Genomic DNA, 57,671 nt, shown 5'->3' with positions numbered 1-57,671 from the left:
GTGAAACCCTCTCCGGTACCTCGTTGGTACCAAAACAGAACGGTGTTAGGGGACGCAAACGACGCAGAAGGCGCAGACGCTCGCAGACTTTTTAATAATCAATCTTTCTCTGCATGCATCTGCGTTCTTTGCGTCGTTTGCGTCCCCTAATAGATATTTATTCTTATCTCCCCCTAAAAAACAAGCCATCGTATGTTGCGCACCCCGAAATAATCCTTATATTTGCCCACATTATAAACGTAGTTCTTCATGAACTATGTCGCTCTGATTCCACCGGTTACAAAGGGACCTGTGATAAATAAGCTGTTTATTTCTCAGAAATTGCTTTCCTTTTTCAACCTTTTGCGCGGCAGTCTTGTTAGAATAATGTACTAACAAATAAAATCAAAGGTTATGACAAAGATAATGCGAACATTGTGGGACGAGAGTGCCGAACTGACCGACGAGGCGATGGCTTCGGATGCCTCTGTCCTGTCTGATAGCTATACATCGGGCGACGTGAAAGACGTCACGGAAACCATTGAAGGCGGAAACCAGGAGGCGGACGACTTCAATGAAAAGAATGATGTCCCCTAAAAAAAAAATTCCGGGAAGAGTCGCGCACAGGAGCCTGTCAGTCTTCAGACCAGACACATGTACCCCCTTTTACAACGCATGTATGACCCTTTACACGAAGATGTGCGGCTCTGACTTTTCCCGGATTTTGTTCTTTACGCCCTTTCTCTCTTTTCCGTTTAAAAGCTGATTCGTACATTTCACTTCCCATTCTGTCAGCTTCATTCTTTTCTTATAGGTTACTTCTTTTGCAGCCGCTAGCTTTGTAATGTTATTTTAAATTACAAAGTGATGTTTAAAGCCATAGTACATTTTTCGATTCACAAAAAGCTGTTCGTCGGATTGACGACCCTGTTCCTGCTAATCGGAGGGATTTATGCCATGCTGACGTTGCCTATCGACGCCGTCCCCGATATTACGAACAACCAGGTGCAGATTGTGACCGTCTCGCCGACGCTTGCCCCGCAGGAGGTGGAGCAGTTGATTACTTTCCCGATAGAGATTGCCATGAGTAATATTATGAATGTGGAAGAGATACGCTCCGTGTCGCGTTTCGGGTTGTCGCTCGTGACGGTGGTGTTCAAGGAGAGTGTCCCGACACTGGATGCGCGTCAGCTGATCAATGAACAGATACAAACCGTTGCCGGAGAGATTCCCGCCGAACTGGGCATGCCGGAACTGATGCCGATAACGACCGGGCTGGGCGAAATCTACCAGTATGTGCTGAAGGTCGCCCCCGGCTATGAGGACCGCTACGATGCCATGGAGCTACGCACGATTCAGGACTGGATTGTGAAGCGGCAGCTTTCGGGTATTCCGGGGATTGTGGAGATTAACAGTTTCGGCGGCTACCTGAAACAATACGAGGTGGCGGTCGACCCGGATGCCCTCTATTCGCTGAACATTACCATCGGCGACGTCTATTCTGCCCTGAGCAGCAACAACCAGAATACCGGCGGAAGTTATATCGAGAAGGTGAACCGTGCTTACTATATCCGTTCGGAAGGTATGATAAGCGATGCGAAAGACATCGAACGCATCGTGATTACGAACCGCGGAGGCATTCCTATCCATATCAGCGACGTCGGCACGGTGCGCTTCGGTGCGCCGAAACGTTTCGGTGCGATGACCAAAGACGGCGAAGGCGAATGTGTGGGCGGCATTGCCATGATGCTGAAAGGGGCGAACGCCAATGTGGTGACGAAGGAGCTGGAAGCCCGCGTGGAGAAAGTGCAGAAAATGCTTCCCGAAGGCGTCAGTGTCGAACCTTACCTGAACCGTTCCGAGCTGGTGAACCGGAATATCTCGACCGTGGTGCGCAACCTGATTGAAGGGGCGCTGATAGTCTTCCTGGTGTTGATCGTCTTTCTGGGGAATGTGCGTGCCGGGTTGATTGTCGCTTCGGTGATTCCGCTGGCGATGCTGTTCGGTTTCATTCTGATGCGCGTCTTTGGCGTGTCGGCCAACCTGATGAGTTTGGGGGCGATCGACTTCGGTATCGTGGTGGACGGCTCGATTGTTATCCTTGAAGGGATACTGGCGCATATCTATACGAAACGGCTTGCCGGGAGGACGCTCACGCAGGCTGAACTGGACCGGGAAGTGGAAGCCGGGGCGAGCGGCGTGGTGCGCAGTGCGACCTTTGCCGTCCTGATTATCCTGATTGTGTTCTTTCCCATCCTGACGCTGACGGGGATTGAAGGCAAATATTTTACGCCGATGGCGAAGACGCTGGTCTTCTGTATTATCGGTGCGCTGATTCTCTCGCTCACCTATGTGCCGATGATGGCTTCGCTCTTCCTGAAACGGACTATCTCTGCAAAGCCGACCTTTGCCGACCGTTTCTTCGATAAGCTGAATGTGTTTTATAAACGCGGCCTGCGTTTCTGCCTGCATCATGCCTGGGCGACGGTCGGTTCCGCTTTTGCGTTGCTGGCGGCTTCGTTGCTGCTGTTTACCCGGTTGGGCGCGGAGTTTATCCCGACGCTCGATGAAGGCGACTTTGCGATGCAGATGACGCTTCCCGCCGGAAGTTCGCTGACGCAGAGTATCGAACTTTCCAGCCGGGCGCAGAAGACGCTGATGGAGCAGTTCCCCGAAATCAAACATGTCGTTGCCAAGATAGGGACGGCGGAGGTGCCTACCGACCCGATGGCGGTGGAGGATGCCGACGTGATGATTATCATGAAGCCGTTCAAGGAATGGACGTCGGCTTCCAGCCGTGCCGAGATGGTGGAGAAGATGAAGAAGGCACTGGAGACGGTCGAGGGGGCGGAGTTCAATTTCAGCCAGCCGATACAACTCCGGTTCAACGAGTTGATGACGGGTGCCAAGGCGGACATCGCCATCAAGCTGTATGGCGAAGACATGGAGGAACTCTACACCCGGGCGAAAGAGGCGGCAACCTATGTGGAGCAGGTACCCGGTGCCGCCGATGTGATTGTGGAGCAGGCGATGGGACTTCCGCAACTGGTGGTCAGGTACAACCGCGGCAAGATTGCCCGTTACGGTATGAATATAGAGGAACTGAATACGATTATCCGCACGGCCTATGCCGGGGAGGCGGCTGGCGTGATTTTTGAGAACGAACGGCGCTTCGACCTTGTGTTGCGGCTGGATAACGATAAAGTGTCGGACCTTAACCTCGACAAGTTGTTTGTCCGCACGGCGGAGGGTATCCAGATACCTGTCAGCGAGGTGGCGAGTATCGAGCTGGTGAACGGTCCTTTGCAGATAAACCGGGATGCGACCAAACGCCGTATCGTGATTGGAGTGAATGTGCGCGATGCCGATATACAGCAGGTCGTTTCGCAGATACAGGACACGCTGGAAAAGAATATCAAGCTGAAGCCCGGTTATTATTTCGAATACGGCGGGCAGTTCGAGAACCTGCAAAATGCCATCAATACCTTGCTGGTCGTGATTCCTGTTGCACTGGCGTTGATTTTGCTGCTGCTGTTCTTCGCTTTCAAGAGCGTGACTTATACGCTGGTGGTCTTTTCGACCGTGCCCTTGTCGCTGATAGGGGGGATTGTGGCGCTTTGGCTGCGCGGGTTGCCTTTCAGTATTTCTGCCGGGGTCGGCTTTATTGCCTTGTTCGGGGTGGCGGTGCTGAATGGTATCCTGATGATTAATCATTTCAATGACTTACGTAAAAGAAACAGATATACTATGAGTACGAACCGGATTATTGCCCGGGGATGCCCGCATTTGTTGCGCCCGGTATTCCTGACGGGACTGGTGGCTTCGCTGGGATTCGTCCCGATGGCAATTGCCAGGTCGGCAGGTGCGGAGGTGCAGCGTCCGCTGGCGACTGTCGTGATTGGCGGGTTGATTGTTTCGACCGTCCTTACTCTGCTGATTATTCCGGTCTTCTACCGGATGGTTAATTCGTTCCCGCTGATGTGGAAGAAGTTCAGGAAAAGGAGGGGGACGAAGGTTGCCACCCTGGTTCTGCTGCTGGTTGTCCTGTCACCGGCGGCATGGGCGGAGGGGGGAGCGGTTCCCGGCGCAGTCCCGGCAACCGTTACGCTGGACGAGGCCCTTGCCCTTGCCATGAAGAACCATCCCCGTTTGAAGACGGCCTCGGCGGCGATAGACCGCTCGCGGGCTGCAAGGGGAGAGGCCTGGGACCCGGGAGCGACTTCCTTTTCCTATTCCTGGGGGCAAATCAATGGCGAGACACACAGTGACAACCAGCTGGAAGTCACCCAGTCGTTGGGCAACCTCTTGACTCCTTTCTATAAAAACGCCCTGGTCAGCAAGCAGGTGGCGACGGGCGAATATTATCGCGACATGGTACGCAAAGAGATAACGGCAGAGGTGAAACGTGCCTGGGCTTATTATCAGTATGCGGCAAACCTTTGTTCCCTTTACCGCGAAGAGAGCGAGCTGGCAGTCCGTTTGCAGGAGGCGGGAAAACTCCGTTACGAGCAGGGCGATATCACTTTGCTGGAGCGCAATATGGCAACGACGCTGGCAGCCGACCTGCGTACCCGGCTGATGCAGGCGGAAGAAGAGTTTCAACTGGCAGTCCGCCGTTTCACCTGGGCGTGTTATGCCGACAGTCCGATTGTTCCGGCCGACAGTACGCTGGCGTTACTTCCGGGTGTGACCGGAGAGGCGGCGCCGTCGGAAGCGCATCTGAATTATTTCCGGAGCCTGGCAGATGAGAAGAAGGCGCTGCTGAACGTGGAGCGCAGCCGTTTCTTCCCCGAACTTTCGGTCGGTTATATCCGCCAGAAGATTTCACCGCTGAACGGGTTGAATTCGTGGATGGTCGGTGTTTCCTTCCCGCTCTTGTTCTTTCCGCAGCAAAGCCGTTCGAAGCAGGCGAGGATAGATGCCGGAATTGCCCGGACGGAAGCGGAAGCGAGTGCCCGCCAGCTGAACAACAAGGTCGATGAGTTGCAAGCCATGCTCCGCCAACAGGGAGAAAATATCCGTTATTATACGACCGGTGCGCTCCCGGAAGCGGATGCCCTGCTGAAGAGTGCGCAGATACAATTCAAGGAGAGCGAAACGGATATTATGCAGTTCGTCCAAAGCCTGAACAGTGCCCGCGAGATAAGGAGGGGATATATTGAAGCGGTCTATAATTACAATGTCTCTGCACTGGAATTGGAATTGTATACTCGGTAAGAAAAAGACAAGCTGTCGGAACTCCCGGAAGCCATATTTTAAGAAAATAGAATATATTAAAAATAAACATCTGATGAAACGAATATTATTTCCCGTTGCAGTCCTTTTATTAGCCGCCTGCAATACGACAACTGAAAAAGAACAGACCCCGGAACCGGTTGCACCTCCTGTCGAACCGGTAGTGGTTGCCACCGATACCATCCGTGTCGACGCCGTCACTTCGGCGACCGCCATGCCGAATCATTCTTCCTTCAACGGAACCATGATTGTGCCTCCCCAACGCCATGCCACTGTCACCTTGACGATGGGAGGGACCGTCCATTCAACTCCCCTGCTTCCGGGCGATTATGTAAAGAAAGGTGCCGTCCTCGCCACCCTCGAAAACCCCGATTTCATCCTGTTGCAGCAAAGTTACCTGGAGGCTCATGCCCAAACGGAATATCTCGAAGCCGAATACCACCGCCAGGAGCGTCTGAGTTCGCAGGAAGCTGCTTCCCAGAAACGTTTCCAGCAGAGCAAGGCCGATTACCTTTCGATGAAAAGCCGCCTGGAAGCTGCCGCCGCACAACTTACGATACTCGGAGTTACGCCCGGCGACCTGCTCAAAGACGGTATCCGTCCTTACCTGGAGGTAAAATCCCCGCTGAACGGCTACGTGACCGGGATGACCTTGAACCTGGGTAAATATATCAATGCCGGCGAACCTGTCTGCGAAGTAATCGACAAAGGCGAAACCCTCCTTTGCCTGACCGCCTACGAGAAAGACCTCGACGACCTTACCCCGGGCAGCCGCATCCAGTTCCGCGTGAACGGCATGGGAAAGCAGACGTTCGATGCTACACTGCTGTCTGTCGGCCAGGAGGTCGATGCCGTAAACCGCTCCCTCGAAATCTATGCACGGGTGAAAGGAAACCACGAACGTTTTCGTCCCGGTATGTATGTAACGGCGCGTGTAGAAAAGAAATAAGTATATTTGCGGTATGAAAGTAAATATAGATAAATATGTATTGGCAGTCGTCGTCATTTCCGTGGTGGTGGCGTTCCTGACTCATTTCCCGGAACTGATATCCCTGTTCGACCATTCCGGGGAGAACAATCTTTTCCCGGGAATGCGGATGGCCGATGTTGCCAATGAAGTGTTTTTTACTTTTATTTCGCTGCTGATTCTCTTTGCCCTGAATACGTTCTTCTTCCGGTTCAACCGTCCGGCGGCGCGCATCACGTGGGGAAAGATGGTGCTGTCTTTCGTCCTGACCTGGTTGATGAGCAATCTGTTGGGAAAGGTTTTCGTCTTCCTTCATCATCATTTCGATATTCCGGCGATTGATGCGATGGTGCACCATTACCTGCATCCGTTGCGCGATTTTATCATTACCTGTATCGTGACGGGCAGTTGTTATATGATTCACCTGCTTCGCAAAAGCCAGCAGGTGTTGGTCGAGAACCAGCAGCTACGCACGGAGAACCTGGTGAACCAGTATGAAGCCCTGAAGAACCAACTGAACCCGCATATGCTGTTCAACTCGCTGAATACCCTGCGCTCGCTCATCCGCGAAACGCCCGATAAGGCACAGGATTATTTGCAGGAACTGTCGCGGGTGCTTCGTTACACCTTGCAGGAGAATGAATCCCAAAGCGTCACCTTGCGGGAGGAGATGGAGTTTGTCTCTGCCTATATCTTTTTGTTGAAGATGCGCTATGAAGATAACCTGGAGTTTGATATCCGGATAGACGAAGCCGCCGGGGGGCGCCAGCTTCCCCCTATGTCCGTCCAGCTGCTGATTGAAAACGCTGTCAAGCATAATGAGATTAGCAATCGCCATCCGTTGGTCATCCGGGTTTTTACCGAAGGAAACCGGCTGACAGTCAGCAATCCCGTCCAGCGTAAGCTTACAGCCAGCGGAGGCTTGCAAATCGGTCTGGCAAACCTGGCGAAACGTTACAACCTGCTCTTTAAGGAGGAAATCGAGGTGCGTGAAGAGAACAATACATTTATCGTAACTATTCCATTGATATGAATGCACTTATCATAGAAGATGAAAAAGCGGCCGTCCGCAATCTGACGGCTCTGCTTTCGGAGGCGGCCCCGCATATCGGGGTTGTGGCCGTGTTGGATAGTATTGCAGAAAGTATCGACTGGTTCCGTGCCAATGCGATGCCCGACCTGATATTCCTCGATATTCATCTGGCGGACGGTTCCGCCTTCGAGATTTTCGAACATGTGGATATCTCCTGCCCGATCATTTTCACGACGGCCTACGATGAGTATGCCCTGCGTGCCTTCAAAGTGAACAGCATCGATTATCTGCTCAAGCCGATTGGTGGGAGTGACATACGGAAGGCGATTGGCAAACTGGAACAACTGCGTTCGGAGGCACCTTCAAAGGAATTTGATTACAGCCGCCTGATTCATGTGCTGAAACGGCAGGAGAACTACAAGACGCATTTCCTGGTTCCGGTAAAGGGGGACAAGTTGCTTCCGCTGTCGGTAGATATGATTCTGTTCTTCTATATCAACGACGGGCTTGTGAAGGCGGTCGTTACCGATGGGCGGGAATATACTTTTACGCAGACGCTCGATGAGTTGTCCGACTGTCTGAACCCGGATATTTTCTTCCGTGTGAACCGCCAGTATCTTATCTCCCGGAAAGCCGTATCCGACATCGACCTCTGGTTTAACGGACGCCTGTCTGTGAACCTGAAAGTCCCTGTGCAGGAGAAAATCCTGGTAAGCAAGGCGCGTGTCGGGGAGTTCAAGGATTGGTTTACCGGGAAATATACCTGAAACCCCGTTTGGTATATTATTACTGCCGCTTCGTCTACTAAAATATCTGGGCATCGGCTGTTTGTCTAGTTTTGCTTCGAGTTCAATAATAAAAAGAAGCATGATATGAAAACAGTATGGTTGTGGTTGATGTTGGCGGGAGTTTTTATATGCCGGGAAACAAGCGCACAGGTCTGGCTGAAGACTGAATATATCGGTTCGTCCGGATTCCGGGATGCCGATAATAAAAAGGTAGGCGGCAAAGGGGATATGAAGGTGATTCAGGGAGGGGTGAACATTCCCGTATCCATGAAAATGGATGAAAACAACCACCCGACTGCCTGGATGGTCGGTCTGGGCGTTTCCTATGCTTCGATGGATAACAAGGACTTGTCGGAGTATATGGAGTCGCAAATCTTCAATGCGCAGCTGGCTGTTTCGTATATCCGTCCGTTGAGTAAGAGGTGGTCGCTTCTGGCAAGTGCCGGGGTGGGGCTTTTTATGAATACCGGCAGCCTTGCCTATGCCCGTTGGGACCATGTGATGGGGGTGGGGATGGCGGCGGCTATCTGGCATCTGCGTGATAATCTGGATTTGGGGATGGGGGTTGCGCTGAATACCAGCTTTGGTTATCCGATGGTTTTTCCGGCTCTTTTCGTCGACTGGCGGCTCGAAGGGCGTTATATGGTGAATGTCTCGATGATGGACGGGGTGGAGATATCGGGCGGGATGCAGTTGCATAAGTTGCTTCGGCTGAAACTGGTCGGTTCGATGAACGGTATGCTTGCTTTCGTGGAGCGCGACGGCAAGGATAAGATATTCACCCAGCAGTATATTACGACCGGGTTGCAACCGGAACTGACTATCACGAAGTCGCTGTCCGTTCCGATAACGGTTGGCTTGTCCGCTTACCGTGCGGCCTTTTATGATGACCGCACGCTAAAAGCGATGTTCAAGTCGATGGACAGGGAGTATGACCCGCATTTCTCACCTGCTTTTTATACGAGTATAGCCGTCAAATATGGTTTTTGAGGGGGATATGTATATCTTTGCGTGAAATATAGAAATAATTGAACTATCCCGTTCCCGTGCTAGACACGGGATCGCAAAGGCACAGACCGTATCCTATATGTATCTTTTGATACTGCTGGTTCTTCTGCGGCCCCGTGTCAAGCACGGGGACAGGACAGTTCACTTTTGATAATAATTAAACTCCTATTATGCCGAAGTCGGAAGGAACCTATAACAGCTTTTTGATTGATTTCCTGATAGCTCCGAAGTACAGGTTCGGGAGGCATTTGCTGCTGGTACTGTTCTTTACTTTTGTGGCGTTCAATATGCCTTATTTGACCTGCGCCGGTTTTCTGGATGAGGTGGGCGGTGTGATTGGGTATGTCAGCGGGCTGTTGCTGGCGTTTTATCTCGGAGGGATTTACCTGCACATGTATGTCCTGTTGCCCGGATTGCTGCTGAAAAACCGGTATGTGTTGTATATCATTATTGTGTCCCTGCTTATTCTGGTTATGATTGTAGTCTCTTTCGGGAGCGATTACTGGCTGAACCGGTATTCCGGGCAGGAGCCGGGGTATTATTCCTTTTTCTATAAGAACCGGATAATGGCTGTCGAGATTGTAAGTAACTTTTTCCTGTATGGTCTGCTGATTGCCGGCACTTCCATCACCATCCTGCTTCGCCATTGGATGGGATTCTACCAGCGGAAGAACGAACTGGAGAAGGTGAACCTGAAAACTGAACTGGAATCTTTGAAAGACCAGATAAACCCGGAGTTCCTTTTTAATATGCTCGATGAGGCGGGCAGGCAGACCTTCGATAACCCCGAACAGGCATCGAAGGTGTTGATGGAGTTGAGCAGGCTGCTCCGTTACCAGTTGTACGACGGGAAGCGGGAGAAGGTACTGCTGATTTCCGAGATATCGTTTATCGAGCGTTTTCTTGAACTGGCGAAGATGAAGTATGCGAACCTGAGCTTTACCGTGACGAAGGAGGGGGAGGTCAGCCGTAAACTGGTGCCACCTTTATTGTTTATTCCTTTTGCCATTCATTATATAAAGCAGTTGTCGTCGGAAGAGTCCCGGATGGATATTTATTTCTGTTTCCGGGCAGGTGAGCGGAAGTTGTTTTTCTCTTGTATTTGTTTTGCTCCGGGACTGCCGGACGGGCAGAAAGAGCATAACGAAGACCTGGAAGATGTGAAGCATCGCCTCGATTTGCTGTTCAAAGACGCTTATAAGTTGGAGACGGTGGATGATGGGGCTCTTTGTAAAACGAATTTATGTATCAGGTTATGATAAATGCATCCGGTTTTCTGTTGCGTCTGCTGGTTGATTCCCGTTACAGGATTTTCAGGCATTTCCTGCTGTTCTTTCTTAGTATGCTGATCATATCCGTGAATTTTTATCTGGATTTGATAGAGGGGAAGGAGTCTTTGATAAGAAGTAGTATTGCACAGAGTTTGATACTACTTATACCTATTTATTTGAGCGTATTTATATTGACCCCGCGTTTACTGCTGAAGAATAAGCTGGGGAAGTATGTCATCTCCGTGTTTTTGGTTATCGCTGTGGCTATTTTGTTTTCTTATCTGCTGCGGCAGGAAGATATCGAAAGAGAATATAAACTGTATCAGTTTTGGTTGGCAGCCTTCTTTTTTATCTCTTCCATCATCCAGTTAAGCCTGATTATTGCGGGCGCGTCGGCGGTGATTGTTTTCCAGGATTACGTGAAATACGGCCAGCGTATCGACGAACTGGAGAATGCGACGATGCAGTCGGAAATGGAACAGTTGAAGAATCAGATAAACCCGCATTTCCTGTTCAATATGCTGAATAACGCGAATGTGCTGATAAAGGAAAATCCGGTGGAGGCGGTGCATGTCCTGTCCAAGTTGAAAGACCTGTTGAAGTATCAACTGAAAGACAGTACTTCCGAAACGGTTTATCTGGCGGACGATATCCGTTTCCTGACCGATTATCTCAATATGGAGAAGATACGGCGTGATAATTTCGATTTCATTATCTCTACGGAAGGGGAAACAGCGCATATAACCGTTCCACCTTTATTATTCATCCCTTTTGTGGAGAATGCTGTGAAACATAATAACGATAACAGGAAACTGTCGTATGTGCACCTCTATTTCAAAACGAAAGAGGAGCAGCTTATCTTTATCTGTATCAATTCGAAGCCGGCCGAACAGAAAGAAAAGCCTGTTGACGGGGGGATAGGTCTTGCCAATATCAGCCGCCGCCTGCAACTTCTGTATGATACGGATTGTTCTTTGCAAATAAATGAGACGGATATAACATATACGGTCAATCTTCGTTTAAAACTTAAAAACTGATTAGTATGAATTGTATCATTGTAGATGATGAACCGCTAGGTCGTAAGGCAATCCAGTTGTTGATACGGGATACGCCGGTGTTGTCTTTGTATGGAAGTTTCGGCGATGCCGTGTCTGCCGGGAAGTTTATGCAGGCAAGTCCGGTGGACCTGGTGTTTCTGGATATCAAGATGCCGGGGGTGAACGGATTGGAGTTTGCCCGGATGATTCCGTCGGATACGCTTGTCATCTTTGTGACGGCCTATGCGGAGTATGCCCTCGACAGCTATGAGGTGGATGCGATAGATTATCTGGTGAAACCGATTGAAATCGAACGTTTCAAACGGGCGGTACAGAAAGCACATACTTATCATTCCCTGCTGAAAACCGACAACAGCAAGAATCAGGTGGAGTCTGTTTCCGCCAGTCATATCTTTGTGAAAGCGGAACGGCGTTATTTCAGGATACAGCTGGAAAATATCCTTTTCATCGAGGGACTGAAGGATTATGTCGTGATACAGACTCCCGAACAGCGGATTGTGACGAAGATGAATCTGAAGTCGATCCATGAGATGCTTCCGAAAGATGTTTTTCTGCGAACGAACAAGTCTTATATCGTGAACTCCAATTATATAGCCTCGTTTGACAACAATGATGTATTTATTGGAAAGTATGAAATATCGATAGGGAATAGTTACCGGGATGCGTTCTTTGAGAAGTTTTTTATGAAGAATAATCTGTCGGATTGAGTACTGTTCTTTTGAAAATCCCGTATATTTGTCGTTGAAAAATAAATAAAGTGAACAAAAGATGCCTAAAATAGCCGCTGCCTTTTCCATTAAGAGTTATGGATTATACACAGCCAGGGAACGCGAGTCGAAGGATTAGGCAGGATAAGTTTGTGGGAGATTGATATGAAAGAATCAGTACGGATATTCCGTTTTATCATAGTGGGGACCCTGAATGCTCTTATTACCGCCCTGGTTATTTGGGTGTTGATGAAGGGTGTCGGATGTAATTACCTTTGGTCGAACATTGCCGGTTATGTTGCTGCGTTGGTTAATAACTTTTTTTGGAGCAAATACTGGATATTCTCCTCCCGGAGTGGAAAGTTTGAACGTGAGGTGCCTCTTTTCCTTGTCGCTTTCGGTTGTGCTTACGGCTTACAGTTTCTCTCCCTGCTGTTGATGGTGGAGATAGGTGATATGAATGAATACCTGGCGCAGTTCCTGGGGTTATTCGTATATGGCGCCGTCAATTTCACGATGAATAAACGGCTGACTTTTACCAGAAAACAATGATTTCTTATCCGGTAGTGACACTATTCAAACTTTATCCTTCAGGCTTCAGGAATATATAATCCTTGAAAAATAAGGAATCCAACTGAAGGGTGCCACATTCCGGATTTTGATTCCGACAAATAGGCACCCGTTTGCCAACCGATAGTTATTTGTTTGTCTGCGGGTAGTTATCCGCTCCAAAAAGCATAGGTGTTTTGAAATGTTAAGTCAGGGCTTTTGATGACAAAACATATATGCTTTGAAGACAAAAGTCCTATGTTTTGCCGGAAGTTACTTTATCCGGAATTTCCGTATACATTTTTTTACAATTCTATCCCTTCAGCCGTATATATTGAAAAATATTCTCTCCCGGCAACTGAAAGCTGAAAGCAATAATTTGAAAAGATACAGAGTGTATAAAGTTTCTATATGGTCCAATCTGCGTCATCTGCGTGCCATATAGAAACAAATGCTATGACTCGAATCTGATAATAATTGAACCTGTCCATCCTCATGACCATATTGGCATTAAGCTTGCGTCGTATTCTTCCAAATCCGTATCATATAGAAGGGCAGGTGTGTGAATGCGAATACAAAGGAGATGATTAGCAAAACCTTGCTTTCATCCCAACCCACTGTCTGCTGGTGCCACAACCCGGTGATAACGCAGAGGACGGAGAGGGCGATACCTATCATGTTCAGCGAAAGCTGTCCTTTGCGATGTTGTTGCATATATTCCAGTTTACTATGTTTGATGCCGTAACAGGCATAAATATCCAATCCGATAAGCATCCAGAGTACCAGGCGAATCCATGTGTCGGCCGGAAGGAAAAGCATCATGCAGAGACAAGTCACGATTCCGAGAACCGGTACAAGCGGAACGAACGGCGTTTTAAAAGCACGTTGCACGTCCGGCATCGTTTTTCTTACCACCAATACGCCTGCACAAACCAGTGTAAAGGCAAATAATGTCCCTATACTCGTCATCTCCCCGGCTACCCTGGCAGGTACGAAGGCCGCCAGTAATCCGACCAACAACATGAAAAGCAGGTTACTGCGTGCCGGAGTGCGGAATTTTTCATTGATATGCGAAAAGAACGGAGGCAATAACCCGTCGCGGCTCATGCTCAGGAATACGCGGCTTTGTCCGAGCAACGTAACCATTATCACCGAACAGTAACCAAACAGGATAGCCAGTACGATTGCCTTATTCAGCCAGGGATAATCCGGTTGGATGACCCCGGCGGCATCCGCATGTCCCATATGTGAAATAGCTACGGCAACAGGCGCAATCCCTTCCTGCCCGTTGAACTGGCTGTAATGTGCCACTCCGGTCATCACATGAGCGAAAAGCATATAAAGGATAGTACAAACCAGCAGGGAAACAAGAATCCCGATCGGCATATCCCGTTTCGGGTTTTTAGCTTCCTGTGCAGCAGTCGATACGGCATCGAATCCGAGGAAAGCGAAGAAAACGATTGCTGCCCCGCGAAGCACACCGGAGAAACCGTATTCACCTAACGTCCCGGTATTCGCCGGAATATAAGGAACATAATTCTCCGTATTGATATATTTCCATCCCAAAGCGACAAATACCAATACGACCGAAACCTTGAGGAAGACAATTATCCCGTTGAAAATCGAACTCCCTTCCGTCCCCCGTATCAGGAAAATACTCATCAGTACGACAATAAGAAAAGCGGGTATATTGACTATCCCTCCGTCCCAGGGACATGCCGTCAACGTATGTGGCAGATGAATACCCAACCCTTCGAGGAATACGACCAGATACCGGCTCCAACTGATACTGACCGTCGTTGCGGCTACGGTATATTCAAGTACCAAATCCCAGCCGATAATCCAGGCAATCAGTTCCCCCATCGTAGCATATGAATAGGTGTAGGCACTTCCGGCAACCGGTATCATGGATGCAAATTCGGCATAGCATAATCCGGCAAAGCAACAGCCTAACGCAGCAATGGCAAATGATAAGGTAATGGCCGGACCGGTATATCCGGCAGCAACGGTTCCGGTGATAGAGAATAACCCGGCACCGATGATAACCCCTACACCCAGTGCGACCAGACTCCAAGGGCCTAATACCCGTTTCAGCGTTTTACTACCCGACTCATTAGCCTCCGCCTGTAAAGCGCCTAACGGTTTCTTTATAAATAATCCCATTCTTCTGTTTGTTTAAGTGTGGCTGCGTCAAAAGCCTCTTTTGTCATTGCGGACTCGATGCAACCTCACAGTATTTCAATAATCGGCCGCAAAGGTAGGGATTACAGGAAAAATATACAAATTCAGTTATGAATGGACAATCGTTCCCAGATGTAATCGGGAATCAACTTCCAGAAGAATACCAGTGTGACATACCGCCAGTCGATAATGACTGTCCGTTTCTTTCGTTTCAAAGCCCGTACAATCCGTTGTGCTACCCGTTCCGGACGCATCAGTAGCGGATAGTTATCATTTTTTAGCAAAGCCGTTTTCACGAACCCCGGACGTATATCGGTAAAAGCTATCGGTAACTTTTCCATCCTGGCTAACTGTGCCAGTGCGTCGATATAAGTATTCTGGAAACGTTTGGTGGCGGAATAGGAGGGTGCTACTCCCAAACCTTTAGTCCCGGCGATAGAACTGATAACGGCCAGATGCCCGCATCCCTGTTCCTTGAAATAATGGTAAGCGGCAGTGACCATGCGGGTAAAACCGATTGCATTGGTATTGACGGTTGCCAGTTCAATGTCCGGATTCAAAGTCCGGTTCTGATTGCCGACACCGGTACTGAGCAGGAACAAGTCCATGCCTCCCAGTTTATCAATTAGCAGGTGGAGCTTGTCTACGGCTTCCACCTCAGTCACGTCGAGCTGTTGTATCTCTGTCTGCTCGGGAGCCTGTTCCCTGAATGCTTCCAGCCGTTCCAGCCGACGTCCTGCCACTCCAACGCGCCAACCCAGTTGACGATATATCTTTGCCACTTCGTAACCGATACCGGAAGTCGCCCCGATGATAACAATCCTATTCACGATTTCTTTTTATTTAAAGACTAATAGAAGAACAAATGTAAGCAAAACTTTATTAATTCAACGTTACGCTTCTTACTTATTGATATTCTATCGCTCACACATTCTTTTTTAGGCTATTCTTTACTTGTTCATTCAATATATTCTTAATACCTTGCCACCGTGTTAGCTATAGCTTAAGAGATTCATTGTCCTATAAATAAAATAGCATGAAAATAAACAATCTCATCTTACTGGTATCCCTTTTAATAATGGGAAGCCAGGTCGTAAGCTCCCAATCGAAGACAGGCGACTTACCGGTATTTGATTTCTCAAAAAACTATCCTCAGAAGAAGTTGCGCCTTCAGGATATGGCGGAAATAGAGTATGTGCCTTTGGAGACAACAGATGAAATTTTGTTGGGTGGTTCATCGGTACTTTCAGCTGTTACCGATAAATATATTCTTATCCATGAATCCCGATTGGGTGATATATTTGTTTTCGATCGTAAAACAGGAAAGCTCTATTCACATTTCAATCACAAAGGACAGAGCGGGCGGGAATATACATGGATTAATGTCGGTACAATTTTAGATGAGAAGAAGGAAGAAATCTATGTGTGTTCCCAATTCATTCAGGTTTATTCTCTGAAGGGAGACTACAAACGGACATTGAAAATAAATACATTTGATAATGAAATGAGTATTTTTAATTTTGACGATGAATCTCTACTTATCTATGAAGGTGTAATAATTGAACCTGGTCGTGAAAGTAAGACTAAAAAGTCCCCTTACCGTCTTGTCTCCAAAAAAGATGGTAGCCAGCTTTCTGTATTAGACATTCATTTTGAAAAAAGATATACAAACAAAATAGCTCAATCATTGGAGGGTAATATGTGGAGACCTTTTGGAATTTATTATCCTCAAAATATGCATTACGGTCCGGATCTAATGATTGCGGATATTTCATCCGACACATTGTTTCGGTTATCCCCGGATAAGGGATTAATACCCTTATTAACCCGCAAGCCATCGACTCATGCTCCTGAACCTCGGAATATATGGATACCTTTATTAACAACTGATAAGTTCATGTTGATAGGTACGCTTCTATTAGATTTTAAATCACTGAAAGGCGGACCGATTCCAACGTTTATGTATGAATTTAAGACCGGTGAAATAAAGAAGACGCCGATTTTAGATACAGAATATGATACAAGGGCTTGGAGTCAGGGAAGATGGTCGCCGGATGCATCGCCTGATATCGCACGGAATATGGTCGCTGAAATGATTCAGGCATCAACGGTTATAGAGGCTTATCATGGAAAACGTTTGGCCGGGAATGGAATGAAGATTGCAAAGACACTTGTCGAAGACGATAATCCGGTAATCAGGATTATTAAATTCAAGTAATAAATATATTACTGCCGATAGTGCTTACTTATTGGCATTTATACAATAATTACTATATTTGTGGAAACAAATCTTTAAACCATATTTATACCATGAAACATTTATTTTTTGGAAAGCTATTGGTTGTGTTGCTCTCCCTTTTCTGTGTATGTTCGGTATCTGCACGCAAACCTATCAAGACGTTGTTGATTACCGGGCAAAACAATCATAACTGGCAAGTTAGCCATGTTGTTTTAAAGCAAATACTGGAAAACTCCGGTCGTTTCTCCGTAGATTTCGCTGTGTCTCCTTCACAAGGACAGGATATGTCCGGTTTTGTGCTTGATTTTGCTCCGTATGAATTAGTTGTGTTGGATTATAACGGTGATTCATGGCCGGAAGAAACAAACAAGCGTTTTCTGGAGTTCGTGCAAAATGGCGGGGGAGTGGTCGTTTATCATGCGGCAGATAACGCTTTCTCCAAGTGGCCGGAATTTAATAAGATATGTGCCTTGGGTGGATGGGAAGGACGTGATGAAAACTCCGGTCCTTATGTGTATTGGCAGGATGGCAAACTAGTCAAGGATAGTTCTGCCGGTCCGGGCGGTTCGCATGGAAAACAGCATGAATATGTATTGAACGGGCGTGATAAAATACATTCCATTGTAAAAGGATTGCCTTTGAAATGGCGTCATACCCAGGATGAACTATACGACCGTATGCGTGGTCCGGGTAATATCGGAGACTTGCTTTATACGGCTTATTCGGACAAAGAGACAGGAGGTTCAGGACGTGAAGAACCGCTTGTCTTTACCGTCGATTACGGAAATGCCCGTATCTTCCATACCATGCTCGGACATGCCGGTGCTACTGTTGAAGATAATACAGCTATGCAGTGTACAGGCTTCCAGGTTTTGTTGCTGCGTGGTGCGGAATGGGCTGCAACCGGAAAGGTAACTCAGAAAGTACCCAAAGATTTCCCGACCGAGACACAGTGCAGTTACCGGAAGGATTATAAGGAAAAGAAATAAATAGATATTACTTTTCTTTTGAAAGAAAAGCAATCAAAAAATCAAGGCTGTATCTGGTTTTTACCGGAGCAGCCTTGATTTTTTATCTATCCTTCCAAGAAGGAAAAATAGGTTTATTCAGCTCGTAATGTATCTGCCGGAGCAATTTTAGATGAGAGGTAAGCTGGGTACCAGGCTCCCAGTGTGATAAAGAATGCCATAAGCAGATAAGTCGATATCAAACCGGCAAAGACGCGGAAGAAAGTGACCGGCATAACATTCGTGTCAATCAATTCCATTTTCGCAATATTAATGCAGATGATAGCGGCAGGGATAGCCACCAGGCTTAATAACAGCCAGCCTTCTCCGATCATCATTTGCAATATCTGGCGGCGTGTGGAACCAACAGCCAGGCGGAGGCCGATTTCAGATTTCCTGTACTCATTACGGAACCAGAAAGTGCCGATGATTCCCAGGAATATATTGAAGATCAGGAATGCCATAAAGGCTATCCGGTAACGGATGGCATCCGTCACTCCGTTTGTAAGATAAAGTCTGTTTCTCAGGTCGTCGTAAGAGTCGACTTTGGAAAGTATGAAATTACCGATATTTATCTGTTCCCTTATATCCCGTTGGAAATCTTCTATGAATTTTTGTTTGTTGAGCCCGGGTTTTACCCGTATACTGATTTCTAACGACCAGGCGAGTTGTTGCTCATTCCATTCTTTGAAATAGGAAGTTGGTAACATAAAATATGCCGCTCTTTCTTCCCGGCTGTAATCGTCACGTTTTAATATCCCGCAAACACCTCCTATCCGAAAAGAATTGTCATTCTTCATGTAAATAGAATGTCCTTTAGCTTGTTCTCCGGGGAAAAGTTCTTCAGCCAGTTTACGGGAAATGACAATGTTCTTTTCGGTCAAAGCATCTTTTAAAGAAGATCGGTCATCTTCGTTCAAGGGGCGGACTCTGAATACATCGAAATAGGAAGGAGTAACCGGTAAATATTGGAACTGCACCATTTTCGAACTGTCTTTTCCCATTTGGTTATCCATATAACTGGGGTTATAAGGACTACTATTTTGTGTCAGGCAAACCTCTTCTACCTGTGGATATTGCCGGATACGTTCTATAATAGATAGGTATAGGGCAGCTGCCTCTTCCGTGTTTTCATGGTGAATATAGTTGGGACTACTTTGCGGCACAGTCGTGAGCCGTACCTGGTAAGTGTCTTTTATATCGTAAGCACTATCGACTGAATTGGCATATCCGATCGTTGTGAAGTAGTCCATGATATACCATAAGAGAATGAATACCAGGAATAATTCAGCTACAATCCAGGCATTTTGCCGGCGTTGTTTCCATAAAAGTTTTAAAAGATGATGTATCATGATTCTTGTTATTTATCGTTTAAAGCATCGACAATGGGACGTCTGAGTGCACGCCAGGCAGGAACGAGAGCAGACATCAGGTTTAAAATCAGGCAGAAGATCAGCGTATATCCGAAAATTGCCGGATTGATCAGCATGTCGGGAGAAAGATCGATAGAGGCGGTGAGTGAACTGCCGTCCCAGTCGTAATTCCCCAGTAACCATCCTTTTAGCATAAAGATCAATCCGTAGGAGATCAATAATCCGATCAGTCCGCCTAATAATGTGAGCAGCAGGTTTTCATATAATATCTGCAAAAGCAATGTCCTGTTCTGGGCTCCGAACGCTTTACGGATACCTAATTCTTCCATGCGCTTTTTCATGCGTGATGCAGTCATTCCCGTCAGATTGATGGAAGGGACCAACAGCAGAAGGAATATTACTGAGAAGATTTGTATAAAGAGTTTCATGAATTTCGGACTGGCGAAAGAATCTGTGCGTAACCAGGCACGTAGAACGGTGTCAGGTTGTTCGTTTAGTACAAAATTGTATTGTGGAATATTTGCACTGTAGCGCCGGCAATTTTCTTCGGCTTCCCGGCGGATAGCGTCAAAGTCGCCCGGTTTCTTTGCCAGGATATAAAGCAGCATATGACCTAAGATAAAATCACACCATTTACTTCCCTGTATCTGTGAAGGACGGTTGGTGAAAGGTATCCACATTTCAGCGTAACAGAATTGTGCTATGGAAGGTACATCTTCTACGACACCGGAGACTTGGTATTCTTCAAAGTTCAGTAGAAATGTTTTACCTGTTGCATCCGATGTATTGAACAGCCTGCGTGCCAGTGATTCGCTCACGACGGCTTTTCTGATTCCGGAGGTAAACTCTTCTTCCGTATAAGGTTTTCCGACAAGGAATCTGAACTGGAATATTTTCCAGAATGCAACATCCGTACCCATGACAAGTCCGTTGTATACTTCATCACTTCCCGGGGTTTGTATGAATTCGGTCTGTTCTCCGATCGGGAGGATGGCAGTGACAGCCTCCGGAGTCTGCATTGAATAAAAGCATTCTTTGATGGTCGGATAAGAAAGCCGGCTACTCCCGTTTCCCTGGCCTTCCGTTTTATTTAGAATTTTTCCGTGTTGTATGACTAACATCCGGTCACGGTTGGTTTCCGGTGCGATATTTCCAGTCCGGAAATAATATAGTATAGCCAGTATCATGACCATCGTAATGGCCAGACCGGTACCGGTTATATAAATGATGCTGAAAAACTTGTTTTGCCTTAGCATCTGCATAGCCTGTTTGAGATAGACCTTATACATAAAAGACTTTGTTATTATTGTTTGGAATCTATAATAACAAAGTCTGTGCCATAAAGGTAAATACCTGTCGTTCAGTCTATGGATATACTTTTTACTGTTCGTTATCGGACATAGTGTTCATTTTTGTAAGGCTTATTATTCCATCTTCCAGCGAAAAATGTTCATCGTGATCGGCCAGGTAGCGGATTACAGTGATGATCTTGTCGGCGGGAAAAGGTAGGTTCTCCGTCAGTTTCTTAGCCTCCTGCGGACCGTCGGTCAAAGCCTTCTGCAATGCGTCACGGATGGTATTGAACGTATGGTTGTTCAGGCCCGAATCGTTTTTTGCCAGACATACATCGCAACAACCGCAATCGGAAGTTCCTTTTTCACCGAAGTAAGAAATCAGCATCCGGCTCCGGCATATCCGGTTTTCGTTGATGTATTCCATGACCCGGTTGATACGGCTTTCAAAACGTTCTTTACGCTCTTCGTAGGCCGAACGGGGGATTGACAGGTATTTAATCTCTTCCCGGGTACGGGTATAGATAATGAGAGGCGTTTTCTTATGAGGAATGTAATTGACAATCCGGTATTTGGAAAGTCCGACCAGCACTTCATAAATTTCCTGCTGACTCAGTCCGGTACGGGTAGAGATCAGCCCTTCATTAATATATACGTAATCCGAAAACAAACCGGTGTAGGAACGGAGTATCGTTTGTATAACCTCATCCGTCTTTTTATCCTGATGCAGGTATTTGTAAAGCTCGTCGCGTGTGGCGGTAAATACCAGACGAGAAGCATTTTCCTGTTCTTCCGTATATTCTATGTAGCCTGCCAGTTCAAGTATCTTAAGGGCATGATGTGCTTGTAGATGCGAAAACTTATAGGCTGTACAGAAATCGACCAGGGAGAAGTCGTGTACTGTATCCAGTCCGAAGCCCATTGCTATCTGATAATAATTACCTAAAGCATCGTACACCCGACTGATAAAATCCCTGTCCGGAAATTCATCGGCCAACCGTTTCTTCAACTTTGTACAATCTATATTGGAACACAAAGCGACAGCGTAAGCCCTCTGTTCATCCCGACCGGCTCGTCCGGCTTCCTGATAATACTCTTCCAGCGATCCGGGCATATCCATGTGGACCACCAGGCGCACGTCCGGCTTGTCGATACCCATCCCGAATGCATTGGTCGAGACAATTACCCGACACTCGTTATTCTTCCAACGGCTTTGGCGAAGGTTTTTATCGTCGCGGTTGAGGCCGGCATGAAAGAAATCGGCCGATATGCCGGCTTGCTGAAGCAGGGCTGCTATTTCTTTCGTCCGTTTCCGGTTGCGCACATAGACAATAGCCGTTCCGGGAACTTTTCCCAGAATGTATATTAATGAATTTATCTTATCTTCCGTCTGACGGACGATATAGGACAGGTTCTTCCGGACGAAACTTTTCCGGAATACATTCTTTTCTCTGAAATGTAGCCGTTCCTGGATATCATTCACTACCTCCGGAGTCGCTGTTGCCGTCAGAGCAAGAACCGGCACACCGGGAAGTTCTTCCCGGATATCGGCGATGCTCAGGTAAGAAGGACGGAAGTCGTATCCCCATTGCGAAATGCAATGGCTTTCGTCGATAACCAGCAGACAGACATTCATTGCCTGTAGCTTGCTTTTGAATATATCGGTCCCTAACCGTTCAGGCGAAACGTACAGGAATTTATAATCACCGAAGATACAGTTTTCCAGCTGGGCGATAATCTCCTGGCGGGTCATGCCCGAATAGACGGCAGTAGCTTTTATCCCCAACCGGCGCAGGTTATCCACCTGGTCCTTCATCAGAGCGATCAGCGGGGTTACGACAATACATATTCCTTCCATTGCCAAAGCCGGAACCTGGAAGGTAATCGACTTACCTCCCCCTGTCGGCATTAGCCCGAGTGTATCTTTCCCCTCACAAACGGAGTGAATAATATCTTCCTGTAAAGGACGAAAAGCAGGGTATCCCCAATACTTTTCTAATATCTTATGGTAGACGTCCACCGGTTCCCTTCATATGTCATCGACCTTTATGTCTTTAACCATGAGTTGCAAGGTCGTGTTACCGTTATATGTATTCTCTTCAATCGTATAGCAGATATTAAAAGGTTTCATCCCTTTAATATGCGGGCTGTGCTGATGCATTCCGAAAGCGATGCCATGGATGGGCGTGTTCGATTTGTCGTCTATCAGTTCCAGCTTGATATGTTCCAGTTCTTTGCCGACCAGCTTGCTTGTCCCGTAATCTTTCACGTTCAGCGAGCAAAATACCGGTTTCTGGTTGTCCGGACCGAAAGGATTCATCTTTTTCAGTTCGCTCATGAACTTGGTATTGATGTCTTTCAGGTCGAGAACGGCGTCGATGTCGATTTGCGGGATCATCTGTTCGGGGATAATCTCGTCGGCAGCCAGCTTCAGGAAACGTTCGGTAAATTCATCCAGATTTTCTTCTTTCAGGGAAAGGCCGGCGGCATAGGTATGTCCCCCGAAGTTTTCCAGCAAGTCACGGCAGTTCTCTATTGCCTTATAAATGTCGAAACCGGTAACCGAGCGGGCAGAACCGGTGATCAGTTCGGATGATTTGGTCAGCACAACTGCCGGACGGTAATATTTCTCTGTCAGTCGCGACGCAACGATTCCGATAACTCCTTTATGCCAGCCAGGATTGTAAACGATTATTGCTTTCCGGTCTTCCATATTGGCGAATTCATCGATGATAGCGTTTGCCTCGTCGGTTATCTTTTTATCGAGTTCGCGTCGTTCGTCATTGTATTGGTTGATGTTTTCACTCTTCTCACGGGCTGACTCTACATCTTTGGCGAGCAACAGGTCGACCGCTTCTTTTCCGTTCATCATCCGTCCGGAAGCATTGATGCGCGGACCGATCTTGAAAACGATGTCGCTGATGGTTATCTCTTTCCCGGTAAGTCCGCAGATGTCGATGATACCTTTCAGTCCCAGGCTGGGATTACTGTTCAACTGCTTTAGTCCGTAATAAGCCAGGATACGGTTTTCTCCCGTAATAGGCACGATATCGGAAGCAATGCTGACAGCCGTCAGTTCCAGTAATTTCTCCAGTTCGGAGAAAGGAAAGTTATTGCTTTTGGCAAAAGCCTGCATAAATTTGAAGCCTACGCCACAACCGGACAGATGCTCGTACGGATAGATGGAATCTACGCGTTTAGCATCCAACACCGCAACGGCATCGGGCAATGTATCATCCGGCATGTGATGGTCACAGATTATAAAGTCAATGCCTTTTGTCTTTGCATACTCAATCTTTTCGATTGCTTTGATTCCGCAGTCGAGCGAAATAATTAATGTGACTCCGTTGTCGGAGGCATAATCAATCCCTTTATAAGAAATACCGTACCCTTCGTCATAGCGGTCGGGAATGTAATAATCCAACGTCGATGAATAGGGTCTTAAATACTTATACACAAGCGATACGGCAGTCGTGCCGTCTACATCGTAGTCGCCGTAAACCAGAATCTTTTCTTTATTGCCCAAGGCTCTGTTCAATCGTTTCACCGCTTTATCCATATCCGGCATCAGGAACGGGTCATGCAGATCGTTCAGATTGGGTTTAAAGAATTTTCTGGCTTCTTCAGCCGTCGTAATCCCTCTCTGAACAAGCAGGAGACAGATGACCGGGCTGAAACCGATTTCGGCCGCCAGCGCATCTCTCTTATGTAATTCTTCTTCTGTCGGGGTTTGAAAATTCCATTTGTTAATCATTATATATTGTTTTTTTCTTTTTATTTTTTCTCGTAGGCTAGCAGCCCAGTGTCCGGCAGTTTGTCCTTGTCCCTTTATATTGGAACATTTGTTTCATGCCTATGAAACTATAGTTTCACCTAGGAGAAACATTTGTTTCATTAGTATGAAACATAGTTTTCTTACAAGGGCGGGGAAAAGATTCCCTGTAGTTTCAATCCGTAAAGTTAGGAATTTAAAATGGATAAAAAGTATGAGCTCGCAAAAATAGTTTTTTTGTTATTATTTTTTTATAAGTACACGAATCATTTGTACATTTGTCACAATATTATTAAAAACAATGACGGAAGATATAAAAAAAGCTTGTGAAGTAATGCAGGCAGGGGGTATAATCCTTTATCCGACAGATACTATCTGGGGGATCGGTTGCGATGCGACCAACGAGGATGCCGTACAGCGTGTGTACGAGTTAAAGAGAAGAGCAGACAATAAGGCTATGCTGGTTCTTATGGATAGTTCTGCCAAATTAAATATGTACGTGAACGATATTCCGGATATTGCCTGGGATTTGATAGAAGTAGCGGATAAGCCGCTGACTATTATTTATTCGAATGCGAAGAACCTGGCAAAGAATCTGCTGGCTGACGATGGCAGTGTAGGTATCCGTATTACTAATGAAGAATTTTCCCATAAGTTATGTGAGCGTTTCCGTAAACCGTTGGTCTCTACTTCTGCCAATGTGAGCGGGGAATTGTCTCCGGCCAATTTCTCTGAAGTGTCCGAGGTAATAAAGAATGGTGTGGATTACATCGTTTCCTACCGCCAGGATGATATGAGCAAGGCACAACCGTCGAACATCATTAAATTGGGTGCCGGAGGTCTTATTCAGGTGATTAGATAATAATGAAGAGAAGCAGAGAGGCCGCAAAATACATATTATCGGATTTTATATCGGCAGCCGTAGCCTGGTTTTTATTTAACTGGTTGCGCTATGAAGAATTGGCAGTATATGAGGGCGCTACTTCCTTTACCAGTTATCTGGGGTATATGCAGGTGCTGAAAGGACAGTTGTTCGTTCCGTTCTTTTGGCTGATCTTATATTATTTTTCGGGTTACTACAACAAACCATTCGGTAAGTCTAGGCTGACGGAGTTATTCTCTACGTTCGTGACGACATTAATCGGAGTGGTATTTATATTCTTTGTTGTGGTGCTGAATGATTTGCCTCGCTCTTTCCATATTTATTATGAGTTGTTCTTTGTCCTTCTCGGATTGCAGTTTTTTCTGACGTATATTCCCCGCCTGGCAATTACACAGAGCGGTTTGCGGAAGATTAAGAGCCGGGAGTTGGCAATGAACGTACTTATTATCGGTGCCGGGAAGAAAGCGGTCCGCATTGCGGGTGATTTGTACCGGATGGGATACCATATTTCAGGTTTTATTCCCGAAGACGATGCGACTCCGGTGGAAGTGGAGAAAGAGCTGGTTGCCGGAACTTTATCCGGATTAGCTTCGGTTGTGGCAGATAAGAAAATTGATGAACTGGTACTGGCTGCCGAAACGGAGGACAACAAAAAACTGTTGACGATTTTGTATTCGCTTTATCATTATAAACTGCCGATCAAGGTGCTGGCGGATAAGTTGAGCATGTTGTCGCAGGTGAAGATAAAGACAATCCGTGGGATTCCGCTGGTAAATGTGACGGAGAATAACCTGTCAGCGGTGGAAAAGAATATAAAGTTTGTGATGGATAAGGTGGTCTCTGTACTGGTCTTGCTGATACTCTCGCCGATGTACCTTTATATAGCCTGGCGGGTGAAGAAAGATTCGCCGGGACCGGTCTTTTTCCGCCAGGAACGGATTGGATATATGGGGAAACCTTTTTATATCTATAAGTTCCGGACGATGTATGTGGATGCGGAAGATAACGGCCCTCTGCTTTCATCGGAGAAGGATAAACGGATTACTCCGTTCGGCCATATATTGAGGAAATACCGGCTGGACGAGTTTCCGCAGTTCTGGAATGTACTGAAAGGCGATATGTCAATCGTCGGTCCACGGCCGGAACGGAAGTATTTTATCGACCAGATTGTGAAAAAAGCTCCTTTTTATTATTTGTTACATAATGTGAGACCGGGTATTACTTCATTGGGAATGGTGAAATACGGTTATGCCAATGATGTCGATAAGATGATAGAGCGTTTAAAGTATGATATATTATATTATGAAAATATGTCGTTAGTGCTGGATATAACAATTTTGATTTATACGGTGAGAACGGTATTTACAGGTAAAGGTATTTGAAATGGCAAAAGAAGGTTTATTTTACAGGTTCCTGTTGTGGAGGGACAAGCATATAAAAGAAAAGCATTTTATTCTGGTAATCAGTTTCCTGGTCGGGATATGTACGGCAGCGTCTGCGATTATCCTGAAACAGTTGATACACCTGATTCAGCATTTGCTTACCGGAAATTTTGATGTGAGCGGGGTGAATTACCTGTACCTGCTTTATCCGGTAATCGGTATTTTGCTGGCAGGTTTGTTTGTAAAGTATATTGTGCGTGACGATATCAGCCATGGGGTGACGAAAATCCTCTATGCTATTTCGCAGCGTAAAAGTCGAATCAAGCCTCATAATACCTGGACTTCCATTGTTGCCAGTTCGGTGACGATCGGGTTTGGTGGTTCGGTAGGAGCGGAGGCCCCGATTGTGCTGACGGGAGCGGCTATCGGTTCCAATCTAGGACGTCTGTTCCGGATGGAGCAGAAGACGTTGATGCTGTTGGTCGGTTGCGGTGCGGCAGGTGCAATTGCCGGTATCTTTAAGGCGCCGATTGCCGGGTTGGTTTTTGTGATCGAGGTCTTGTTGCTCGACCTGACGATGACGTCGGTGTTGCCTTTGCTGATTTCATCGGTGACGGCGGCGACGGTTTCCTATATTTTTACGGGGACGGAAGCGATGTTTAAATTCTCGCAGACAGAAGTGTTCGAGATAGAACGTATCCCGTACGTGTTGTTGCTGGGCGTCTTCTGCGGATTGGTTTCCCTTTATTTTACACGGGTGATGAACCGGGTGGAAGGGATGTACCGCAAGTTGGGTGTGTACTGGAAGAAGTTCCTGCTCGGCGGTGTTATGCTGAGTGTGCTTATCTTCCTTTTCCCTCCGTTGTATGGTGAAGGTTACGACACGATTGGCTCGCTGCTGAACGGGCAGTTCTCCCATATAATGGATAAGAGTTTGTTCTATGATTTGAATGATACGTACTGGGGAATACTGGTATTCCTGTTCCTGATTCTGCTGACTAAAGTGTTTGCCTCGAGTGCGACCAATGCCGGCGGGGGATGCGGTGGTATCTTTGCACCAAGCTTGTATCTGGGCTGTATTTCCGGTTTCCTTTTTGCGCATGCTTCCAATTATTTCCCTTTCACCATGTATATTTCCGAGAAGAATTTTGCGTTGCTGGGGATGGCGGGAATTATGTCGGGTGTCATGCATGCACCGCTTACCGGTGTGTTCCTGATTGCGGAACTTACCGGTGGATACGACCTTTTCCTGCCGTTGATGATTGTTTCCATCAGTTCGTACCTGACGATTCTGATGTTCGAGCCTCACAGTATCTATTCGATGCGTCTGGCACAGAAAGGCGAATTGCTGACCCATCATAAAGACCGCGCCGTACTGACTTTGCTGAATACGGATAGCGTGATTGAAAAGGACTTCCAGGTCGTTTCTCCGGAAATGTCGCTGGGAGATATGGTGAAGGTGATTGCAAAGAGCGGACGTAACTCGTTCCCGGTAGTCGATGAAAAGGGCGTTTTGCTGGGAATCGTGTTGCTGGATAATATCCGCAACATTATGTTCCGTCCGGAGTTATATAACAGGTTCCATGTATCCAAGTTCATGGTGTCGGCTCCGGCTAAGATATGTATCGGGACACCGATGGAGCAAATCATGGGGATTTTTGATGATACGAAGGCCTGGAACCTTCCCGTGGTGGATGAAGAAGGACGTTATGTCGGCTTTATGTCGAAATCGAAGATATTTAATTCATACCGCGAAGTATTGGTAGAAAACTTTTCAGGAGATTAAAAGATGGAAAAAAAAGAGTTACGGATTGTATATATGGGCACCCCCGATTTTGCGGTGGAGAGCCTGAAAGCCTTAGTCGAAGGCGGATATAATGTAGTAGGGGTGATTACGATGCCGGACAAACCGGTCGGACGTCACGGAAGTGTGTTGCAGGCAAGCCCGGTGAAGGAATATGCCATGTCGCAGAACCTTCCTGTCTTGCAGCCGGAGAAGTTGAAAGATGAGGCATTCCTCGCTGAGTTACGTGCTTTGGAGGCTGATTTGCAGATTGTGGTCGCCTTTCGCATGCTGCCGGAGGTTGTCTGGAATATGCCCCGTTTCGGAACATTCAATCTTCATGCGTCTTTGCTGCCGCAGTATCGCGGGGCGGCTCCCATCAACTGGGCGGTGATTAATGGCGATACGGAAACGGGTGTGACCACCTTTTTCCTGACACATGAAATAGATACCGGCAAGATTATCCGTCAGAAACATTTACCGATAGCCGATACGGATAATGTCGGAATCGTACACGATGCCCTGATGACTATGGGCGCCGGCCTGGTGACGGAAACGGTGGACTTGCTGCTGGAAGGAAAAGTGGATGCCGTTCCCCAGGAAGAGTTTTTTAAAGACCCGGCAGAACTTCGCCCGGCTCCGAAAATATTTAAGGAAACCTGCCGGATAAACTGGAATCAACCGTTGAAGAAGATATATGATTTTGTCCGCGGACTCTCTCCTTATCCTGCTGCATGGACGGAGTTGGTTGCTCCGGACGGAAGCCGCATGGCGTTGAAAGTGTATAAGACGGAAAAGCGTCCGGCTTCGCATGACCTGGCAACCGGCACTATCTGTACGGATGCAAAGAGTTATGTCGATGTGGCTGTTGAAGACGGTTATATCCGTTTTCAGACATTGCAGCTGGCCGGAAAGAAACGGATGGAAATAAAAGATTTCCTCAACGGTTTCAAACAAATCGGTGATTATACAGTAGAATAATAATGAAGGAAACCAGGCGCATTATCTATATAACACTGGGTTCTTTCTTCCTGATATTGGGAGCAATCGGCATATTTGTTCCGTTGCTCCCGACTACTCCTTTCTGGTTACTTACCTGCTGGTTTTATATCCGTAGTTCCGAAAAGTTATATAACCGGGCGATGGATAACCGTTATTTCGGACCGTATATCCGAAATTATCTGGTAGACAAAGCAATCCCGCTACGTTCAAAGATTATCTCGGTGGCGGTGATGTGGCTGTCTGCCATTCTTACTTCTCTTTTCCTTATTGAATATCTTTGGGTGAAAATCTTGCTGATCCTGATAAGTATCGGGGTGACCTGGCATATTCTTTCGTTTCCTACAAAAAAGTAAAATTTCTTTAGCCGTAAAGCCAAAAGCCTCTTCTTCTCGCATTATGACCCGGAGATAGTGAAATGGCTGATTGACCTGGTAAAATAATAAAGTAACGAAAAAGACTTTATTGGCTAATTGTGAGTTGATTACAGTTTTCTCGTAGTTCCGTGCTCAGGGAACTCCAGTTTCCCAGGCAGGAAACGCGCGTTTCCTCCTAAGGAAACTGGAACCCCTTCGCAAGTGATTATCTTGTTTCTTTCAGAGCGTCTTCCAGACTGATGCCTAACGCATCGGCAATGCCTTTGCCATAAGCAGGATCGGCTTTGTAACAGTTGCGTACGTGACGTTGCTGGATGAACAGTTCGGCACCACCGATCTGGCGGGCGGTGTTTTCGAATAACACCTGCTGTTCGTCGGCCGGCATCAGGCGGAATAAAGCACCCGGCTGGCTGTAATAATCGTCATCGTATTCGCGTTCGTTATAATTATAGATGTCGCCGTTCGCTTTCAAAGGCGGTTCTTTCTTTTCGGGAGAGTCCTGCCATTCGCCGTAGCTGTTCGGTTCGTATCCTTTTGCGGCACCATAGTTTCCGTCTACACGCATAGCTCCATCGCGGTGATAAGCATGGAAAGGACAGCGGGGTTTGTTTACCGGTATTTGTTCGGAGTTGACTCCCAGACGATAGCGTTGTGCATCGCCGTAAGAGAAAAGGCGTCCCTGAAGCATCTTGTCGGGAGAAAAGCCGATACCTTCTACTGTATTTATCGGGTTGAATGCGGCTTGTTCCACATCGGCGAAATAGTTTTCCGGATTACGGTTCAGTTCGAGGATGCCCACGTCTTGCAGTGGGAAGTCACCGTGCGGCCATACTTTTGTCAGGTCGAACGGATTGATACGATAGTTGTCTGCCTGCTCTTCCGTCATCAACTGAATCTGGAATTTCCATTTAGGGAAATCTCCCTTTTCAATGCTTTCAAACAAATCACGCTGATGCGACTCGCGGTCTTTGGCGATGATTGCTTCTGCTTCCTGGTCTGTCAGGTTCTTGATTCCCTGTAATGTCCGCAGGTGGAATTTCACCCAGATACGTTCGTTCTTTGCATTGATAAAGCTATACGTATGACTACCGAATCCATGCATGTGACGATAGGAGTAAGGGATTCCACGTGAGCTCATTGTGATGGTAACCTGATGCAATGCTTCAGGAAGTAACGTCCAGAAATCCCAGTTGTTGTTTGCACTGCGCATGTTCGTTTTCGGATCTCTTTTGATGGCGTGGTTAAGGTCGGGAAACTTCAGCGGGTCGCGCAGGAAAAATACCGGAGTATTGTTTCCGACTAAATCCCAGTTACCTTCTTCCGTATAAAACTTCATGGCAAAGCCGCGGATATCACGTTCGGCATCGGCCGCTCCGCGTTCGCCGGCAACAGTGGAGAAGCGGACGAAACATTCGGTCTGCTTGCCTACTTCACTGAAGATTGCTGCTTTTGTGTACTTTGTAATGTCATGTGTGACGGTGAAAGTACCGAATGCTCCGGAGCCTTTGGCATGCATACGTCTTTCGGGAATAACTTCGCGGTCGAAATGGGCCAGTTTCTCCAAAAACCACGGATCTTGTAATAACACTTGTCCACGCGGACCTACTGTCTGGATGTTCTGATTGTCTGCTACGGGACGACCGTTGGCAGCTGTGAGTTTCTTGTTCTCCATAGATGAATTTTTTATCTGTATATAGTCGACGACATTCTACCCTTGAATATTAATGTAACCGAACGGACACAGCTTTTGTTTTTAATTATTGAACAAAAGTAAAATGTTATTCAGCAGAAATCAAATAGGTAATTTTGATACGTGGATAAGGGTTATTTATCAGGAGAAACAACAAACGGTTGTCCGGCCTGATAAAGATTTGGTATTAATCATCAATCTCATTTGGTTTTTCAGATTATTGTAGTATATTTAGCCTTCAGGAATCAAGGCGTTTGCCTAATTGTTGGCTTTGAATAAAAATATGAACTAAAAAAACAGAATAACGCATATGACTGATCTGACTATAAACACTTTATATGAAAACAATCTTTCACTGGAAGGATCGACCCGTATTGATTTTACGAAGACTGTAAATTATATATCAGCTCACACCTCTTTGGATATAGGGATTGTAAAGAACAGATGTCCGTCCAGTTACCATATATCGAATCTTTTATTAAGGAAAGCGCAGCTATTATATCGGAATAATGATGTTTCCTGGATAGAGGCAATCGCTGCTTTCGAAGAACTGCATGCAGAATGTTTGCAGAAAGACAGAAAAAATGCGATCGGAGCGTTTACTCTTGCTTTGGATATTTTTAAGTGGATCAGTGAAGGATCAGATTACTTGCAGTCTGTCTATAAAGATGATGTGGAGCAGAAGCGGGAGGAAATCTTTCGGCGGATGGATAATTTGCAAGGGAAAATAGAAGCATGTAAATGCATTTTGGATAAAAGGACCGAATCTCGGCTGGCGAGCATACTGTTCAGGTTGAAAGCGAGCGGGAATCTTTGGCATGCAGAAAAAGAAATCCGGCAGATATTATATCTTTTATCCTATGACACGGATGTTCTGACGAATGCTTTGATGTTGGTTGTCCGTTTGATTAATGAACTGATAGCAAGCAAGCGAATCGGGAAAAACGAACTTGCAGAGTTATACAGCCTGTTAAAAAGAAAAGCGCAGGCGGTGGAAGATAAGACTGCCGAAGTATGGTACATGGATGAATGGAACACTGTCCATCCGGTTATTACGAATGCGATACAAATACATGCTTTCCTCTACCTGGTATCGAAAGAGGCAGATGTTGCCGATTCTGACCGGGCGGTGATTGCTGCACGTATTTGCCGGTATTTATCCCGTATCCCTTCTGTTTATGGCGGTGTACTGAAAAATAAATCGTATACGCTGCTAACCGGAGAGAATCGGCTGAATGGCAAAATCCGCTGGGACAGTTTGTGTGATTATGATGAAAGGCGTATGTTGGAACAACTCGTTACGATACCAATTGAAGATGCTGCCTGTCCTGTTTTTGAGCAGGCACTTAAGTGGCAACAGTATAGCAATGCCTCGAATACGCTGACACTCGATAACGATGGTTTTACGCTCAGTACACATTTGCCCCATGCTTCCCTTTTATGGAAAGGGCGCAAAGACCGGGTATCTGTGTTGAATAACAGGTTGTTTGTGGCCTTATTCGATAAACCGGTCTGTTCGTTCGATGCCTGTAAGACCATAAAAGATTACAGGTTGTACTGGAAGCAGCTGGCGGAAGATTTTCCTCTTTCTTTGCAGGGCAGCAAACCGGTTGTCGAGATGTTTCCTGAAGAAGAAGCGTTTATTGCGAAGAAGTCGGAAGAAGAATTTTCGGGGATTGTCTATCCTTCGCCTGACGAGCGGGTAAATATTCGTATTTTGTCGATTAATAAAGAATCGATGTCGATGTATGCGGAAATAATCGACAAAACTTATCAGGGATTGAAAGCCCGTTTGCCTTTTGCCTATATCAATTCCTGTTATAGCATGATTCCCGGATTTTCCGATCTGTTTTCTGTCAACCAATTGTTTCAGGCTAAAATAAAAGAAGTGGAGAAAGGTGAAATTCTTTTATCCCTGATACAGGATTTCAATGAATTTATTTATCCGGAATGTGTACGGCGGAAAGCATTGCAGGGGAAGGTAGTCGAAGTTCGTGACGGGAAAGTCTGGTGGTTGCTTTCGTCCGGAGCTACGGCTACGACTGCTTTGACCTCGCATAAAAAATACCGGATCGGAGATATCTTTAAGGTTGAATATGTCGGTCTCCTTTCCCACAAACTGAAAAATACGATCAATGTGCAGTCGCATGTGCCTCGTCCTGACCATGCGGCTTTCGACCGGTCCGTGTTGGAGAATATACGCGATTTCTTTATATTCCTGACAAAAGAGATTTATAAAGGAGACGGCGATTCCGTGTTATTGACCGATCAGAAGAAAGAGAATAACCCTTTTTTCGTCGCCCTGAAAGATCTGAGCCTGGAAAATGTGAATATTACTCCTTGCGATATGAAAGAAAGCAAAGAAGTAGTGGAAAAAGAGGTGAAGAGCACGCTTGCTGATAACCCGGCATTAACGATCGAACTGGTGCGCGAACTGATCTTTTGCGTGGATTCGCTGGTTTTGGAACTGGATGATTCTACCGAACGGTTCAATGTATATAACATATTGAGTCTCTTGTGTAACTTCACCGGCAACCAGGCGTTGGCTCGTTATTACCAACTTTGTGCCGACTATATATATAATGTAGAAGTGCTGATGACGGAGCCTTATCATACCCGTTTTTCGGAAGCGAACATACAAAAGTTCCGCGATCTGCTGAAGAAGATGGAGCTCATGGATATAAACCGTTATGGCCGCAATCTGAAACAGTGCCGGCAGGTGATACGGGTGATGCAGACGTTGTATGAAAAAGACTCTTTCTCGCTCTTGAACTCTTTTATGCAGGACAAGAACCCGCTTGTTTCGGAATTGGCCCGCTATTTCAGTATTGTTCGTTTTCTGAGGGAGAAAGATACGGAGTTGCAGGAGGTTATCTATAAAAGCATCAATTTGCTGCTGGGCTTTAAGGATTCCGGGAAAGAAAAGAAGACATATGTTCCGGTCTACTTCGGGCATGAAGGCATGGAGAAGGAATTTAAGACATCGGCCTTTATTCATGCCAATAAAAATGCCGGCGAAGATCAGAGTGTCGTCCTGGCCCGTGTCATAGCCTCTTTCATGAATACAGACGGAGGAACGCTTTATATCGGCGTCAACGACAAAGGCTATCTGAACGGGTTGGCAGAGGATTTGAAATTTGCCCGTAACGATAGCGATGTCTACCTTCGTGAAGTCAACAGAAGTATCATTTGCCAGTTGGGAGAAAAAGAAGAAGACCGGAACCGGTATCAGGAAAATATCCGTTGCCGGATCTATGAATATGAAGACGGGAGGATGGTATTGGCCTTCAGGGTGGTGCCGATCAATGAAGTGGTGAAGGTGAAAGGGGTTGTATATACCCGAACAGGCAGTTCAAGTATGGCAAAGGCGGTGTGCAACGTGGACGAGTTTGTTAAACAAAGGCGTACACTGAAACTGGATTCAACACCTAAGAAGCCTGAGTTTCCGGTATTCTTCAGCGAGGAACGGAAAGAATACATTTTTAAGGTACAACAAGACAGTAATGTGCAACAGGAGATTTTTCTCCTGCCGGAAGTAGAGGTAAAAGAAGAGACCGTTCTTCCGCCGATGCGCGAGATAAAAAAAGACAATGAGAAGGGAAAAGCTAAAAACAAAGCGTATGCGTGCAAAACATCCGGTTTGCGAACGAACCCCCTGATAAAGAAACCGGACCACGGATATACGCCGGGGCACTTATTCGTTTCTTTGTTTGCCAACGGAAAGATCGCCAGTTCTCCCAGTCCCAAAATAGGTGTTTGGGGAGGCGAGGGAAAAGTTCTGTTCTCTTATAATCCGGAAGATAAAGAGGATATCCTGGTTGCAGTTTTCACCAATGGCGAGGTCGGCCTGTCGAATCTGAAAAAAGGAATATCGCAACCCAATACTCCACTGGCATTCATCGATTCGGTAGACGGACTGCTCTTTTTGTCTCCGGCTCATAAAACAGACTATCTTTTGCTGATCGCGGATAAAGACGGGGAGAAAAGATTCCGTATTATAGCATTGGATGATTTTGAAAAGTCGATGAGCATTCAACCCCGTAATACGCTTGTACTCGAACCGGATAAAGGAACGTTCGTCTATGCAGAGATCCTGTCTGCCGAACAGGTCGGAACCCTTAATGAAGATAAATTGTCGTTGAAGGAATTTGACCAGTATAGTGCCGGACGGCGATGGGAACATACCATTTATAAATCGGATGTGGAAATACTCAGTTCTATGTGCGGGATTACTTTTTGATCATATTGAGTGATCATTCCGCAACAGAATAGATAAGAGGATGCGTCGAAAAGTTACAGTCTTTTGGCGCATCCTCTTTTTATAATCTAAAGACCTGCATCAGGCTTTAGTTGCAGTTTTATTGGGAGAGGCTTTGTCCAGCCATTTCTCCTGGAAGGTTTGCATCCATTCGTAGAAGCTGGGGATAAAGGCGGTCGCAAAAATCGTATTGATGGCCATACCGAATACGACGGCTGCCCCCAATGATACACGGCTGGCTGCCCCTGCTCCGGTGGCAAACAACAACGGCATGACTCCGAGTACAAAGGCAAACGAAGTCATCAGGATAGGGCGCAGGCGGACGTGTCCGGCTTCGAGGGCCGCTTCGCGTATCGGATTACCGGCGGCACGGTAGTCGCGGGCAAATTCGACAATCAGGATACCGTTCTTTGCGGAGAGGGCAATCAACAGGATAATCCCGATTTGCGTGTAGACGCTGACGGGCACTCCCATAATGAAACAACCGAGAATGGCTCCCAGCAAGGCGATTGGCAATCCCATGATGGCTGCCAGCGGACTTGTCCAACTTTCATATTGTGCCGAAAGAACCAGGAAGGCCACCAGTAAAGCCATACCGAATATCAACATCGTGGTCGAGCCGGCTTTGGTCTCCTGATAGGCGACGGAGGTCCATTCGTAACCGAAATTGTCACCCAGCTGTTCCTGTATGAGCTCTTCCATCGCCTGTATGGCTTCTCCCGAACTGTATTTCGGATTGGCAATACAAGTGATGGAGGCTGAAGAATACATATTATACAGGTTAATCTGGTCCAATCCCAATTGTTGTTTCGCTTCTGTAAAAGCGGAGAAAGGAACCATTTTGCCGGAACTGTTTTCCAGACTCAACCGCATAACATCATCGATGACCTTCTGCGCCTGTCCGCCGGCTTCAATCTTGACCTGATAGATACGCCCGAACTCGACAAAGTCATTTACATAGGCGGCTCCCATGTAATAGCTGAGGGTTGAAAAGACATCGCTCAACTGTAATCCCAGCAACTGCACTTTGTCGCGGTCGATATTCAGACGGTATTGGGGGACATTCGCCTGATACATACTGGATAAACTCAGAAGTTGAGGTTTGGTACGGTATGTTTCCAGCAATGTCTGTATGGCATGCTGCATTTCGGTCGGTCCCAGGCTCTTGCGGTCTTCCAGTTGCAGTTGCAGACCGCCGGAAGCACCCAGGCCGGGAATGGCGGGAGGAACCAAAGCAAATATCTGCGCTTCCTGGATGCCATAGGCTTCCCGGTTGAAGCGGGTGACGACATCTTGTGCCGTATGACCTTTCCCTTTTCGTTCACTCCAATTCTTCAGTACGACAAAATAGGTACCGGTATTTGACAGTTCGCCGCCTCCCATCACAGAGAAACCGTTTATTCCCATATAGGTTTTGACTTCCGGATAAGTGTCCAGTATCTTGTTGATTTTCTGGCTGACGGCTTCAGTGCGTGGCAGGCTCGAGGCCGGCGGCAACTGGCTGGAGATAATGAAATATCCGTCGTCTTCTTCCGGGATGAAGGTCGAAGGCCAGCGCATGAACATGACGGCTGCCGTAGCTGAAACGATCAGGAAGATTATCAATGTGACCAGCTGATGTTTCAACATGCGGTCGACAACATCATCGTAGATCTTCTGTGTTTTGTCGTATACCTTATTGAAGGCTTTGAAGACGACAAACTTCGGATCGTTAGTGACGCGCAGGAACAGGGCGCAGAGTGCCGGTGTCAATGTCAATGAGTTGATGCCGCTCAGGACGGTTGCGGCAGCAATCGTCAGGGCGAACTGTTTGTAAAGCTGTCCGGAGATGCCGCCAATAAAAGTGGTCGGGATAAATACCGCCAACAGTACCAATACGACACCGATAACCGGTCCGACGAGTTCGCTCATTGCTTTTGTTACCGCTTCGCGTGCCGTATACTTCCCGGTATCCATGTATCGCGACGAGTTCTCGACGACAATGATTGCGTCGTCTACCACAATGGCAATCGCCAGGATCAATCCGAATAACGTTAATGTATTGACCGAGAATCCCAATGCCCCCATGACAGCCAGCGTTCCTATCAATGAAACAGGAATACTGAGGCAGGGAATGATTACCGCCCGGAAATTCTGGAGGAAAAGGAAAATAACCAGGACAACCAGCGCTGTTGTCTCCAGGAAAGTCACCAACACTTCGTCGATAGAAGCGTTGATGACTTCTGTCGTGTCGAGGGTAACGCCGTATTCAACGCCTTGCGGAAGGGTGGAGGCAATCTCTTCCATCTTTGCCCGTACAGCTTTGGATACTTCCAGCGAGTTGGAGCCGGGCAGCTGGTAGATGGCAATGGCGGCAGCCTGTTGTCCCCGTAACCGTGAAGTCACGTTGTAGGAGGAACTGCCCAGTTCGATACGGGCAATATCTTTCAGCCGGAGTATTTTACCGCCTTGCTCTGTCCGCAGGATGATATTGCCAAATTCCTCCGGCGTAGTCAGCCGGCCTTTTACGGTCAGGGTGTATTGATAAGGATTGTTCGCCTCTGCAATTGGCTGGCCTACGTAACCGGCAGAAACCTGCCTGTTCTGTGTCGAGATAGCCTGGAAAACCATATCCGGCGTCAGGTTGCGGATGCGCATGACTTCGGGGTCGAGCCAGATACGCATGCTGTAGTTGCCGGCTCCCATGACACTTACCGAACCGACTCCCGGCAGACGGGCCAGCTGGTCGGTCAGGTTCAGGCTGGCATAGTTGCTCAGATAAAGTCCGTCGTAAAGAGAATCCCTGGAAGTGAGGGAAAGCATCATCACGATGTTGGATGATTGCTTTTTAGTCGTGATTCCTTGTACGATTACTGCTTCCGGCAGACTGCTTTGTGCAATGCTGACACGGTTTTGTACCATGACGGTAGCCATGTCGATGTCCGTACCGACAGCAAAAGTGATGGTCAGCGAGTAAGCGCCCGAACTGGAAGAGTTGGAGCTCATATAAAGCATTCCGTCCACACCGTTCACCTGTTGCTCGATAGGCAGTCCGACGGTTTGTGAAACCGTCTGTGCATCGGCACCCGGATAGACTGCTGAAACCTGTACGGTAGGCGGTGTGATATCCGGATATTGGGCGATGGGTAATACGTTGAGTGTGACCAATCCCGCAACCACGATAATCAGGGCAAGAACGGTGGCAAAGATGGGTCTGTTTATAAAGAATTTTACCATGACGTTCTTATTTTATAGGGGTAATACTCATTCCGTCACGCACTTTCAATAAAGCGGTGGTGACGTAACGTTCGTTCGGTTCAAGTCCGCTGACGACCTGGCGTAAGGTGTCGTCTACCAACTGTCCCGGTTCTATATGACGGTACCGTACGATATTGGAATCGTTTACGATATAAAGATATTTGCCCAGCTGGTCGGTGCCGATGGAGGCGTCGCGTACCAGGACGGCATCCCGTTTTTCGCTGTAGGGCAGGGTGATGGTGACGTATAATCCGCTTTTCAGTTCGCCGCCCTTGTTATCCAGGTTGGCACGGACATTCAGTGTTCCGGTCGACAGGTCGACATTGGGAGAGAAATAATCCAACTGTCCGGTGTAGTTTTGCCGTCCGTTGTCTCCCAGATGTACGGCGATTGTTTCCGGCAGTTTGACGGTCGAATCGTTTTGGGCAGCGGTAATCATCATTTTCATAAACTGGTTATCTTCTATATTGAAGTTGACGAACATTTTGTCATCTTTATAAAGGGTAGCCAGCGTGACGGGCTGCGCCGCTCCGTTGATATAATTGCCGATGTCGTAAGTGGCCCGGGTGATTCGTCCGTCGAACGGGGCACGGATATAGCAGTAGCTGAGGTTGGTGCGTGCCGTATTTAGTTCGGCTTCCGAATTACGGACGGATGCTTCCATTTCCTGTGCGGTCGATTGGGCCTGCAATACCTGTATCTGGCTGACGGCTCCGCTTTTGGCGGCTTCTTTCATCCGCTCGTAATTGCTGCGGGCATAGTCGAGTTGCGCTTTGGAGGTTTTAAGTGCCGCCTCGGCCTGGGTTACATTATCCTGATAAGTGTCGGGCTCGATCACGAAGATGAGTTCTCCCTTCTTCACTTTGCTGCCGGCCACCAGGTGGGAGGTCCGGAGATAACCGTTTACCCGGGCCACCAGATTGACGGTCAATTCCGAACTCAGATAACCGGGATAGTCTTTTGTCAGCGTAATATCTTTTACTTCCGGTGTTGCCACGCTGATGGAAGGGGCGGCTGTTTCCGCCGGTTGCTTTTTCCCTTTGCACGATGCCAGCGTAAGGACCGACAAGGCGATCAGGGCGATTCTGACAGATGTTTTCATATTTGTGTTTTTTAGTTTGGTAAACTAACCTTTCTTAATACCCGTTTTCGTCCCAGCCTCCGCCCAGTGCCTGGTAGAGCTGAATCAGATAGACGAGCGACTGGCCTTTGGCTTGTGTCAATTGATTCTCATACGACAGCAGCGAGCGTTGCGCATCCAGTACATTCTGAAACGGTGTCAGTCCCTGTTTATAGAGGTCGAGTGAGAGGTCGAGCGTTTGCTGGCCCTGGTTGACTACTTCGCGGAGGGCGACGATTTGTTTGATGGAGTTTTTATAGGAACTCATCGCGTTATCGACTTCCTGTACGGAGGTGAGGACGGTTTCGTTGAACTGCCTGATTGTTTCGTCTAACTGGACTTTTGCCAGGCGGGTTGCCTGTGCCAGTTTGCCTCCCTGGAAGAAATTCCAGGAGATGGCGGGTGCGATTTCATATGTCAGGCTGTTATGGTTGGCTATCTTATCGATGTCGTGAGAAGCGAATCCGATGGAACCTTTGACGAAAACCTGCGGCCACCAGTCGGATTTGGATGCACCCAATGTCGCGGCCTGGGCGTTGACCTGGCGTTCGGCAGAACGGATATCCGGACGACGCAGTAACAGGTTGGCAGGGAATCCTACTCCGACGGTTTCGATGTAATCGGGCAGGGGACGCGGATGGTCGATCAGTCCTTTAACGTCTTGCGGATACAGTCCCATCAGCACAGCCAGGGCATTCGTGTACTGGATGATACCTGCTTCCAGCATGGGGAGCGAGGCCTTGGTACTGTAATATACGGATTGTGCCTGTGCCACATCCAGTTTCGACACCAGGCCGGTTTCATACCTTTTCTGGGTGATTTCGACTACAGCCTGTTGCGACAGACAGTTTTGGGTGACTACATCGACCTCCTGTTGCAATTCACGCAGATTGATGTAGGCCGATGCGACCTGTGCACAAAGCGATACCATGACGGCGTTGTATTCTTCTTTGGAGGCAGCGAAATTCTCTTTCTGCGCTTTCACCCGGTTACGGATACTACCGAATACGTCGACTTCCCAACTCATGGAGAGCGAGGCATCGGCATATTGGGTGATTGTTTGCGGTAAACTACTGGTGTTGCCACTGCTTTGTTGCCGGTTCCATCCCGCCGATAGTCCCAGCGTCGGTGAATAACTGCCCTGTTGTATGCGCAGGTTGGCTTTCGCCATAGCGATACGATCGGCAGCCATCTGCACAGAATAGTTCTGCTTCACGGCCACATCGATCAGGGAATCCAATACCGGATCATTGAAATTCCTCCACCAGTTGTCATCAACGGGTAGGGTTTGTTGGAAATTACTGTCATTCTCCTGCCACGCTTCCGGCAATGCGTGATCAAGGTACTTATGCTTTGCCTGTGCCATCAGCGTCATTGGCAGAAAAAGGCAAAGCATAGTATAACACCATGTACTTATGTGCATAACTTTTTGTTTAGATTCTACACATAAACACAAATAAGTCACTCTTGGTTTAATAAAGGACTAATTTTCACAGGATAGTAAAGTGAACGCTATCTTGTTGAACTCAGGCATCATTGTCACTGCCATTATAGAGTGATTTGCATATATTTACTGTTCACCCCGCTTTCAATAACTCCCGACCCGCCTCTATCGCTTTATCAAAAAATCTTTTCAACAAAATCCCCATCGCCTGCTGCTTAACCATCGCCAGCCGCATCTCTTCGTCTATCACCATATTCCCGGCAGGCCGGTAACCGGCCGCTTGCCGCATGGCAGTCCGTTTCGCTTCCGGACTGTCGCGGATAATTCCCCGTGCTTGCAGGGAGAGATACACCCGCGCCGGATAAAGCCGCTCGATCGGACAGCCTGCCCGGTATTGCTCAAACACCCGGCGCAGAAATACCCGTTCGCGCTCCTCCTTGTAAGCCTCGGAGACGGGCGGAAGGGCGGACAGCGATTTCGCTTGCTCACGCTCCACAACAGCCCGGTATCGCAAATCGCTGGTTTGATAACATTTCAGCCAGCGGGTAATCGTGCGCAGGTTCAAACCCATGAAATCCCCGTATTCACCTTTGGCCCCCAATTCAAAACAAAGGGCGACCTCCTGCAAGGTCAGGCTCGGATATGACTCCTGAAGGTCGGCTGCCAGTTTAGCAATCAAAATACCCAGATCACGGTCGTTAGGAGGCGAAAAACCCAGCAAGACATAGGTCTGGAATAATATTTGATTTACCGCCGGAAGAATTTCCTCCGGCCGGTACGTCATCAGGCGGCGGTCGGCAATGGCATGTTGCAGTCTGATTTCCAAACTCATACGGCTTGCGAATTATAGATTTTCATGGCTATTTCCGTCGCACGTTTCCCTGTTTCCATCAATTCCTCTACTTTCGAAGAACGTTCCGGCCGGCCGGATGAATAGATCACTTTGGGAATATGCTGCTGCGCGCCGCCGGAAAGCTCTTCCGTTTTCAGATTGAAATTGTGGTATCGCCACCAGCCGATGAAACTCTGGCTGTAATCTTTTTTCGTCCGGATCGTATCCAGGCTGAATTTCAGGCGCAGGAAATCATCGAATACGGCCATGGCTCCCCGCACATATTGCAGGACGGCTGTGCCTTTTCCGGAATAACGCACGATGGTGGCCTGCCAGTCTTCGTCTGCCAGCAAAGCATCTTTCCATTGCTCACGCTCTTCATCCAAATTCTGCGGTTCTTCTTTCGGCTCCTCGCACGCGTGTTGTTGCTGTTGTTGTAAGTTTACTTTACTTTCATTTACTATAATATTATCTAATATAATATGTGCACTTTTTGTCATATTTTCGGTAGTTTCTGTAACAATAACCGGGGTTTCTGCAACATTAATGCAATCGAACTCTTCGCGAATGGGATTTTTGCATCGCTTTTGTGCTTGAATATACCGTTCTTGAATACTTTTGGATGTTAATACGCAATAAACATTGTATATATCCCTGTTAAACAGATTTATTTTCAAACTAAAGTCGATTATGTCCCGCACAACTTCCTCTGTTTCACCTAAACGGTCGGAAAGATCGTACACATAATCGTCTGATATATGAAGAAAATACCCTTCTTTCCTATATACGTCGCACAGGATGGTGAAATAAGCCAGAAAGCCGAGCGACTTGTAGCGGCTTTTCAGTTTACGTACTTGTATGTTTTCAAATATATCGGTATCGACCGGAAAATAATCCAGTCCTTTTTTGATAGGTCTAGCCATGATTGTTATAAACTTTTTCAATTATGATTTTGTACCGCACGGATAACCAGCCGTAACGTTTTCAGCATCAGCAGTTCTCCAGGCAGCACGCGTATCACGCACCAGCCTGAGACTGCCGCCTCATTATATTTCTCCATATCACGCAGATAGCCTTCGGGGCGGATATGGCGGCCACCGTTGAAGGCGCCGCCCTCCACCTCGACAGCCACACGGCGGGAAGGGATGGCGAAGTCGAACCGCCAGTCCCGCCCAGGATGGAAACGGTATTCAGCCACCACCTCCTCGCCCGTATGCTTCAGGATCAACGCGCTAAGCGGCGAATAACCCGGTGTCGTCATAGAGAAAGTTTTCGGCCTCTTTCGAGGTGTTGCATTGTTCGACCAGACAGGTGTTGTGCCGGTTGTCGAACGCCATCCATTTTTTCAGAAACGGGTCGTAAAAATACCCGTATTCCTCGCCACACGAATAGGTGTAACTGCGCGAACCTCTTTCGCCCGTAATCAGGCGCATCAGGCAGGCTGCCGCCTGGTCTCCCAGGAGGCAACCGATGGTAAGGGTATGCTTTTTCATCAGGCGGCAGTTTGAAGGGTTTGCAAATCATCGTTGTCAAGACGGATGAAGGCATCATGCTCCAAACGCTTGCCGGTTTCGATATAAGCCAGCGCTTCACGTTCGCAGCTTGACAGGTCTTCGAGCAGCAGGTCGATGGAAGCATATTCGTCACGGCCGATATGAAAGCGCGACACCACATTTCCGCAAAACTCTTCGGAGGTTCCCACACGGGCATAGATGGTCAGCAGTTGCGCATCGCCGCAGTTCTGACGTTGATAACCGGTGATCTGGAAATTGTCATCCACCGCCACCAATCCGGTAAAATTGACTACATGATACACCATGCGCTGCAACGCTTCAGAGAGACTGGGATGCACCGGAGCCTTGTTTTCATACGTAATCACATGGTTGTCGCCTGTACTTTCGTCTAACACTTCATAGCGGGCTTTGAAAAAACTGTCTTTGACAGAGATTAAGGAAAAAGTCTTTTCTGTTTTGTTCATTACTTTATTAAAATGGTATCGTTTAGATTCAAAAATTGTCAGATATGAGTATTTGTTTATAGCAACTGGTTGTACCTGGCTCCCCTCTGGAGAGGGGGAAGGGGGTGTGTCATATTCCCGCCTATACAACCATCCTAATCAGAGTCACTAGACTATTACAGGTTCATTTGCCGTCTGCTTCAGCTGACGGTTTACAAGTTGTTTCTCTCTTTTGGCTTCAGCCACATGTCTCTTAGATAGAAACCTGTAAGAAATGGGACTAAAGTCCAATGAGATAGACCCCTGACTAATCCGTCAGCTGAAGCAGACGGCAAATAAACCTGTAACAAGGCTTGTTTTATTGACTGGCTTTAACACACCCCCTACCCCCTCTCAAGAGGGGAGCCAGTTACAACCAGTCACTTAAATAGATAGCTCAATTCTTTCTATATTTACGCTGCCCGCACCCCTTTCGGTTCTTCGCGGTATTCTACATAAACGCTTTCCACGACTACGCCTTTGCGGGCCTGCTTGCGGGCATACGACAGCATCGGGCGGAAGATACGTTCCAGGTCGCTGTCGGGCAGGTTTCGACCGAGCTCCTGCCACCAAAAGCGCAAGAGGTCGATATAACCGTCCGGTTCGGTCACTACGGGAACGAGTTCGGTTGCTATTTCATTCATTTTCAGAGAAACACGCCCCGATTGCAGGCGACCTTCGGCACGTTCGAGGATTACGGCTTTCTGCGCCTCATCCAGATCATCACGTCCGGCAATACGTTTTTCCGTGCGTTGAAAATTAGCCTGTAAACGCAGTTCCGCTTCTTCGGCATCACGTTTCTGCTTCATCAACCAACTGTTGAGCATCGCAGTAAGTACGTTAGCCGGCGTACCGTTTTTAGTCGGATCAATATTGTTTTCCTGAGAAACGAATTGCTTTTGCACTTCCGTAAGTTGTTGGGTGAAAGGCTTGCGGTCGCTGTTCATGCGCAGCATGTAGCTTCGGCACAGGGTTACATAGCGGTCGGCTTCGGCGGCTAAGGCTTCGTTCATTCCTCCTTCTTTTCCAATCTGCTCGATCAATCGGCGACCCATCGACAGACAGTTAAGACTCAGGTTGGCGTTTTGTTCGAGTACGCTGACTCCACTTTGAACAGCAACAATCAGATTGTTCTGTTTCGTCGTTAAGATTTCTTTTTTCTTCACGATGTAAGGTTATTTATTTAAAAATTAAAAATTATTTAAGGTAAGATTAATCATCTTCATAGTTTCTTCTTCGGCAAATCTTACAATGGCAAATGTAAGTATAATATTTCATATTATGATTATAATTCAAGCCTTTATTTTCATATTAACTTTTATTTAACTTGCCATGTATTAATAGTATGTACACGTTCATTTAAAATATTCAATATATTTATTATCTTAATTGTTACTATATCATAAATAGTTAGTTGTTGTATATTTTATAAATAATAAAAACATCTCTTCCCTCTAGGGAAAAACTGCTATCCGGGAGAAAAAACAATTTCTTTCGGAAGAAAATCAAATTTCATCCGGGAGAAATTGAAAATGGACTCGGATTAACTATTTCAATAATAATAGTTATTGTAAATATAATAGTACTATAGCACTATTACTAAAAGTATTATTTCATTTATTTATAATAAAACAAAAAATATAATTTTTACCTTATTCAAAAAAGCACAAAAGAAAAGGAGTTATCTCAAAATATGAAATTGCTCCTTTTCTACTATAAATATTCATTATTTACATCAAAACGCATAGGTATCAAAGTTTATTTAATAACATTTAATATCTCAATAACATTTGTCATTTAATTATAGAACTCTTAGATGTTTTTTCAAGATTATATTGTTGAATCATTGTATTTGCTTTTTGAATATCAATATATTCAATAGAGTTAGCAGCCTTATAATTACCTTTTGAATCAACAGTTCCTAACACTTTTCCTTCAGGAGTAGAAAGTTTTACTGCCACCTCATAATACTGTACTCCATTCCAATTTCCATTCAACTTTATCACTTTTCGGCTTTGTTCACCAACAAATTCACCAGCATATCTTGTATCAAAACTATATTTTTTCGCTTCCAACCAAGCAATTATAGTTGTATTTGGGGGTAAAACTTGTTTAATAGTTTGATTAAAGTTAAAATCAAAACTTTCATTTTTTCCTGTTGTGAAAGAATAACTATGATCAGTCCTCTTGGTAGTTTCAATTTTTCCATTCAATCCCACATTTATTATAGGTACAGTTACATTAAGACCAGCCCCAACTGTTATAGTTTCTGAAATTAAAAGCCCTTCAGTTTGTGAAAAATGAGATGTATAACTATAACTTTCTATAAGTTGAGCTGTTCTTTCTGCTTCATAAGGTGTATCATTTATAAGTGGACGTGATGTTAAAAATACAACTACCGGTGTAGCATTAGCTTGACCATCAATTATCGAATAATCAACACTCTGCAAGTTAAACTTTTCTACAGGATAAATAAGAAAACCTGCACCCAAATTATCATACGGATTAGTACTATTCAAATATTTAAAATTAGATCCTCCCCATGAGGCATTATATATATAATACATTGGTTTACCGTTTCTCCATATGTACCATTTCTGATCATGGAACTCAATATTCCAATATCCATGCGAAAAAATTTGTTGATTATGCATACATGGAAATGGATCAATTCCTGCATTTGGAGGCAACGGATAGTCAGACAAATACTTTCTTCCTGATTGATATCCTCCAAGCACCTCAATTCCCCACTCTGTTGAAGATCCTGCAATATGTTTTGTAATTAACCATCTTTGCCTTCCAGAACCATCATCTTCATTAGAAGCTACTAGGTCATAACTATCTTTAGAGGAACAACCAAAGAATTTTTTTGTTGCTGCAATTGCCCCTTGTTCGTAAAAAATATGGACTGGAATAGCATTTAATTGTGCTAAAAAACTATTCCCATAAAAATGTGATTTAACACTTTTAGTCTGCAGAAGTTCCAGATTTGAGGCATCACACATTATATCAATTTCTTCATTCTCTTTTTGGCATGAGAACAATACTAATGATACAAATAAAAGCAATGATAATTTTAATAATGTCTTCATAATACTTAATTTTTTAATATTAATACCTATGTTTATTATTATCCCATTTACAACATCAATTGCATACATCAAACCTTCATCTATAATGATAGTAAACACATATAATCATTACCACAAAAAAGAAAGCATTTCTATCTCTTTACAACATTTATAACTACTATACTCCTAATAGGTCGTCCATACACTCCTGATATATCAAACGCAACTCTACATTCACCAACAGATTCCGAAGTCAATAATACTTTATTATTTTTTTTCAATAACACTTCATTTTCTACAACATCTGTATTTGCAATTTCAATACTTCCTTTTCCTTTTAGAAAACGAGCTTTACAAAAGACTTTCATATCTACATCTATTGATAAAATAAATTGAGTAGTATTTCCTATATCTACATCAGATTCAAGATCAGATATAATTGTTTTTATTCCCTCTACTTTTAAATCAATACATGAATAACGTTCTAAAACTTGACCTTTTAACTGCTTCCTTATTAAAAAGGTTAGAGAGTGTACTCCTTCTACTTTTGGTAAATAAACAAATGAGATTTTTTTCTTATAAAGAGATTTTAAATTAAACTCTTGATTTTGTTCATAACCATCTTCATTTATAAAGATAGTTCCAATTCCTCCTTCTATTAAATACGAAGCATATATTTCATCGTCATCTTCATTGATTCCTTCAATATTTAGAGTACATAACATTTCTTTTCCTACAATCCCTCTATTATCATTCAAATGAACAAAATTGACAGAAAAATCATTAATCATTTCCGTATCATTTTCACATGATGAAAACAAAATAAATAGTAAGCAAAGTATTATTACATAATTACGCATATCAATATATAAATTTACATTACACTCAAATATAGTAACAAATTATTTATAAACATAATTTATTTTAAATAATTACACTATATTGTATTTGCACAAACTATTTTAACTCAATTTGACCTGAGTGCTTTAAAGTAACTTCAGATAGCCAAAACAAATCATGAAATTCATTTAATGCCATCTATCTGCACACAACTCAACTCCGCCTATCCGACCGGTCGTAACTTTGCATTGTCAATCAGACGAAACATCAAAGTATCAACCTTAAAACAATTTATTAACGATGGCCCAGGGCTACAAATTAGTAACAAGAAAAGTGACCGACCTGAAAGGCGGTGCAGCACAGGAAAAAATTTATGCGATACCGGACTACAACGGCCATACCGACATGGATACATTGTGTGTCATGATCGGAGCGCGATCTACCGTTTCCAGCGCCGACGTAAAAGCGGTATTGGATAACCTTAATTTCATCCTCGACATGGAGCTGCGTGCAGGACGTATCGTCCAGTTAGGCGAGTTCGGTAATTTCCGCCTCTCGTTGTCTAGCAACGGCGCAAGCGACAAGAAGTCGTTCTCCCAGGCAGACGTGAAAGGGGCACGTGTGATCTTCACACCCGGCGCGTCCCTGCGTAATACCAAAAAGCTGGTCGCCTTCACCTCTACCGAAAAGAAAGAAGACGAAGGCAGCGGCTCCGAAGGGGGCGGCGGAGGCAGCGACAGACCGGAAATCGAGTAACCCGGCTAATTGAAAAATTTTCATTATCTTTGTTATCACGATGAAACCAACAACGCTTTCTATTAAAGAGCTGAGTGCGATGTATTTTCCGCACAGCAGCATCCGCAGCGCCGGCGTACAACTGAAACGCTGGCTCGTGTATAACAAACCGCTCATGCAGGCCCTCACAGATGCGGGCTATTACAACGGACAAAAGATTTTAACTCCTAAACAGGTGACGCTCGTCTTTGAATATCTGGGCGAACCATAGTGTGTTAATTGAAAATTGAAAATTAAACAAAGTGTACAATTATGGATTGCCGTGCTGCTGACCGCAGCCGGCATCCTCCTTTTATTTTTCGGCTTCTGGACGGCTCCGCTGGGAGAGATTCATAACAGTGTGCTGGTGGCCTTCGGTGAGACTGCAACGTTTGCCGGAGCGCTGTTCGGAGTCGATTATAAATACAAACAAAATCAATGAACCTTAGTAGAAATTTCACCTTCGAAGAACTCACATACAGCCGGATTGCCGTCGAAAACGGTCTTGAAAACGTACCAAACCCACAAGCGCTTCAAGCGTTGAAAAACCTTGTAGTCGACCTGCTCCAACCGCTTCGCAACCGCTACGGCAGTGCAATCGCCATCACAAGCGGCTACCGCAACGAAACGGTCAACCTGCTGGCCGGCGGCGTTAAAAACTCACAGCACACGAAAGGCGAAGCGGCCGACTGCTACATCGCCGAAGGGCCGGAAAAGCTGCTGGAAGTACTGAAAGAATCCGGCCTGCCTTTCGACCAGGCAATCCTCTACCGCCGCAAAAAGTTCCTCCATCTGTCTTATCGCGAAGGGTTTAACCGCCGGCAGGTACTTTACAGATAAATAAGAGACAACTGCAAAACACACCCCATAAATTCATACCATTAAAAATCTCCATGAAATTCAGCCTATTCATTCTCATCTTCTTATTTTTCGCAAATTGTTCGAGCCGCAAACATACCGCTTCCTTTTGCCAGCAGACCGACAGCCTGCTGCAAACCAGCCGCCTGACAGTTCAAACGGCCCGAATCCCCGAAAGCCGTGCCGACCTTTCCATTCCGGTCGCAACCCTCAAAGAGTTGCCTACCGGCGCCGCCTTTATCCAAAAAAGCGGACAGGCAACCGCTGAAATCCGTTTCCTGCATGACACGTTATTTGTCGCTGCTACCTGCGATAGTTTGCAGGAACTTGTCTATCAGTACGAAACAACAATTGAGCAGTTGAGCAAACAAACAACCCAAAAAGAAAAAAATAACCAACGGAATTGTAAATCCGGATATATAATTATTGGGTTTATTATTATTTGTGCTCTGTTATATATATTCAGAAAACGGTGGGGGTAAATTACAGGAGAATCATAAAGAATGACGTATCTTTGTCCCCTAATAACGAATGGCTAAAATGGCAAAGAACAGGAAAGAGGAATATAAAGAGCAAAATCTGCGGTATCTGGAAGAAATAGCTTCACAGGAAGGTGTAAAGAAACTGGCTGGCGGGATATTATATAAAGTAACGGAGCAGGGGAGCGGTACTGTTTCTCCCCGGTTGGATAACGTTGTTTCCGTTCATTATCGGGGGACTCTGATGAATGGGCGCGAATTTGATAATTCATACGAACGTAACTGCCCGGAGGCTTTCCGTCTGAACCAGGTTATCGAAGGATGGCAGATTGCACTTCAACAAATGCATGTGGGGGATAAATGGGTTATTTATATCCCTTATACAGTAGGATATGGAAACCGGGCTTCCGGTCCGATTCCTGCATTTTCAACGTTAATCTTTGAGGTGGAGTTGCTGGGGATTGCCTGAAAGATTAGAGCAGTGCCATTTAGTGTATTTTGACACTGCTCTTATAAAGAATAAAGTTCTTATTCTCCTTTTTCAATTTGCTCCTGTACGATTGCATCTACAACGGCAACGGTTGTCAGGTTGAGGATGTCGCGGGTAGAGCTTTCTACGTCGGTGAAGTGAATCGGTTTGTTCAATCCCATCTGGATCGGGCCGATGGTTTCTACGACACCCATTTCGAGCAACAGTTTGTAAGCACTGTTGGCCGAACTCAGGTTCGGGAATACCAATGTGTTTACATCTTTGCCTTTCAGCTTGTTGAACGGATACATATCGTCACGCAACTTCTTGTCTAATGCAAAGTTTACCTGCATTTCACCGTCTACGACGATTTCCGGGTGATTCTTGTGAAGGTATTCGATAGCGCCGTGCACTTTCAGCGGGCTTCCCTGCTTATCGGAACCGAAGTTTGAATAAGATACCATCGAGATAACCGGATCGTGCGCGAAGAACTTCACCGCATCATGCGTCAGGCGGGCAATGTCGATCAGGACTTCTGTGGATGGATGACGGTTAATCAGCGTATCTGCCATAAAGAAAGTACCCTTTTTGCAAGTTACAATGTTCATGGCACCGAAATGGTCGTATGTCGGACGGATACCGATGATTTCTTCCGCCAACTTTGTCACTTCCGAATAACGGCTGTAAACACCTGTGATAAATGCATCCGCATCGCCGGTTGCCACCATCATCATACCGAAAGCGTTCCGGCCGACCATCTTTTCGCGTGCTTCCGAGAAAGTAACGCCTTCGCGTGCTCTCTTTTCAGAAAGGATACGGGCGTAGCGGTCGCGGCGTTCTTCTTCGCGGTCGTGACGCAGGTTGACGATTTCGATACCTTCCAGGCTCAGGTTTTCTTCGGCAGCAATTTTTTCCAAACGTTCTTCGTTGCCTAACAGGATCGGATAACAGATTCCTTCAGCTTTGGCTTCTACGGCCGCTTTCAGCATGTTCACGTGGTTGGCTTCGGCAAATACCACACGTTTCGGATTTGCTTTTGCCATGTCGGTGAAGGAGCGGAGCAGTTTATTATCGTAGCCCATCATTTCACGCAAATGGTTGGCATAGCCTTCCCAGTCTGTGATTGTTTTGCGTGAGACACCCGACTCGATAGCTGCCTTGGCAACAGCAACCGATACTCGTGTCAACAACCGTGGGTCGAGCGCTTTCGGCAGGATATAATCGCGTCCGAAAGTCGTACGTTTCAGTTTATACGCTGCATTTACCACATCGGGAACCGGTTCTTTTGCCAGTTCGGCGATGGCATGTACGGCGGCCAGTTTCATCTCTTCGTTGATTGCTTTGGCATGTGTATCCAATGCTCCGCGGAAGATATACGGGAATCCTAAAACATTATTGATCTGATTCGGATAGTCCGAACGTCCTGTTGCGAAAATAATATCTTCGCGTGATGCCATTGCATCGGCGTATGAAATTTCCGGATTCGGATTAGCCAAAGCGAATACGATCGGGTTTTCGTTCATGGAACGCACCATCTCTTGTGTCAGCACATTGGCAACAGACAATCCCAGGAATACGTCTGTACCGACAACGGCTTCTTCCAGCGTCTTTATATCTCTTGTGGTAGCAAATTCTTTCTTCGATTCGTTCAGATCGGTACGATGCGTAGAGATAACCCCTTTACTGTCGCACATGATGATGTTTTCCTTGCGGGCTCCCAGCATCACATACAGTTTCGTACAAGAGATGGAAGCGGCACCTGCACCGTTGACAACGATCTTTACATCTTCAATCTTCTTTCCGGCTATTTCAAGCGCATTGAGCAGACCGGCACCGGAAATGATTGCCGTACCGTGCTGGTCGTCGTGCATCACCGGGATATCCAGTTCCGCTTTCAGTCGCTGTTCAATCTGGAAACATTCGGGCGCTTTGATATCTTCCAAATTGATACCGCCGAAAGTAGGGGCGATTGCTTTTACGGTTTCGATGAACTTATCGGGATCTTTCTGGTCTACTTCGATATCGAATACATCGATTCCTGCGAAGATTTTAAACAGGAGGCCTTTGCCTTCCATAACCGGTTTGCCGGCAAGCGCTCCGATATTACCCAGTCCCAAAACAGCAGTACCGTTGGAGATAACGGCTACCAGATTACCTTTTGATGTATATTTATAGGCATCAAGCGGTTCTTTCTCTATTTCCAGGCAAGGCTCTGCCACACCGGGAGAATAGGCCAATGATAAATCTGTTTGTGTACTATAGGGTTTTGTTGGAATTACTTCAATCTTTCCAGGTTTGCCTTCGGAATGATACCGAAGTGCTTCCTCTTTTGTTATCTTTGCCATAGACTTATGATATTAGTAGATTTTGTGTACGTTTTAAAATCGCCCACAAAAGTAACAAATTATTAGATATATAGTATGATATGCTTACAATTAGTTGGAAATATTTTGAATAAAACCTTTGATGTCAAAATTAATTGTTAACTAAATTCTTTTCATAAAACTCCAGTGCGCATAGATTGGCGGCGACGGTTTCCAGGGTTGTTTGTCCGGCTTGCCAGGCATAGACTGAATCGATAAAACGGTCTGTTAGACGGATGGCTTCAGACATATTTAATTCATTCATCCAGTGTTTGAGGTCTTCCAGCTTTTGGAGGGTGACCGGTTGTATGTTGCGCAAGCCGGAGAAGGCAATGTCGGAAAGCTGGAGTTCCAGTTCGGCAAGGAGATTCTTTACTATCATTGTGTTCGCTTTTAAAAAGTTAGAAGTAGAAGTTATCAATCTCTGAAGAGGTGATGATGCTGATTGGAATCAGTGTGTCCGGTCGTTTCTGGCAGACCATGTAACGCTGTTTCTTTTCTGTATAGGGTTGTCCCAGTTGTTCCAGTTTGCGGATGGCATTACGGTTCAGTTCGCTGTATGCCAGGGAACCTTCCGTCTCTGTCTGACCGTCAGTCATGGTGAAATAGAGTTTCTGTTCGGAGGAGCTGAACCGTACCTCTGAAAGATGAGTGAAAGGGACTAAAGCCAGTTGTTCGGGTTGTTTTTTCCGGAAATAATCGTAGTGTTGGTCCGGACGTATGGATAAATCGGATAACTCCGGAACCGTAAGTAATGTATTCAGATGACCGATTGTTACTTTATCTGCTATCTCACATTGTGTCTGTGAAGACGATGAGAGGCGGTTTTGCCTGTTCAGCTTGAAGTTGCGCAATGTAAGGGTGGATATCGATAACCGGGCCAGTGATGCGCTGTTCCCCCAAAAGCTTTGCATCTCGAGTTGTTTCCTCAGGTTTTCCGGTGTAACGAGTGACTGGGTATGTTCATAATAATCAGCCATGCTCGATGTCAGCGTGCAGATACTCTCTTTCTCCTGATAGAAGAAATAAGCCGTAATTCCGAAATAACCCGAACGGGTTTGCCAGGGATAAGCGCCCAGTCCGGCGAAATGGCCGATAGGGGTGGTGTAATAATCCGAGCGTGTCCCTTCAATCAGTTTGCCGAGCATCTCGTTGTTTTGTGTATTCCGTAAGAGTAAGGTAAGCGTGTTATACAACCGGGAGAGCGTGGCAAAAGTCGTAGGAGACTGAAAACCCACATGTTTGGCAAGCATATTTTCGATATCGGAGGAGAGCGAACGGAATAAGCGGGCCAGATTTCCGATTCCGCAGGTTTCCAGGCGGATGGAATACTGGATGGCTGTTTCCGCCTCGTTTTCTCCGCAACTGATCAGGCCTTTTTCCAATATGCCGAGGATGAAACGGGAAGCTCCCTGTAAGACTTTTACCGTATCCTCCGTCAGTAGGGAGAGTTCCGGCTGGTTGCCGGCGGAGTCGGACGATAGTATTCCCTGCCGGCTCAGGTATGACAGGATGGCTATCAGTTTATGTTTGCACAATCCGTTTTCTCCGCATTTGCAGACGGAACGGTTCAGGCTGTCTTCTTTGGGAAAATAGACAGTGATGTTTTCGGTGTTGATAGTGGCTTCCAGCATGTCGCCTTCCGTGAAGTCGGCCGTCCAGCCATCCTGGATAAGACGGAGGGTGTCTTCGAACAATTTCTTGCCGGCCTGTTTGCGAAGTTGCGTAAGGTCTGCATTTATCAATTTCTCCCAGGGGACGGAAGATGGCAGCTCCGAAGACGTTTCCGGCACGGCGTCTTTATCGTCTTCTGCGGTTGCAGCATAACCGGCTGCGGCAAGTATTCCCATCAGGATATGCTTGCAGACAGTTTTGGAAGGACAGCTGCATGTGCTTTGGGATACATTGGAAGCGAGGCAGACGGTGATGTCGTCCAGTTGGACCTGTAGATTGCTGCCTGTAACCGTCAGGGCGATTTGTCCGGTCGTTTCCAGGTCTTTCAGGGCACGTTTATATAGACCTTTATTTGCCAGCGTAACCAGGAAGGCTTCGTTGGCAAAAGGGACGAACTGTCCGGCGGAAGCGTGGCATCCGTCTCCATTTATGATATAATCTTTCCTATCCATTCTGCTAACTCTTCAGGGGGTATTGCGGCTACATCGGCACCCATGCCGGCAATGGTCCGTGCGGCACGGACATCATAACAGGGAGCACCGGAGTAGTCGAGTGCCGGCAATACGAACAACTTATTTCCTGCTTCGATGATGTCGCGGCAGGAGCGGAACATATAACTATAGTTGTTCCCGTCGTAAAGGTCGCTTACCAGTACTATTATTGTTTTTTGTGGCGCGGAGATTAGTTTCTTTCCATATTCCAGCGCTTTATGTATATCCGTTCCGCCACCCAGCTGTACTTTCATCAGGATACCGACCGGATCGTCGAGATGTTCGCTCAAATCGACGACCGATGTGTCGAATATCGCCAGCTTGACCGAAAGAAACGGCATTTTGGCAAAGATGGAGGCCATGACAGCCGTATAGATTACCGAATCGAGCATGCTGCCGCTCTCATCTACCAGGATGACGATATGCCAGGGATTGTAACGACGTATGTTCTGGTTGAAATACAGGCGGTCGGGGATAATTGTCCCGTGTTCGCGGCTGTAGTTTTTCAGATTCTTTTCGATGGTCTGCTTGAAATCGAAGTTCCGGAATATTTTGTAGCTGGAATTGGTATGCGGAAGTTTCTTTCCGTAGAAGGCTTTGCGTACATTTATTTCCAGCTTCTTTTGAATCTCTTTTATGACCTGTTCCACGATTGAATAAGCCAGCTTTCTGACATGTTCCGGCATCATGTTGCGGAACGTCAGGATATTTTTCAGCAGTCCGATATTCGGTTCGAGTTGGCTCAGGACAGATTCGTCGGTCAGCAGTTGGGTAAGGTTATATTTATCCAAAGCCTGTTTCTGCATGATTTCGACGGTCTTTCTGGGGAACAGCTTCTTTACTTTTTTCAACCATCCGGGGACGGTCAGCATGGAGCCGCCACGGCCTCCCCGGTTGGGGAAGTCGTTCCGTATTCCCTGTTCATCGGTATATTCGCGGTTGTATAGGAAATAAAGCGTACCGTCCAGTTCTGCGTTCTCCGGGTCGAGGGGCAGGCTGTTTTCGGCAAAGTCTCCCAATATAAGCCGCCAGCGGTTGACTATTTCGTGCTTGTCCATTCGATGATTCTCCATGTTTTTAGTGCTTCTGCCGCCAGTTTATCCAGGCGCATAGCTTCGGTGATTTCCTGTTGTGAAACAGTGATACTTCCTGTTAAGCGGGTTTCCGCTATCTGATGATATTCTGCAACCTGTTGTCCCAGGCGGCTGACTTCTGCCGGGAGAAAGCCGGTGAAGGCATAACGCAGGTTGGGCAGAATAGTCAGGAAAGTCTCCTGGTCGGCATTGGCGATAACCCGGTCTATCGCTTCCAGGATATGCGGGTCGGTAAATAACACATCGCGGGCAATCAGAAACAGGCCGCAGATAAAGGAGGCCGCCTGCTCAGGATGCGTGATGCTGCTTTCGAGGTAGGCGGCTATCTGCCGGCAGAAAACAGCCTGTCCGGTTTGTCCTTCTTTATAATGTATAGCAAGGCAGAGGCCGAAGAGGCGGCTGTTGCTGAAACTATCGTTCAATATCTTCTCTACGGCAGACAGGAAAGCGGCGGTATCGAACCAGTTTTTCGTATCCATAGTGAAACTGTAGAGGTTGCGCATCTGTTCACAGATTTCCTGTTCTTCTTCTTCCGTTGTGCTTTTCAGTGACGGAATCAGTACGACTGCTCCATTGAACGCGGTTCGTGCCAATCCGGCAATGACCGGCTGGATAGTTCCGTCCATCAATTGCTGCATATTGGTGAGGTATAACAGGCTGTTGATAAGTTTGCAGAGGCTGATAAAATTCCCTTCGCTTTCCACTACCAGCCGGACAGTGTCTTCATACCGGGAATAAAAGCCTTCTATCCCCATCACCTGAACGGAAATGAGCAGTTTGCCCAGCTCTTCTGCCGTCATGCTGTCTTTAAAATTCTTTTCGATGAGCGAGTTGCAAACCTGCGAGAGTGTCGCCCCGTAGACGGACAGGTCAATCAAACGGGTTTCAACGCCTGTGCCGTAACGGCATATCCATTGTTCCCGTACCAGGTTTTTGTTCTTCTGGTTCACATAATCGGGACCAGACTGAAGGGTGGCGAAACCTGTCTCCAAAAACTCCATCTGGTGAAGGAAACGGCTTTTCCTGTAATGGGCCGGATTCTTAATGATGTCGAGCGTTACTTCCTGCCGTTCGATAGTCGATGTTTTTAACCGGTGA

47 protein-coding genes (1 of these 47 only partly in view) are annotated in these 57,671 nt (G+C 46.4%); 24 read left to right on the top strand and 23 right to left on the bottom strand.

What is annotated here, in order from left to right:
* Positions 1-393: 393 nt before the first annotated feature.
* From HMPREF1535_RS19850 to HMPREF1535_RS19805, 10 genes are all read left to right on the top strand, one after another.
* On the top strand, positions 394-576 hold the full coding sequence (locus HMPREF1535_RS19850) for a hypothetical protein (RefSeq protein WP_007657173.1): 183 nt from the start codon (positions 394-396) through the stop codon (positions 574-576).
* A 270-nt stretch (positions 577-846) separates the two neighbouring features.
* Positions 847-5,196, top strand: a complete 4,350-nt coding sequence (locus HMPREF1535_RS19845) for a CusA/CzcA family heavy metal efflux RND transporter (protein WP_046147244.1) — start codon at positions 847-849, stop codon at positions 5,194-5,196.
* A gap of 73 nt (positions 5,197-5,269) precedes the next feature.
* Positions 5,270-6,163 carry an efflux RND transporter periplasmic adaptor subunit gene (locus HMPREF1535_RS19840; protein WP_046147243.1) on the top strand — a complete coding sequence of 298 codons (894 nt, stop codon included), beginning with the start codon at positions 5,270-5,272 and terminating at the stop codon, positions 6,161-6,163.
* 13 nt (positions 6,164-6,176) lie between these two features.
* Entirely contained in the window at positions 6,177-7,214 is a 1,038-nt protein-coding gene (locus HMPREF1535_RS19835; protein WP_010802910.1) for a sensor histidine kinase, read from the top strand.
* Entirely contained in the window at positions 7,211-7,981 is a 771-nt protein-coding gene (locus HMPREF1535_RS19830; RefSeq protein WP_046147242.1) for a LytR/AlgR family response regulator transcription factor, read from the top strand. The genes HMPREF1535_RS19835 and HMPREF1535_RS19830 overlap by 4 nt, the downstream gene beginning before the upstream one ends.
* Positions 7,982-8,086: 105 nt before the next feature.
* Positions 8,087-8,992, top strand: coding sequence for a DUF6268 family outer membrane beta-barrel protein (locus HMPREF1535_RS19825; protein ID WP_046147241.1), 906 nt, complete (start codon positions 8,087-8,089; stop codon positions 8,990-8,992).
* Positions 8,993-9,180: 188 nt separating this feature from the next.
* Positions 9,181-10,269 carry a sensor histidine kinase gene (locus tag HMPREF1535_RS19820; RefSeq protein WP_046147240.1) on the top strand — a complete coding sequence of 363 codons (1,089 nt, stop codon included), beginning with the start codon at positions 9,181-9,183 and terminating at the stop codon, positions 10,267-10,269.
* Complete coding sequence (locus HMPREF1535_RS19815) at positions 10,266-11,318, top strand: sensor histidine kinase (RefSeq protein ID WP_244275660.1); 1,053 nt, start codon at positions 10,266-10,268, stop codon at positions 11,316-11,318. Before HMPREF1535_RS19820 ends, HMPREF1535_RS19815 begins: the two co-directional genes overlap by 4 nt.
* A 5-nt stretch (positions 11,319-11,323) precedes the next feature.
* Positions 11,324-12,046 (top strand): LytR/AlgR family response regulator transcription factor, encoded by a 723-nt coding sequence (locus HMPREF1535_RS19810; protein WP_046147239.1) that lies wholly within the window; start codon positions 11,324-11,326, stop codon positions 12,044-12,046.
* 165 nt (positions 12,047-12,211) lie between these two features.
* Complete coding sequence (locus HMPREF1535_RS19805) at positions 12,212-12,598, top strand: GtrA family protein (protein WP_007657160.1); 387 nt, start codon at positions 12,212-12,214, stop codon at positions 12,596-12,598.
* Between the two features lie 507 nt (positions 12,599-13,105).
* Here HMPREF1535_RS19805 and HMPREF1535_RS19795 read toward each other — a convergent pair.
* The gene (locus HMPREF1535_RS19795; RefSeq protein ID WP_046147238.1) at positions 13,106-14,758 is read right to left on the bottom strand and encodes an amino acid permease; all 1,653 of its coding nucleotides are present in this window, start codon (positions 14,756-14,758) and stop codon (positions 13,106-13,108) included.
* Positions 14,759-14,880: 122 nt separating this feature from the next.
* A complete protein-coding gene (locus HMPREF1535_RS19790; RefSeq protein ID WP_392391978.1) occupies positions 14,881-15,609 on the bottom strand; it encodes an SDR family NAD(P)-dependent oxidoreductase in 729 nt (242 codons plus the stop codon).
* Positions 15,610-15,812: 203 nt separating this feature from the next.
* Here HMPREF1535_RS19790 and HMPREF1535_RS19785 point away from each other — a divergent pair, with 203 nt between their 5' ends.
* Positions 15,813-16,994, top strand: coding sequence for a 6-bladed beta-propeller (locus HMPREF1535_RS19785; protein ID WP_046147236.1), 1,182 nt, complete (start codon positions 15,813-15,815; stop codon positions 16,992-16,994).
* A 92-nt stretch (positions 16,995-17,086) separates the two neighbouring features.
* Positions 17,087-18,004 carry a ThuA domain-containing protein gene (locus tag HMPREF1535_RS19780; RefSeq protein ID WP_046147235.1) on the top strand — a complete coding sequence of 306 codons (918 nt, stop codon included), beginning with the start codon at positions 17,087-17,089 and terminating at the stop codon, positions 18,002-18,004.
* Between the two features lie 113 nt (positions 18,005-18,117).
* Here HMPREF1535_RS19780 and HMPREF1535_RS19775 read toward each other — a convergent pair whose 3' ends face one another.
* From HMPREF1535_RS19775 to recJ, 4 genes are all read right to left on the bottom strand, one after another.
* On the bottom strand, positions 18,118-19,374 hold the full coding sequence (locus HMPREF1535_RS19775) for an ABC transporter permease (RefSeq protein WP_007657155.1): 1,257 nt from the start codon (positions 19,372-19,374) through the stop codon (positions 18,118-18,120).
* An 8-nt stretch (positions 19,375-19,382) separates the two neighbouring features.
* Positions 19,383-20,684 (bottom strand): ABC transporter permease, encoded by a 1,302-nt coding sequence (locus HMPREF1535_RS19770; protein WP_046147234.1) that lies wholly within the window; start codon positions 20,682-20,684, stop codon positions 19,383-19,385.
* A 91-nt stretch (positions 20,685-20,775) separates the two neighbouring features.
* Complete coding sequence (locus HMPREF1535_RS19765) at positions 20,776-22,707, bottom strand: RecQ family ATP-dependent DNA helicase (RefSeq protein WP_046147233.1); 1,932 nt, start codon at positions 22,705-22,707, stop codon at positions 20,776-20,778.
* A gap of 9 nt (positions 22,708-22,716) precedes the next feature.
* Positions 22,717-24,441: a single-stranded-DNA-specific exonuclease RecJ gene (recJ, locus tag HMPREF1535_RS19760; RefSeq protein WP_007657149.1), complete on the bottom strand. Its 1,725-nt coding sequence runs from the start codon at positions 24,439-24,441 to the stop codon at positions 22,717-22,719.
* Positions 24,442-24,760: 319 nt separating this feature from the next.
* On the opposite strand from recJ, the gene HMPREF1535_RS19755 reads away from it, so the two are divergent.
* The 5 genes from HMPREF1535_RS19755 to HMPREF1535_RS19735 are packed head-to-tail and all read left to right on the top strand — an operon-like array spanning position 24,761 to position 29,862.
* The gene (locus HMPREF1535_RS19755) at positions 24,761-25,321 is read left to right on the top strand and encodes an L-threonylcarbamoyladenylate synthase (RefSeq protein ID WP_007657147.1); all 561 of its coding nucleotides are present in this window, start codon (positions 24,761-24,763) and stop codon (positions 25,319-25,321) included.
* 2 nt (positions 25,322-25,323) lie between these two features.
* Complete coding sequence (locus tag HMPREF1535_RS19750; protein ID WP_046147232.1) at positions 25,324-26,724, top strand: sugar transferase; 1,401 nt, start codon at positions 25,324-25,326, stop codon at positions 26,722-26,724.
* A 1-nt stretch (position 26,725) separates the two neighbouring features.
* Positions 26,726-28,510, top strand: coding sequence for a chloride channel protein (locus HMPREF1535_RS19745; protein ID WP_007657143.1), 1,785 nt, complete (start codon positions 26,726-26,728; stop codon positions 28,508-28,510).
* A 3-nt stretch (positions 28,511-28,513) separates the two neighbouring features.
* Positions 28,514-29,488 carry a methionyl-tRNA formyltransferase gene (gene fmt, locus HMPREF1535_RS19740; RefSeq protein ID WP_046147231.1) on the top strand — a complete coding sequence of 325 codons (975 nt, stop codon included), beginning with the start codon at positions 28,514-28,516 and terminating at the stop codon, positions 29,486-29,488.
* Positions 29,489-29,490: 2 nt separating this feature from the next.
* On the top strand, positions 29,491-29,862 hold the full coding sequence (locus HMPREF1535_RS19735; RefSeq protein ID WP_007657139.1) for a YbaN family protein: 372 nt from the start codon (positions 29,491-29,493) through the stop codon (positions 29,860-29,862).
* A gap of 226 nt (positions 29,863-30,088) precedes the next feature.
* On the opposite strand, the gene HMPREF1535_RS19730 is transcribed toward HMPREF1535_RS19735, so the two are convergent.
* Entirely contained in the window at positions 30,089-31,555 is a 1,467-nt protein-coding gene (locus tag HMPREF1535_RS19730) for a catalase (protein WP_046147230.1), read from the bottom strand.
* A 328-nt stretch (positions 31,556-31,883) separates the two neighbouring features.
* Here HMPREF1535_RS19730 and HMPREF1535_RS19725 point away from each other — a divergent pair, with 328 nt between their 5' ends.
* On the top strand, positions 31,884-35,813 hold the full coding sequence (locus HMPREF1535_RS19725) for an AlbA family DNA-binding domain-containing protein (protein WP_052716753.1): 3,930 nt from the start codon (positions 31,884-31,886) through the stop codon (positions 35,811-35,813).
* 99 nt (positions 35,814-35,912) lie between these two features.
* Here the strand turns inward: HMPREF1535_RS19725 and HMPREF1535_RS19720 are convergent, their stop codons facing one another.
* From HMPREF1535_RS19720 to HMPREF1535_RS19670, 11 genes are all read right to left on the bottom strand, one after another.
* On the bottom strand, positions 35,913-39,047 hold the full coding sequence (locus tag HMPREF1535_RS19720) for an efflux RND transporter permease subunit (protein WP_046147229.1): 3,135 nt from the start codon (positions 39,045-39,047) through the stop codon (positions 35,913-35,915).
* A gap of 7 nt (positions 39,048-39,054) precedes the next feature.
* Positions 39,055-40,170, bottom strand: coding sequence for an efflux RND transporter periplasmic adaptor subunit (locus HMPREF1535_RS19715; protein ID WP_046147228.1), 1,116 nt, complete (start codon positions 40,168-40,170; stop codon positions 39,055-39,057).
* Between the two features lie 34 nt (positions 40,171-40,204).
* Positions 40,205-41,611: an efflux transporter outer membrane subunit gene (locus HMPREF1535_RS19710; RefSeq protein ID WP_046147227.1), complete on the bottom strand. Its 1,407-nt coding sequence runs from the start codon at positions 41,609-41,611 to the stop codon at positions 40,205-40,207.
* A 154-nt stretch (positions 41,612-41,765) separates the two neighbouring features.
* Positions 41,766-42,464: a hypothetical protein gene (locus HMPREF1535_RS25200; protein ID WP_052716752.1), complete on the bottom strand. Its 699-nt coding sequence runs from the start codon at positions 42,462-42,464 to the stop codon at positions 41,766-41,768.
* Positions 42,461-43,387: a DUF4373 domain-containing protein gene (locus tag HMPREF1535_RS26330; protein ID WP_052716689.1), complete on the bottom strand. Its 927-nt coding sequence runs from the start codon at positions 43,385-43,387 to the stop codon at positions 42,461-42,463. Before HMPREF1535_RS26330 ends, HMPREF1535_RS25200 begins: the two co-directional genes overlap by 4 nt.
* Positions 43,388-43,404: 17 nt before the next feature.
* Positions 43,405-43,725, bottom strand: coding sequence for a PDDEXK family nuclease (locus HMPREF1535_RS19695; RefSeq protein WP_244275596.1), 321 nt, complete (start codon positions 43,723-43,725; stop codon positions 43,405-43,407).
* The gene (locus HMPREF1535_RS19690; RefSeq protein ID WP_046146150.1) at positions 43,697-43,957 is read right to left on the bottom strand and encodes a hypothetical protein; all 261 of its coding nucleotides are present in this window, start codon (positions 43,955-43,957) and stop codon (positions 43,697-43,699) included. The genes HMPREF1535_RS19695 and HMPREF1535_RS19690 overlap by 29 nt, the downstream gene beginning before the upstream one ends.
* The gene (locus HMPREF1535_RS19685) at positions 43,957-44,442 is read right to left on the bottom strand and encodes a hypothetical protein (protein ID WP_046147226.1); all 486 of its coding nucleotides are present in this window, start codon (positions 44,440-44,442) and stop codon (positions 43,957-43,959) included. The genes HMPREF1535_RS19690 and HMPREF1535_RS19685 overlap by 1 nt, the downstream gene beginning before the upstream one ends.
* 431 nt (positions 44,443-44,873) lie before the next feature.
* Positions 44,874-45,626: a hypothetical protein gene (locus tag HMPREF1535_RS19680; protein ID WP_046147225.1), complete on the bottom strand. Its 753-nt coding sequence runs from the start codon at positions 45,624-45,626 to the stop codon at positions 44,874-44,876.
* Between the two features lie 627 nt (positions 45,627-46,253).
* Positions 46,254-47,552, bottom strand: coding sequence for a hypothetical protein (locus HMPREF1535_RS19675; protein WP_046147224.1), 1,299 nt, complete (start codon positions 47,550-47,552; stop codon positions 46,254-46,256).
* Positions 47,553-47,683: 131 nt separating this feature from the next.
* The gene (locus tag HMPREF1535_RS19670) at positions 47,684-48,322 is read right to left on the bottom strand and encodes a hypothetical protein (protein WP_046147223.1); all 639 of its coding nucleotides are present in this window, start codon (positions 48,320-48,322) and stop codon (positions 47,684-47,686) included.
* 349 nt (positions 48,323-48,671) lie between these two features.
* On the opposite strand from HMPREF1535_RS19670, the gene HMPREF1535_RS19665 reads away from it, so the two are divergent.
* Genes HMPREF1535_RS19665 through bamJ form a run of 6 tightly spaced genes read left to right on the top strand, consistent with a single transcriptional unit; the run spans position 48,672 to position 50,951 of the window.
* Entirely contained in the window at positions 48,672-49,127 is a 456-nt protein-coding gene (locus HMPREF1535_RS19665) for an HU family DNA-binding protein (protein ID WP_010800778.1), read from the top strand.
* 40 nt (positions 49,128-49,167) lie between these two features.
* Complete coding sequence (locus HMPREF1535_RS25515) at positions 49,168-49,377, top strand: DUF4248 domain-containing protein (RefSeq protein ID WP_046146147.1); 210 nt, start codon at positions 49,168-49,170, stop codon at positions 49,375-49,377.
* Positions 49,378-49,398: 21 nt separating this feature from the next.
* Positions 49,399-49,587, top strand: coding sequence for a hypothetical protein (locus tag HMPREF1535_RS19655; RefSeq protein ID WP_187386447.1), 189 nt, complete (start codon positions 49,399-49,401; stop codon positions 49,585-49,587).
* Positions 49,584-49,985, top strand: a complete 402-nt coding sequence (locus HMPREF1535_RS19650) for a D-Ala-D-Ala carboxypeptidase family metallohydrolase (protein WP_046147221.1) — start codon at positions 49,584-49,586, stop codon at positions 49,983-49,985. The genes HMPREF1535_RS19655 and HMPREF1535_RS19650 overlap by 4 nt, the downstream gene beginning before the upstream one ends.
* 53 nt (positions 49,986-50,038) lie before the next feature.
* Positions 50,039-50,485 carry a hypothetical protein gene (locus HMPREF1535_RS25190; RefSeq protein ID WP_052716751.1) on the top strand — a complete coding sequence of 149 codons (447 nt, stop codon included), beginning with the start codon at positions 50,039-50,041 and terminating at the stop codon, positions 50,483-50,485.
* A gap of 58 nt (positions 50,486-50,543) precedes the next feature.
* Positions 50,544-50,951: a BamJ family beta-barrel-assembly machinery protein gene (gene bamJ, locus HMPREF1535_RS19640; protein ID WP_046147635.1), complete on the top strand. Its 408-nt coding sequence runs from the start codon at positions 50,544-50,546 to the stop codon at positions 50,949-50,951.
* Between the two features lie 59 nt (positions 50,952-51,010).
* On the opposite strand, the gene HMPREF1535_RS19635 is transcribed toward bamJ, so the two are convergent.
* The 5 genes from HMPREF1535_RS19635 to HMPREF1535_RS19615 form a co-directional block, all read right to left on the bottom strand.
* Positions 51,011-53,296 (bottom strand): NADP-dependent malic enzyme, encoded by a 2,286-nt coding sequence (locus tag HMPREF1535_RS19635; RefSeq protein ID WP_010802942.1) that lies wholly within the window; start codon positions 53,294-53,296, stop codon positions 51,011-51,013.
* 130 nt (positions 53,297-53,426) lie between these two features.
* On the bottom strand, positions 53,427-53,696 hold the full coding sequence (locus tag HMPREF1535_RS19630) for a hypothetical protein (RefSeq protein WP_046147220.1): 270 nt from the start codon (positions 53,694-53,696) through the stop codon (positions 53,427-53,429).
* Between the two features lie 19 nt (positions 53,697-53,715).
* Positions 53,716-55,440 (bottom strand): SWIM zinc finger family protein, encoded by a 1,725-nt coding sequence (locus tag HMPREF1535_RS19625; protein WP_046147219.1) that lies wholly within the window; start codon positions 55,438-55,440, stop codon positions 53,716-53,718.
* A complete protein-coding gene (locus HMPREF1535_RS19620) occupies positions 55,416-56,552 on the bottom strand; it encodes a VWA domain-containing protein (RefSeq protein ID WP_046147218.1) in 1,137 nt (378 codons plus the stop codon). Before HMPREF1535_RS19620 ends, HMPREF1535_RS19625 begins: the two co-directional genes overlap by 25 nt.
* On the bottom strand, positions 56,519-57,671 hold the 3' end of the coding sequence (locus tag HMPREF1535_RS19615) for a DUF5682 family protein (protein ID WP_046147217.1). 1,259 nt of this gene lie beyond the right edge of the window; only the last 1,153 of its 2,412 coding nucleotides appear in the window; its start codon lies off the right edge, out of view; it ends in the stop codon at positions 56,519-56,521. Before HMPREF1535_RS19615 ends, HMPREF1535_RS19620 begins: the two co-directional genes overlap by 34 nt.

It is taken from the genome of Parabacteroides goldsteinii DSM 19448 = WAL 12034 (assembly GCF_000969835.1).
GTDB classification, from domain to species: Bacteria; Bacteroidota; Bacteroidia; order Bacteroidales; family Tannerellaceae; genus Parabacteroides; species Parabacteroides goldsteinii.
The sequence above is the reverse complement of the archived record's forward strand: the minus strand, read 5'-3'. Positions and strand labels throughout refer to the sequence as shown.

Excerpts from the sequence above, each read along its gene's own strand:
- HMPREF1535_RS19830 (WP_046147242.1), top strand. The coding sequence starts at position 7,211 with ATGAATGCACTTATCATAGAAGATGAAAAAGCGGCCGTCCGCAATCTG.
- HMPREF1535_RS19785 (WP_046147236.1), top strand. The coding sequence starts at position 15,813 with ATGAAAATAAACAATCTCATCTTACTGGTATCCCTTTTAATAATGGGA.
- HMPREF1535_RS19630 (WP_046147220.1), bottom strand. The coding sequence starts at position 53,696 with ATGATAGTAAAGAATCTCCTTGCCGAACTGGAACTCCAGCTTTCCGAC.
- HMPREF1535_RS25200 (WP_052716752.1), bottom strand. The coding sequence starts at position 42,464 with ATGAGTTTGGAAATCAGACTGCAACATGCCATTGCCGACCGCCGCCTG.
- recJ (WP_007657149.1), bottom strand. The coding sequence starts at position 24,441 with ATGATTAACAAATGGAATTTTCAAACCCCGACAGAAGAAGAATTACAT.
- HMPREF1535_RS19770 (WP_046147234.1), bottom strand. The coding sequence starts at position 20,684 with ATGTATAAGGTCTATCTCAAACAGGCTATGCAGATGCTAAGGCAAAAC.
- HMPREF1535_RS19780 (WP_046147235.1), top strand. The coding sequence starts at position 17,087 with ATGAAACATTTATTTTTTGGAAAGCTATTGGTTGTGTTGCTCTCCCTT.
- HMPREF1535_RS19720 (WP_046147229.1), bottom strand. The coding sequence starts at position 39,047 with ATGGTAAAATTCTTTATAAACAGACCCATCTTTGCCACCGTTCTTGCC.
- HMPREF1535_RS19665 (WP_010800778.1), top strand. The coding sequence starts at position 48,672 with ATGGCCCAGGGCTACAAATTAGTAACAAGAAAAGTGACCGACCTGAAA.
- HMPREF1535_RS25515 (WP_046146147.1), top strand. The coding sequence starts at position 49,168 with ATGAAACCAACAACGCTTTCTATTAAAGAGCTGAGTGCGATGTATTTT.
- HMPREF1535_RS19845 (WP_046147244.1), top strand. The coding sequence starts at position 847 with ATGTTTAAAGCCATAGTACATTTTTCGATTCACAAAAAGCTGTTCGTC.
- HMPREF1535_RS19750 (WP_046147232.1), top strand. The coding sequence starts at position 25,324 with ATGAAGAGAAGCAGAGAGGCCGCAAAATACATATTATCGGATTTTATA.
- HMPREF1535_RS19695 (WP_244275596.1), bottom strand. The coding sequence starts at position 43,725 with ATGACGACACCGGGTTATTCGCCGCTTAGCGCGTTGATCCTGAAGCAT.
- HMPREF1535_RS19625 (WP_046147219.1), bottom strand. The coding sequence starts at position 55,440 with ATGGATAGGAAAGATTATATCATAAATGGAGACGGATGCCACGCTTCC.
- HMPREF1535_RS19795 (WP_046147238.1), bottom strand. The coding sequence starts at position 14,758 with ATGGGATTATTTATAAAGAAACCGTTAGGCGCTTTACAGGCGGAGGCT.
- HMPREF1535_RS19725 (WP_052716753.1), top strand. The coding sequence starts at position 31,884 with ATGACTGATCTGACTATAAACACTTTATATGAAAACAATCTTTCACTG.
- HMPREF1535_RS19825 (WP_046147241.1), top strand. The coding sequence starts at position 8,087 with ATGAAAACAGTATGGTTGTGGTTGATGTTGGCGGGAGTTTTTATATGC.
- HMPREF1535_RS19815 (WP_244275660.1), top strand. The coding sequence starts at position 10,266 with ATGATAAATGCATCCGGTTTTCTGTTGCGTCTGCTGGTTGATTCCCGT.
- bamJ (WP_046147635.1), top strand. The coding sequence starts at position 50,544 with ATGGCAAAGAACAGGAAAGAGGAATATAAAGAGCAAAATCTGCGGTAT.
- HMPREF1535_RS19670 (WP_046147223.1), bottom strand. The coding sequence starts at position 48,322 with ATGATTAATGATTTTTCTGTCAATTTTGTTCATTTGAATGATAATAGA.
- HMPREF1535_RS19710 (WP_046147227.1), bottom strand. The coding sequence starts at position 41,611 with ATGCACATAAGTACATGGTGTTATACTATGCTTTGCCTTTTTCTGCCA.
- HMPREF1535_RS19735 (WP_007657139.1), top strand. The coding sequence starts at position 29,491 with ATGAAGGAAACCAGGCGCATTATCTATATAACACTGGGTTCTTTCTTC.
- HMPREF1535_RS19840 (WP_046147243.1), top strand. The coding sequence starts at position 5,270 with ATGAAACGAATATTATTTCCCGTTGCAGTCCTTTTATTAGCCGCCTGC.
- HMPREF1535_RS19835 (WP_010802910.1), top strand. The coding sequence starts at position 6,177 with ATGAAAGTAAATATAGATAAATATGTATTGGCAGTCGTCGTCATTTCC.
- HMPREF1535_RS19715 (WP_046147228.1), bottom strand. The coding sequence starts at position 40,170 with ATGAAAACATCTGTCAGAATCGCCCTGATCGCCTTGTCGGTCCTTACG.
- HMPREF1535_RS19635 (WP_010802942.1), bottom strand. The coding sequence starts at position 53,296 with ATGGCAAAGATAACAAAAGAGGAAGCACTTCGGTATCATTCCGAAGGC.
- HMPREF1535_RS19745 (WP_007657143.1), top strand. The coding sequence starts at position 26,726 with ATGGCAAAAGAAGGTTTATTTTACAGGTTCCTGTTGTGGAGGGACAAG.
- HMPREF1535_RS26330 (WP_052716689.1), bottom strand. The coding sequence starts at position 43,387 with ATGGCTAGACCTATCAAAAAAGGACTGGATTATTTTCCGGTCGATACC.
- HMPREF1535_RS19755 (WP_007657147.1), top strand. The coding sequence starts at position 24,761 with ATGACGGAAGATATAAAAAAAGCTTGTGAAGTAATGCAGGCAGGGGGT.
- HMPREF1535_RS19850 (WP_007657173.1), top strand. The coding sequence starts at position 394 with ATGACAAAGATAATGCGAACATTGTGGGACGAGAGTGCCGAACTGACC.
- HMPREF1535_RS19820 (WP_046147240.1), top strand. The coding sequence starts at position 9,181 with ATGCCGAAGTCGGAAGGAACCTATAACAGCTTTTTGATTGATTTCCTG.
- HMPREF1535_RS25190 (WP_052716751.1), top strand. The coding sequence starts at position 50,039 with ATGAAATTCAGCCTATTCATTCTCATCTTCTTATTTTTCGCAAATTGT.
- HMPREF1535_RS19675 (WP_046147224.1), bottom strand. The coding sequence starts at position 47,552 with ATGAAGACATTATTAAAATTATCATTGCTTTTATTTGTATCATTAGTA.
- HMPREF1535_RS19650 (WP_046147221.1), top strand. The coding sequence starts at position 49,584 with ATGAACCTTAGTAGAAATTTCACCTTCGAAGAACTCACATACAGCCGG.
- HMPREF1535_RS19690 (WP_046146150.1), bottom strand. The coding sequence starts at position 43,957 with ATGAAAAAGCATACCCTTACCATCGGTTGCCTCCTGGGAGACCAGGCG.
- HMPREF1535_RS19685 (WP_046147226.1), bottom strand. The coding sequence starts at position 44,442 with ATGAACAAAACAGAAAAGACTTTTTCCTTAATCTCTGTCAAAGACAGT.
- HMPREF1535_RS19775 (WP_007657155.1), bottom strand. The coding sequence starts at position 19,374 with ATGATACATCATCTTTTAAAACTTTTATGGAAACAACGCCGGCAAAAT.
- HMPREF1535_RS19730 (WP_046147230.1), bottom strand. The coding sequence starts at position 31,555 with ATGGAGAACAAGAAACTCACAGCTGCCAACGGTCGTCCCGTAGCAGAC.
- fmt (WP_046147231.1), top strand. The coding sequence starts at position 28,514 with ATGGAAAAAAAAGAGTTACGGATTGTATATATGGGCACCCCCGATTTT.
- HMPREF1535_RS19810 (WP_046147239.1), top strand. The coding sequence starts at position 11,324 with ATGAATTGTATCATTGTAGATGATGAACCGCTAGGTCGTAAGGCAATC.
- HMPREF1535_RS19805 (WP_007657160.1), top strand. The coding sequence starts at position 12,212 with ATGAAAGAATCAGTACGGATATTCCGTTTTATCATAGTGGGGACCCTG.
- HMPREF1535_RS19620 (WP_046147218.1), bottom strand. The coding sequence starts at position 56,552 with ATGGAGAATCATCGAATGGACAAGCACGAAATAGTCAACCGCTGGCGG.